This is a genomic window from Kitasatospora sp. NPDC001664, from assembly GCF_053596675.1.
Genome location: NZ_JBSFGS010000004.1, coordinates 281913 through 339583 on the forward strand (window position 1 = coordinate 281913; position 57671 = coordinate 339583).

49 protein-coding genes, 3 tRNA genes and 1 pseudogene (2 of these 53 cut by a window edge) are annotated in these 57671 nt (G+C 72.8%); 11 read left to right on the top strand and 42 right to left on the bottom strand.

The window, feature by feature from the left end:
- The 4 genes from ACWCYY_RS08335 to ACWCYY_RS08350 all read right to left on the bottom strand — a co-directional run.
- On the bottom strand, positions 1–551 hold the 5' portion of the coding sequence (locus ACWCYY_RS08335; RefSeq protein WP_345282446.1) for a hypothetical protein. Its footprint begins 55 nt before the window's first position; only the first 551 of its 606 coding nucleotides appear in the window; its start codon is at positions 549–551; its stop codon lies off the left edge, out of view.
- On the bottom strand, positions 548–1099 hold the full coding sequence (locus ACWCYY_RS08340; protein ID WP_345282445.1) for an RNA polymerase sigma factor: 552 nt from the start codon (positions 1097–1099) through the stop codon (positions 548–550). The genes ACWCYY_RS08335 and ACWCYY_RS08340 overlap by 4 nt, the downstream gene beginning before the upstream one ends.
- Positions 1100–1257: 158 nt before the next feature.
- Positions 1258–2487, bottom strand: coding sequence for a radical SAM family heme chaperone HemW (hemW, locus tag ACWCYY_RS08345; protein WP_449795504.1), 1230 nt, complete (start codon positions 2485–2487; stop codon positions 1258–1260).
- Between the two features lie 58 nt (positions 2488–2545).
- On the bottom strand, positions 2546–4441 hold the full coding sequence (locus tag ACWCYY_RS08350; protein WP_449795505.1) for an AMP-dependent synthetase/ligase: 1896 nt from the start codon (positions 4439–4441) through the stop codon (positions 2546–2548).
- Between the two features lie 281 nt (positions 4442–4722).
- Between ACWCYY_RS08350 and ACWCYY_RS08355 the strand changes: the two genes are divergently transcribed.
- Together ACWCYY_RS08355 and ACWCYY_RS08360 are read left to right on the top strand one after the other, a co-directional pair.
- Entirely contained in the window at positions 4723–6456 is a 1734-nt protein-coding gene (locus ACWCYY_RS08355) for an ABC transporter ATP-binding protein (RefSeq protein WP_345282439.1), read from the top strand.
- A gap of 128 nt (positions 6457–6584) precedes the next feature.
- Positions 6585–8483 (top strand): ABC transporter ATP-binding protein, encoded by a 1899-nt coding sequence (locus tag ACWCYY_RS08360; protein ID WP_449795547.1) that lies wholly within the window; start codon positions 6585–6587, stop codon positions 8481–8483.
- A gap of 39 nt (positions 8484–8522) precedes the next feature.
- Here the strand turns inward: ACWCYY_RS08360 and ACWCYY_RS08365 are convergent, their stop codons facing one another.
- Positions 8523–9458 carry an EamA family transporter gene (locus ACWCYY_RS08365; RefSeq protein WP_345282438.1) on the bottom strand — a complete coding sequence of 312 codons (936 nt, stop codon included), beginning with the start codon at positions 9456–9458 and terminating at the stop codon, positions 8523–8525.
- Positions 9459–9519: 61 nt separating this feature from the next.
- Here ACWCYY_RS08365 and ACWCYY_RS08370 point away from each other — a divergent pair, with 61 nt between their 5' ends.
- The 3 genes from ACWCYY_RS08370 to ACWCYY_RS08380 are packed head-to-tail and all read left to right on the top strand — an operon-like array spanning position 9520 to position 12079.
- Positions 9520–10032 carry a MarR family winged helix-turn-helix transcriptional regulator gene (locus tag ACWCYY_RS08370; protein WP_449795506.1) on the top strand — a complete coding sequence of 171 codons (513 nt, stop codon included), beginning with the start codon at positions 9520–9522 and terminating at the stop codon, positions 10030–10032.
- A 17-nt stretch (positions 10033–10049) separates the two neighbouring features.
- Positions 10050–10949, top strand: coding sequence for a sigma-70 family RNA polymerase sigma factor (locus tag ACWCYY_RS08375; RefSeq protein ID WP_449795507.1), 900 nt, complete (start codon positions 10050–10052; stop codon positions 10947–10949).
- 56 nt (positions 10950–11005) lie between these two features.
- Positions 11006–12079 (top strand): NAD(P)/FAD-dependent oxidoreductase, encoded by a 1074-nt coding sequence (locus ACWCYY_RS08380; protein WP_449795508.1) that lies wholly within the window; start codon positions 11006–11008, stop codon positions 12077–12079.
- A gap of 54 nt (positions 12080–12133) precedes the next feature.
- Here the strand turns inward: ACWCYY_RS08380 and lepA are convergent, their stop codons facing one another.
- The gene (gene lepA, locus ACWCYY_RS08385) at positions 12134–14005 is read right to left on the bottom strand and encodes a translation elongation factor 4 (RefSeq protein WP_345282496.1); all 1872 of its coding nucleotides are present in this window, start codon (positions 14003–14005) and stop codon (positions 12134–12136) included.
- 109 nt (positions 14006–14114) lie between these two features.
- Between lepA and ACWCYY_RS08390 the strand changes: the two genes are divergently transcribed.
- The 3 genes from ACWCYY_RS08390 to ACWCYY_RS08400 all read left to right on the top strand — a co-directional run bounded on the left by ACWCYY_RS08390 (position 14115) and on the right by ACWCYY_RS08400 (position 15857).
- The gene (locus ACWCYY_RS08390; RefSeq protein WP_449795509.1) at positions 14115–14420 is read left to right on the top strand and encodes an antibiotic biosynthesis monooxygenase family protein; all 306 of its coding nucleotides are present in this window, start codon (positions 14115–14117) and stop codon (positions 14418–14420) included.
- A 146-nt stretch (positions 14421–14566) separates the two neighbouring features.
- Complete coding sequence (gene rpsT / locus ACWCYY_RS08395) at positions 14567–14824, top strand: 30S ribosomal protein S20 (protein ID WP_345282430.1); 258 nt, start codon at positions 14567–14569, stop codon at positions 14822–14824.
- Positions 14825–15137: 313 nt separating this feature from the next.
- Positions 15138–15857, top strand: coding sequence for a hypothetical protein (locus tag ACWCYY_RS08400; RefSeq protein ID WP_449795510.1), 720 nt, complete (start codon positions 15138–15140; stop codon positions 15855–15857).
- Positions 15858–15946: 89 nt separating this feature from the next.
- Here the strand turns inward: ACWCYY_RS08400 and holA are convergent, their stop codons facing one another.
- On the bottom strand, positions 15947–16942 hold the full coding sequence (gene holA / locus ACWCYY_RS08405; protein WP_345282422.1) for a DNA polymerase III subunit delta: 996 nt from the start codon (positions 16940–16942) through the stop codon (positions 15947–15949).
- A 66-nt stretch (positions 16943–17008) separates the two neighbouring features.
- On the opposite strand from holA, the gene ACWCYY_RS08410 reads away from it, so the two are divergent.
- Positions 17009–17263 carry a hypothetical protein gene (locus tag ACWCYY_RS08410; protein WP_345282420.1) on the top strand — a complete coding sequence of 85 codons (255 nt, stop codon included), beginning with the start codon at positions 17009–17011 and terminating at the stop codon, positions 17261–17263.
- 223 nt (positions 17264–17486) lie between these two features.
- Complete coding sequence (locus ACWCYY_RS08415) at positions 17487–18338, top strand: helix-turn-helix transcriptional regulator (protein WP_345282418.1); 852 nt, start codon at positions 17487–17489, stop codon at positions 18336–18338.
- Positions 18339–19025: 687 nt separating this feature from the next.
- Here ACWCYY_RS08415 and ACWCYY_RS08420 read toward each other — a convergent pair.
- The 15 genes and pseudogenes from ACWCYY_RS08420 to ACWCYY_RS08490 all read right to left on the bottom strand — a co-directional run.
- Positions 19026–21002 (bottom strand): annotated as a pseudogene (locus ACWCYY_RS08420) (ComEC/Rec2 family competence protein); the annotation flags it as partial.
- Between the two features lie 84 nt (positions 21003–21086).
- Positions 21087–22073 (bottom strand): helix-hairpin-helix domain-containing protein, encoded by a 987-nt coding sequence (locus tag ACWCYY_RS08425; RefSeq protein ID WP_449795511.1) that lies wholly within the window; start codon positions 22071–22073, stop codon positions 21087–21089.
- Positions 22074–22176: 103 nt separating this feature from the next.
- Positions 22177–23085 carry a DegV family protein gene (locus ACWCYY_RS08430; RefSeq protein ID WP_449795512.1) on the bottom strand — a complete coding sequence of 303 codons (909 nt, stop codon included), beginning with the start codon at positions 23083–23085 and terminating at the stop codon, positions 22177–22179.
- Between the two features lie 78 nt (positions 23086–23163).
- Positions 23164–23895 carry a hypothetical protein gene (locus tag ACWCYY_RS08435; RefSeq protein WP_345282411.1) on the bottom strand — a complete coding sequence of 244 codons (732 nt, stop codon included), beginning with the start codon at positions 23893–23895 and terminating at the stop codon, positions 23164–23166.
- 144 nt (positions 23896–24039) lie between these two features.
- Complete coding sequence (leuS, locus tag ACWCYY_RS08440) at positions 24040–26916, bottom strand: leucine--tRNA ligase (RefSeq protein WP_345282409.1); 2877 nt, start codon at positions 26914–26916, stop codon at positions 24040–24042.
- 323 nt (positions 26917–27239) lie between these two features.
- The gene (locus tag ACWCYY_RS08445) at positions 27240–28520 is read right to left on the bottom strand and encodes a hypothetical protein (protein ID WP_345282407.1); all 1281 of its coding nucleotides are present in this window, start codon (positions 28518–28520) and stop codon (positions 27240–27242) included.
- Between the two features lie 96 nt (positions 28521–28616).
- A tRNA-Ala gene (locus ACWCYY_RS08450) sits at positions 28617–28689 on the bottom strand.
- 135 nt (positions 28690–28824) lie between these two features.
- Positions 28825–28897, bottom strand: a tRNA-Ala gene (locus tag ACWCYY_RS08455).
- A 38-nt stretch (positions 28898–28935) separates the two neighbouring features.
- Positions 28936–29008, bottom strand: a tRNA-Ala gene (locus ACWCYY_RS08460).
- 115 nt (positions 29009–29123) lie between these two features.
- Positions 29124–29771: a histidine phosphatase family protein gene (locus tag ACWCYY_RS08465; protein WP_345282494.1), complete on the bottom strand. Its 648-nt coding sequence runs from the start codon at positions 29769–29771 to the stop codon at positions 29124–29126.
- On the bottom strand, positions 29768–30229 hold the full coding sequence (gene rsfS / locus ACWCYY_RS08470) for a ribosome silencing factor (RefSeq protein ID WP_345282405.1): 462 nt from the start codon (positions 30227–30229) through the stop codon (positions 29768–29770). The genes ACWCYY_RS08465 and rsfS overlap by 4 nt, the downstream gene beginning before the upstream one ends.
- 93 nt (positions 30230–30322) lie before the next feature.
- Positions 30323–32008 (bottom strand): LytR C-terminal domain-containing protein, encoded by a 1686-nt coding sequence (locus ACWCYY_RS08475; RefSeq protein WP_449795513.1) that lies wholly within the window; start codon positions 32006–32008, stop codon positions 30323–30325.
- Positions 32005–32634: a nicotinate-nucleotide adenylyltransferase gene (gene nadD / locus ACWCYY_RS08480; protein ID WP_345282401.1), complete on the bottom strand. Its 630-nt coding sequence runs from the start codon at positions 32632–32634 to the stop codon at positions 32005–32007. Before nadD ends, ACWCYY_RS08475 begins: the two co-directional genes overlap by 4 nt.
- Positions 32635–32707: 73 nt before the next feature.
- Positions 32708–32866, bottom strand: a complete 159-nt coding sequence (locus ACWCYY_RS08485; RefSeq protein ID WP_345282399.1) for a hypothetical protein — start codon at positions 32864–32866, stop codon at positions 32708–32710.
- A gap of 153 nt (positions 32867–33019) precedes the next feature.
- A complete protein-coding gene (locus tag ACWCYY_RS08490; protein ID WP_345282397.1) occupies positions 33020–33166 on the bottom strand; it encodes a hypothetical protein in 147 nt (48 codons plus the stop codon).
- 187 nt (positions 33167–33353) lie between these two features.
- On the opposite strand from ACWCYY_RS08490, the gene ACWCYY_RS08495 reads away from it, so the two are divergent.
- Positions 33354–34415 carry a M48 family metallopeptidase gene (locus tag ACWCYY_RS08495; RefSeq protein ID WP_345282395.1) on the top strand — a complete coding sequence of 354 codons (1062 nt, stop codon included), beginning with the start codon at positions 33354–33356 and terminating at the stop codon, positions 34413–34415.
- A 36-nt stretch (positions 34416–34451) separates the two neighbouring features.
- Here ACWCYY_RS08495 and ACWCYY_RS08500 read toward each other — a convergent pair whose 3' ends face one another.
- The 20 genes from ACWCYY_RS08500 to folC form a co-directional block, all read right to left on the bottom strand.
- Positions 34452–35489 carry an SCO2583 family membrane protein gene (locus ACWCYY_RS08500; RefSeq protein ID WP_345282394.1) on the bottom strand — a complete coding sequence of 346 codons (1038 nt, stop codon included), beginning with the start codon at positions 35487–35489 and terminating at the stop codon, positions 34452–34454.
- A gap of 88 nt (positions 35490–35577) precedes the next feature.
- Positions 35578–36147, bottom strand: coding sequence for an SCO2584 family spore wall biosynthesis protein (locus tag ACWCYY_RS08505; RefSeq protein WP_345282392.1), 570 nt, complete (start codon positions 36145–36147; stop codon positions 35578–35580).
- A 95-nt stretch (positions 36148–36242) separates the two neighbouring features.
- Complete coding sequence (locus ACWCYY_RS08510; protein WP_345282390.1) at positions 36243–37553, bottom strand: glutamate-5-semialdehyde dehydrogenase; 1311 nt, start codon at positions 37551–37553, stop codon at positions 36243–36245.
- 207 nt (positions 37554–37760) lie between these two features.
- Positions 37761–38246 carry a hypothetical protein gene (locus ACWCYY_RS08515; RefSeq protein WP_345282388.1) on the bottom strand — a complete coding sequence of 162 codons (486 nt, stop codon included), beginning with the start codon at positions 38244–38246 and terminating at the stop codon, positions 37761–37763.
- A 63-nt stretch (positions 38247–38309) separates the two neighbouring features.
- The gene (gene proB, locus ACWCYY_RS08520) at positions 38310–39446 is read right to left on the bottom strand and encodes a glutamate 5-kinase (protein WP_345282386.1); all 1137 of its coding nucleotides are present in this window, start codon (positions 39444–39446) and stop codon (positions 38310–38312) included.
- Between the two features lie 111 nt (positions 39447–39557).
- Positions 39558–41027, bottom strand: a complete 1470-nt coding sequence (obgE, locus tag ACWCYY_RS08525) for a GTPase ObgE (RefSeq protein WP_345282384.1) — start codon at positions 41025–41027, stop codon at positions 39558–39560.
- Positions 41028–41134: 107 nt separating this feature from the next.
- On the bottom strand, positions 41135–41392 hold the full coding sequence (gene rpmA / locus ACWCYY_RS08530) for a 50S ribosomal protein L27 (protein WP_030058248.1): 258 nt from the start codon (positions 41390–41392) through the stop codon (positions 41135–41137).
- Positions 41393–41404: 12 nt separating this feature from the next.
- Positions 41405–41722 carry a 50S ribosomal protein L21 gene (gene rplU / locus ACWCYY_RS08535; protein ID WP_345282382.1) on the bottom strand — a complete coding sequence of 106 codons (318 nt, stop codon included), beginning with the start codon at positions 41720–41722 and terminating at the stop codon, positions 41405–41407.
- 213 nt (positions 41723–41935) lie between these two features.
- Positions 41936–45478: an Rne/Rng family ribonuclease gene (locus ACWCYY_RS08540; RefSeq protein ID WP_449795514.1), complete on the bottom strand. Its 3543-nt coding sequence runs from the start codon at positions 45476–45478 to the stop codon at positions 41936–41938.
- 415 nt (positions 45479–45893) lie between these two features.
- Entirely contained in the window at positions 45894–46655 is a 762-nt protein-coding gene (locus tag ACWCYY_RS08545) for a TIGR03936 family radical SAM-associated protein (protein ID WP_449795515.1), read from the bottom strand.
- Between the two features lie 47 nt (positions 46656–46702).
- Positions 46703–48082, bottom strand: coding sequence for a hypothetical protein (locus tag ACWCYY_RS08550; protein WP_449795516.1), 1380 nt, complete (start codon positions 48080–48082; stop codon positions 46703–46705).
- 82 nt (positions 48083–48164) lie between these two features.
- Entirely contained in the window at positions 48165–50093 is a 1929-nt protein-coding gene (locus ACWCYY_RS08555; RefSeq protein WP_345282374.1) for a TIGR03960 family B12-binding radical SAM protein, read from the bottom strand.
- A gap of 84 nt (positions 50094–50177) precedes the next feature.
- The gene (gene rodA, locus ACWCYY_RS08560) at positions 50178–51368 is read right to left on the bottom strand and encodes a rod shape-determining protein RodA (protein ID WP_345282372.1); all 1191 of its coding nucleotides are present in this window, start codon (positions 51366–51368) and stop codon (positions 50178–50180) included.
- On the bottom strand, positions 51368–53581 hold the full coding sequence (mrdA, locus tag ACWCYY_RS08565; protein WP_449795517.1) for a penicillin-binding protein 2: 2214 nt from the start codon (positions 53579–53581) through the stop codon (positions 51368–51370). Before mrdA ends, rodA begins: the two co-directional genes overlap by 1 nt.
- A 13-nt stretch (positions 53582–53594) precedes the next feature.
- Positions 53595–54236 (bottom strand): rod shape-determining protein MreD, encoded by a 642-nt coding sequence (gene mreD, locus ACWCYY_RS08570; RefSeq protein WP_345282368.1) that lies wholly within the window; start codon positions 54234–54236, stop codon positions 53595–53597.
- Between the two features lie 2 nt (positions 54237–54238).
- Positions 54239–55129, bottom strand: a complete 891-nt coding sequence (gene mreC, locus ACWCYY_RS08575; RefSeq protein ID WP_345282366.1) for a rod shape-determining protein MreC — start codon at positions 55127–55129, stop codon at positions 54239–54241.
- Positions 55130–55213: 84 nt separating this feature from the next.
- On the bottom strand, positions 55214–56239 hold the full coding sequence (locus tag ACWCYY_RS08580; RefSeq protein ID WP_345282492.1) for a rod shape-determining protein: 1026 nt from the start codon (positions 56237–56239) through the stop codon (positions 55214–55216).
- Between the two features lie 304 nt (positions 56240–56543).
- Complete coding sequence (gene ndk / locus ACWCYY_RS08585) at positions 56544–56957, bottom strand: nucleoside-diphosphate kinase (protein WP_345282364.1); 414 nt, start codon at positions 56955–56957, stop codon at positions 56544–56546.
- A gap of 206 nt (positions 56958–57163) precedes the next feature.
- Entirely contained in the window at positions 57164–57496 is a 333-nt protein-coding gene (locus ACWCYY_RS08590) for a DUF4233 domain-containing protein (protein WP_345282363.1), read from the bottom strand.
- 1 nt (position 57497) lies between these two features.
- Positions 57498–57671 carry the 3' portion of a bifunctional tetrahydrofolate synthase/dihydrofolate synthase gene (gene folC / locus ACWCYY_RS08595; RefSeq protein ID WP_380149973.1) on the bottom strand. The gene runs 1227 nt beyond the window's last position, so the window shows 174 of its 1401 coding nt (coding positions 1228–1401); its start codon lies beyond the right edge, outside the window; its stop codon occupies positions 57498–57500.

Here is a 57671-nt window from a genome sequence, read left to right on the forward strand (position 1 = left end):
ACCGAACCCGTCACCCGGGTCGTGACCGAGACCACCTCTGCTCCGGCCCCGGGCTCCTCCCGCTGACCGATCACCAGCAGGGTGCTGCCGGACGGGACCTGACTCGGGTCGATCCGCACCGTGGCCGAGGTGTCCTGAGGGAACGCCCGGACCGACCGTGCGGCCGGCCCCTCGGGGAACGGCAGGGGGCAGTCGGCCGAGGCCCGCACCGCGGCTGCGGGCACGCCCAGGCGGCGGAGCTCCGCAGCGACGGCGTCGATCGCGGAGAGGTCGTGGACCTCCACGGCGATGGAGCCGTCGTCCCCCCGGCTCACGGCGTAGGCCGCTCCGGCCCCGCCGGACTCCCCGGCCAGGACGGCGGGCAGCGCGACGGCCGCGACCGTGGCGGCCAGCCCCACCGCGATGGCGGGCACCGGGCGGACCCGGGGCAGCACCCGGCGCGGGGCGGGGCTGGCTGGTCGGGGCTCGGACGCGAGGGCGGTCAACTCCTCGAAGAGGCGCTGTTCGAAGTGGTCGGTGTGGTGGCCGGTGCCGGCCCCGGTGCTGTTCACAGGGCTACCTCGATCAGTTGGGCGGCGGGGGTGGCCCGCAGGATGCGGCGGGCTCGGTGCAGGCGGACCCGGACGGTGGCCTGGCTCAAGCCGAGGACCTGGGCCGTCTCAGCCGGGGTGAGGCCGTCCAGGACCATCAGGTCGAGGACGGCGCGGAGCGGCTCGGAGAGGCCGGCATGACGGTCCGCCAGCGCGCGGACGGCCCGCTGGGCGTCGATCCGCTCCTCCAGGGCCGCCACGTCCTGGTCGTCGAGCAGGCGGCGGCCCTGGAGTCTGGCCAGGGCGCCGCGCTCGCGGCCACTGCCGCGGGCGTGGGACGCGACCACGTTCCGCGCGATGCCGTAGAGCCAGGCGACGGGAGTGCCCCGGTCCGCGCGGTAGCCGGAGGCGGCCTCCAGGGCGGCCACGAAGATGTCGGCCGTCAGGTCCGCCGCCAGGTGCGGATCCGTCACGCGGCGGGTGACGAATCCCAGGACGGTATGAACGTGCTCCCGGTAGAAGGCACCGAAGCCCTCCGGGGTCGTGAGATCGGGCGGAGCGTCGACCACGCCGTCCTCCCCTCGTGGAGGCCCCGACGGCCTCCTCACCCCGTACTTGGCTCCGGCCCCTGAAAGCGTTTCACCCGTGGCGGCGGGGACCGCTGGGCAGGGGGCGGGAAGGGGGCCGGAAGGGGAGGACCGGCAGGCGGAGGTCGACGGTCGGAGGCTCAGTCCACCAGGTCCCGGACCACCCCGTCCGCCAGCAGCCGCCCGCGCAGCGTCAGGGCGGCCCGGCCGTCGGCGTACGCGGCCGCGTCCAGCAGTCCTTCGGCGAGTGCCCGGGCGGCGGCGGCCAGCCCGTCGGCCGTCAGCAGCGCGAGCGGGCAGCCGTCCCGGAGCCGGAGCTCCAGCAGGATGCGCTCGACCCGGCGGTCCTCGGCGGCGAGCAGTTCGCGCCCCTGCCCGGGGGTGCGGCCCTCCGCGAGTGCCTGCGCGTACGCGGCCGGGTGCTTGACGTTCCACCAGCGGACCCCGCCGACGTGGCTGTGGGCGCCGGGGCCCGCCCCCCACCAGTCGGCGCCGGTCCAGTAGAGCTCGTTGTGGCGGCAGCGTCCGGCCTCGGTGGTGGCCCAGTTGGAGACCTCGTACCAGGAGTACCCGGCGGCGGAGAGCGCCTCCTCGGCGATCAGGTAGCGGTCGGCGTGCACGTCGTCGTCGATCATCGGCAGCTCGCCGCGCTTGACCCGGGCGGCCAGCTTGGTGCCGTCCTCGACGATCAGCGAGTAGGCGGAGACGTGGTCGGGACCGGCGCCGACGGCGGCGTCCAGCGAGGCCCGCCAGTCGTCGTCGGACTCGCCGGGGGTGCCGTAGATCAGGTCCAGGTTGACGTGCTCGAACCCCGCCGCCCGGGCCTCGGCCACGCAGGCCTCGGGACGCCCCGGCGTGTGGTGACGGTCCAGCAGCTGGAGCACGTGCGGCCGGGCGCTCTGCATGCCGAAGGAGATCCGGTTGTAGCCGCCCTCGCGGAGCTCGGCCAGGTAGGCCGGGTCGACCGACTCGGGGTTGGCCTCGGTGGTGACCTCGGCGCCGGGGGCCAGGCCGAACTCCTCGCGGATCGCGGCCAGCGCCTTCACCAGGTCGGCGGCGGGCAGCAGGGTCGGCGTGCCGCCGCCCACGAAGACCGTCTCGACCGGGAGCTCGGCCGCGCCGAGCACCTTGCGGGCCAGCCGGATCTCGCTCACCAGGTTGTCCGCGTAGGTGTCCTGGGAGGCCACGGCGCCGGAGGAGCGCAGCTCGGTGGCGGTGTAGGTGTTGAAGTCGCAGTAGCCGCAGCGGCTGGCGCAGTACGGCACGTGCAGGTAGAAGCCGAACGGCCGCCGCCCGAGCTCCGCGAGCGCGGAGTCGGGCAGCGAGCCGTCGGACGGCAGCGGTTCGCCGTCGGGAAGTGCGGAGGGCATGACCCCATTGTCCGGTACGGCGGACGAACGCCGGACCGCCGGGACCGGACCGGGGGGATCAGGCCTCGTTGGCCCCCGCGTACATCGCGGTGACCGCGTCGGCGTAGGTCTTCTCGACCACCGGGCGCTTGATCTTGAGGCTGGGGGTCAGCTCGCCGTGCTCGATGTCCAGGTCACGCGGGAGCAGGGTGAACTTCTTGACGGTCTGCCAGCGCTGGAGCTCGCCGTTGAGCCGCTGCACGAAGCCGTCGATCAGCGCGTGCACCTCGGGGCTGGCCACCACCTCGGCGTAGGACTTGCCGGCCAGGCCGTGCTCGGCCGCCCACGGCATGATCACCGTCTCGTCCAGGCCGATCAGCGCGGTGCAGAAGTTGCGGCCGTTGCCGATCACCAGGATGTTGCTGACGAACGGGCAGACCGCCTTGAACTTGCCCTCCACCTCGCTGGGCGCGACGTACTTGCCGCCCGAGGTCTTGAACATGTCCTTCTTGCGGTCGGTGATCCGCAGGTAGCCGTTCTCGATCTCGCCGATGTCGCCGGTGTGGAACCAGCCGTCGGCCTCCAGCACCTCGGCGGTCTGCTCCGGGAGGTCGTGGTAGCCGCGCATGATGCCCGGGCCCTTGAGCAGGATCTCGCCGTCCTCGGCGATCCGGACCTCGGTGCCCGGCAGCGGGACGCCGACGGTGCCGACCCGGAAGTCCTCGGCCCGGTTGACCGTGGAGCCCGCGCTGGTCTCGGTGAGGCCGTAGCCCTCCAGGACCGGGACGCCGGCGCCCTTGAAGAAGTAGCCGATCTCGGGGGCCAGCGCCGCGCTGCCGGAGACCGCGCCGCGCAGCCGGCCGCCGAAGGCCGCCCGGATCTTGGCGTAGACCAGCTTGTCGGCGATCGTGTGCTGCAGGCCCAGCGCGAACGGCACGCTGTCGCGGCCGGTGGCGATCCGGTTGGCCTGGCTGGTCCGGGCGTGGTCGCGGGCGACCTTGGCGGCCCACAGGAAGATCTTGTACTTGGCGCCGCCCTCGGCCCGGGCCTTGCCGGCGATGCCGTTGTAGACCTTCTCGAAGATCCGCGGCGCGCTGGCCATCAGGGTCGGCCGGATCGCCGGGAGGTTGTGGATGATCCGGTCCACCCGGCCGTCCACCGCCATCACGTGGCCGGTGCGGATCTGACCCGAGATCAGGGTCTTGCCGAAGACGTGCGACAACGGCAGCCACATGAACTGCACGTCGTCGGAGCGGAGCAGGCCGCTCTCCTCCTGGGCCACGCCCTCGTAGGCCCAGCAGTCGTGCACCAGGCGGACGCCCTTGGGGCGCCCGGTGGTGCCCGAGGTGTATATCAAGGTGGCCAGCTGCTCGCGGTCCAACCCGTCGACGGCCTTGGTCACCGCGTCCGGGTGCTCGGCCAGGTGGGCCTTGCCGCGCTGCTCCAGCTCGTCGAGGGTGAGCACCTCCAGGCCGCCGGTCTCCAGCTCGCCGCCGGGGGCGTCGAAGAGGATCACGGTGCGCAGCTCGGGCAGCTCGGCCTTGCGCTCGACCGCCTTGGCCAGCTGGGCGGCGTTCTCGGCGAACATCGCCTTGCTGCCGGAGTTGGCCAGGATGAAGGCCGTCTCCTCCGCGTTGGTGCTCGGGTAGACGGTGGTGGTCGCGGCACCCGCGCACATGTTGCCGAGGTCCGCGACGATCCACTCGATCCGGGTGGAGGAGGAGAGCGCGACCCGGTCCTCCGGGCCGATGCCCAGGGTCATCAGGCCGGCCGCCACCGCGTACACCCGCTCGGCGGTCTGCTTCCAGGTCAGCGAGCGCCACTGCTCGGCACCGGGGGCACCGTCCGCCGCGTGCTCGTCCACCGGGACGGGGAAGCGGTACGCCTCACCGTTCGGAGTGGCCTCGACGCGGTTCAGGAAGATGTGGGCCACCGACGGCGGCCGCCGGTCGATCGTGGACTGCGCGGAACTCAACGAGGACCTCCGGGGTGGCGGGTGGCCGAGGGTGGGGCTCGGTGGCGTGGGGGCCTGCCGACCGGGCCGACTGGTTAACCAGCGAGTAACAAGCTGGGTTCCAGCAGCCTAGGGGCTCGGACGCCGATCCGTAAGGGGGTACACGGACCTGGCACCCGGCTCTCCGCACCGTGCAAAGACAGTACAAAACCCCTTGGTCGGCACACGGTAAACCCCCCGACGCCCCGCCGGAAGGCCGAAAATGGGCTGCGACTCCCTCGGCCGACAACGAAAGTGTCACAGTGCTGATCAAACTCCTACGGACCCGGTTGGGCACCTACCGCCGACCGATCGGCTGGCTGGTGCTGCTCCAGCTGGTCGCCACCCTGGCCGCCCTCTACCTACCCACCCTGAACGCCGACATCATCGACTCCGGGGTGGTGAAGGGGGACACCGGACGGATCCTCTCGCTCGGCGGCGTGATGATCGCCGTCACGCTCGTCCAGGCGCTCTGCTCCGTCGGCGGCGTCTACTACGGCGCCCGCACCGCGATGGCGGTCGGGCGGGACCTCCGGGCCGAGGTCTTCGACCGGGTGCAGAGCTTCTCCGCCCGGGAGCTGAACTCCTTCGGCGCCCCCTCGCTGATCACCCGGACCACCAACGACGTGCAGCAGGTCCAGATGGTGGTGCTGCTGGGCTTCACCCTGATGGTGGCCGCACCCATCATGTGCTTCGGCGGCATCCTGATGGCGCTCAACCAGGACGTGCCGCTCTCCGCGCTGCTGCTGGTCGTGGTGCCGGTGCTGGGTGCCGTGGTGCTGCTGCTGATCAGGCGGGTCCGGCCGCTGTTCCGCTCGATGCAGACCCGGATCGACTCGGTCAACCGCATCCTGCGCGAGCAGATCACCGGCATCCGGGTCATCCGGGCCTTCGTGAAGGACCGTCACGAACAGGATCGTTTCGGCGGTGCCAACGCCGACCTGACGGACGTCTCGGTCCGGGTCGGCCGGCTGATGGCCTTCATGTTCCCCAGCGTGATGCTGGTGGTGAACGTCTCCAGCGTCGCGGTGATCTGGTTCGGTGCCCACCGGATCGACTCCGGCGGCATGGAGATCGGCGCGCTGACCGCCTTCATCTCCTACCTGATGCAGATCCTGATGAGCGTCATGATGGCCACCTTCATGTTCATGATGGTGCCGCGCGCCGAGGTCTGCGCCGAGCGCATCGAGGAGGTCCTCGGCACCGAGAGCAGCGTGGCCCCGCCCGCCGCCCCGGTCACCGAACTGCCGACCAGCGGTCAGCTGGAGCTGCGCGACGTGGAGTTCCGCTACCCGGGCGCCGAGGCCCCGGTGCTGCGCGGCGTCGACCTGGTGGCCCGTCCCGGGCAGACCACCGCGGTGATCGGCTCCACCGGCAGCGGCAAGTCCACCCTGCTCGGCCTGGTGCCGCGGCTGTTCGACGCCACCGGCGGCCAGGTGCTGCTCGGCGGCGTGGACGTCCGCGAGCTCGACCCGGCGGTGATCGCCGGGACGGTCGGCCTGGTGCCGCAGAAGCCGTACCTGTTCTCCGGCACGGTGGCCTCCAACCTCCGCTACGGCAAGCCCGACGCCACCGACGAGGAGCTCTGGCGGGCGCTGGAGACGGCCCAGGCCAAGGACTTCGTCGAGCGCCTCCCCGAGGGGCTGGACGCCCCGATCGCCCAGGGCGGCTCGAACGTCTCCGGCGGTCAGCGCCAGCGCCTGGCCATCGCCCGCGCGCTGGTCAGCCGTCCGAAGGTGTACCTCTTCGACGACTCCTTCTCCGCCCTCGACTACACCACCGACGCCCGGCTGCGGGCCGCGCTGGCCCGGGAGACCGCCGAGGCGGCGGTGCTGATCGTGGCGCAGCGGGTCTCCACCATCCGCGACGCCGACCGGATCGTGGTGCTGGACGAAGGTGCCGTGGTCGGCACCGGCACCCACCACGAGCTGATGGCCGACAACCCGACGTACCGGGAGATCGTGCTCTCCCAGCTCACCGAGCAGGAGGCGGCGTGACTACCGGGAAGGGGCCGACGGGTCCTCAGAAGCCGGGCGGGAAGCCGGACCTGAGCAAGGACGGGGCGGGCGGCTCAGACTCGCAGACCGCCGCCGCCCGCCGCGGGCCGGCCGGGCCGGGCCGCTTCATGGGCGGCCAGGGCACCGAGAAGTCGATGGACTTCAAGGGCTCCTCCAAGCGCCTGTTGGGCATGCTCCGGCCCGAACGGGCCCTGCTGACCGGGGTGCTGACGCTCGGTGTGCTGAGCATCGGGCTGGCCGTGACCGGCCCCAAGGTGCTCGGCCACGCCACCGACCTGATCTTCGCCGGGGTGGTCGGCCGGCAGACCCCGCCCGGGGTGGACAAGGCCCAGGTGCTGGACGGCCTGCGGGCGAGCGGCCAGGGCGGGGTGGCCGACCTGCTCGGCGCGGTGGACTTCGTCCCCGGCCAGGGCATGGACTTCGGCGCGATCGGCACCGTGCTCGGCTGGACGCTGCTGATCTACCTGCTGTCGGCGGTGTTCGGCATCGTGCAGGGCCGGCTGGCCGCCACCGCCATCAACCGGGCGGTGTACCGGCTGCGCGAGGAGGTCGAGGGCAAGCTCGCCCGGCTGCCGCTCAGCTACTTCGACAAGCAGCCGCGCGGCGAGGTGCTCAGCCGGGCCACCAACGACATCGACAACATCGGCCAGTCCATGCAGCAGACCATGGGCCAGGTGGTGAACTCGCTGCTCACCATCGTCGGCGTGCTGGCGATGATGTTCTGGATCTCTCCGCTGCTGGCGCTGATCGCGCTGATCTCGGTCCCGGTCTCGGTGGTGGTCGCCACCAAGGTCGGCAAGCGCGCGCAGCCGCAGTTCATCGCCCAGTGGAAGAGCACCGGCACGCTCAACGCCCACATCGAGGAGATGTACACCGGGCACGCCCTGGTCAAGGTCTTCGGGCGGCAGAAGGAGGCGGCCGAGACCTTCCGCCAGGAGAACGAGGCGCTCTACCAGGCCAGCTTCAAGGCCCAGTTCATCTCCGGGATCATCCAGCCCGCGATGATGCTGATCGGCAACCTCAACTACGTGCTCGTCGCCGTGGTCGGCGGTCTGCGAGTGGCCTCCGGCGCGCTCTCCATCGGTGACGTGCAGGCCTTCATCCAGTACTCCCGGCAGTTCAGCCAGCCGCTCACCCAGGTGGCCTCGATGGCCAACCTGGTGCAGTCCGGCGTGGCCTCGGCCGAGCGGGTCTTCGAACTCCTCGACGCCCCCGAGCAGTCCGCCGAGCCGGTCCGCCCCGAGCGCCCCGAGGAGCTGCGCGGGCTGGTCGCCTTCGAGGACGTCTCGTTCCGCTACGACCCGGCCAAGCCGCTGATCGACGGGCTCTCGCTCAAGGTGGAGCCCGGCCACACGGTGGCCATCGTCGGCCCGACCGGGGCGGGCAAGACCACCCTGGTCAACCTGCTGATGCGGTTCTACGACCCGACCTCCGGCCGGATCACCCTGGACGGCGTGGACATCACCGCGATGTCCCGGGAGGAGCTCCGGTCCGGGATCGGCATGGTGCTCCAGGACACCTGGCTGTTCGGCGGCACCATCGCGGAGAACATCGCGTACGGGGCTGACGGAGCATCACGGGAGGCCGTGGTGGAGGCCGCGAAGGCGGCCCACGTGGACCGCTTCGTCCGGACGCTCCCGGACGGCTACGACACCGTCATCGACGACGAGGGCACCGGCGTCAGCGCGGGCGAGAAGCAGCTGATCACCATCGCCCGGGCCTTCCTGGCCCAGCCGTCCATCCTGGTGCTCGACGAGGCCACCTCCTCCGTCGACACCCGCACCGAGGTGCTCATCCAGCGCGCGATGGCCCGGCTGCGCAGCGGCCGGACCAGCTTCGTGATCGCGCACCGGCTCTCCACCATCCGGGACGCCGACGTGATCCTGGTGATGGAGGACGGCTCGATCGTGGAGCAGGGCACCCACGACGGACTGATCGCGGCCGACGGGGCCTACGCCCGCCTCTACCAGGCCCAGTTCAGCCAGGCGGTGGCCGAGGTCGACTGACCCCGGCCTCCTCACCGCCCCCTGCGTACCGGGCCCGTCTCAGCTTCCGAGGCGGGCCCGGACCTTTGCGGCCACCGGAGCGGGCTTCGCCTGCGCCACCACCCGGCCGGCCGCGCCGCGCTTGGCGGCGAACAGCGCGCCCGCCACGGTGCTGCCCAGCGCCAGCGCCATGCCCAGCATCTGAACGGTGGTCAGCGACTGGTGCAGGAAGACCCAGCCGAGCACGGTGGCCGAGACCGGGCTGAGCAGGCCGAGGAAGGCCACCGAGGAGGCGGGCAGCTTGCCGACGCCGCGGAAGAACACCCAGTAGGCGACCGCGGTGTTGGGCACCGCGAGGTAGAGGTAGCCGAGCAGGTTGGTGCCGGTCAGCGCGGGCGGAGCGCCCTCCGCCAGCAGCGCGATCGGCACCAGCAGCAGGCCGCCGGCGGTGAGCTGCCAGCCGGTCACGGCCAGCGGTCCGACGCCCTCGGGACGGCCCCAACGCTTGGTCAGCACGGTGCCCAGCGCCATCACCCCGGCTCCCGCGAGCCCGGCCAGCACCCCGACGGTGTCCAGCTGTGCGGTGGCCCGGAGCACCACCAGCGCCACCCCGAAGACCCCGGCCACCCCGGCCAGCACGGCCCGGCCGCCGGGACGCTCGCCGAGCAGCGGAACGGCCAGCCCGGCCGCCACCAGCGGCTGGATCGCGCCCAGGACGCCGGCCACTCCCCCGGGCAGGCGGTAGGCGGCGACGAACAGCAGGGCCATGAAGACGGTGATGTTCAGCGCGCCCAGCAGGGCCGCCTTCCACCACCAGGCGCCCTTGGGCAGCCGCCGGGCGAAGGCAAGCAGCAGCAGTCCGGCGGGCAGGGCGCGCAGGGTGGCGGTGAGCAGCGGACGGTCCGGCGGCAGGTACTCGGTGGTGACCAGGTAGGTGGAGCCCCAGGCGAGCGGGGCCAGTGCGGTGAGGGCCAGGGTGCGCGAGTTCGGAAGCATGAAAGTAACTTACCATCAAGCTACTTGTCGTCAAGTCACTTTCCTGTGGCAGAATTTCCGCATGAACGAGCAGCCCCCTCCCCCCGCGCCCGACGCCGTGGACGCCATCGCCGCCCAGTGGAACGCGGTCCGCCCCGACCTCTCCACCGAGGGCATGGAGGTCTTCGGCCGGATGGGCCGGATCTCCCGCGCCGTCACCGACTCGGTCACCCAGGTGCACGCCAACCACGGCATCGGGCGCGGGGAGTTCGACGTGCTCGCCACCCTGCGCCGCTCCGGCGAGCCGTACACCCTCTCGCCCCGCGAGCTGACCGCCACCCTGATGGTCACCACCGGCGGCATGACGGGTCGTCTGGACAAGCTGGAGCGGGCCGCCCTGATCACCCGCTCCCCCGACCCGAACGACCGGCGCGGCCTGCGGATCACCCTCACCGAGGAGGGCCTGGGCATGGTCGAGCGCGCCGTCGGCCCCGGCGTCGAGGTCTACCAGCGCACCATCGCGGTGCTCACCCCCGAGGAGACCGCCACCCTCAACGACCTGCTGCGCCGCCTGCTGGTCTCGGCCGGCGGCTGATTGGGTACGGTGGCCGGGTGATTGATGACACGTCAGGGGTGGACGAGTTCGAGGCGCTGCGGCGCTACCTGGGCTCGGTGGCGTACCGGCTGCTGGGATCGGTGAGCGACGCCGAGGACATCCTCCAGGAGGCCTGGCTGCGGTGGCGGGCCACCGACCGGAGCAAGGTGCAGGAGCCGCGCGCCTTCCTGACCACGGTGGTCACCCGGCTCTGCTACGACCAGCTGGGCTCGGCCCGGTCCCGCCGCGAGTCGTACTACGGCGAGTGGCTGCCCGAGCCGGTGGTCTCCGAGGACGCCTCCCCCGCGCACCTGGCCGAGCTGGGCGAGGAGGTCTCGCTGGCCCTGCTCACCGTGCTGGAGCAGCTCACCCCCGCCGAGCGCACCGCCTTCGTGCTGCACGACGTGTTCTCGATCGGCTTCGAGGAGATCGCCGGCTCGCTGGACCGCACCCCCGACGCCACCCGCCAGCTCGCCTCCCGGGCCCGGCGCCGGATGAAGAACGGCGGCCGGCGCGGCACGGTGGACCGCGCCGCGCACCGCGAGGTGGTCTCCGCCTTCGCCTCGGCGGCCACCCAGGGCGACATCCAGGGGTTGGTCGCGCTGCTCGACCCGGACGTGGTCTGGCACTCCGACGGCGGCGGCATCGTCTCGGCGGGCGTGCGCCCGATCACCGGCGCGGACAAGGTCTCCCGGCTGGTCACGGGCCTGTTCGCCAAGTACGTGGTCCCGGAGCCCGGGGTCGGCTGGACCACCGTCCTGGTCAACGGGGTCCCCGGCATGGCCTGGCACGACGCGGCGGGCACCGTCTTCGGCGTGGTCGTCTTCGAGCTGGCCGACGGCCGGATCACCGAGGCCCACGTCGTGGTCAACCCGGAGAAGCTCACCCATGTGACCCGGATCACCGTCACACCTTGAGCGGCTGTCCCGTCCTCCTGCCGTACGCAACCAGAAGCGCTCCGCAGGAGGACGGGATGACCACCCAGCAGCAGCACATCGTCGTGATCGGCGCCGGCTACGCGGGCCTGTCGGCGGCGACCCGGGCCGGCAAGAAGCACCGGGTCACCCTGGTCGCCCCCGAGGCCCGCTTCCTCAACCGGGTCCGGCAGCACGAGACCTTCGCCGGCCACCCGGAGCACCGCCCCGCGCTGGCCGAGGTGCTGGCGGACCGTCAGGTGACCCACAAGCAGGCCCTCGCCACCGAGCTGGACCTGAACGGCCGCAAGGTCTTCCTGGACTCGGGCGAGGTGCTCTCGTACGACACCCTGGTGTACGCGCTCGGCAGCCGCACCGCCTGGCACGGCGTCCCCGGCGCCGCCGAGCACGCCTACCCGGCCGAGCGGGCCGCCGAGCTGGCCGCCCGGATGAGGGCGGCCGCGAAGCCCGGCACCGTCGCGGTGGTCGGCGGCGGCCTCACCGGCATCGAGCTGGCCACCGAGCTGGCCGAGGCCCACCCCGCCTGGAAGGTCCGCGTCGTCTCGGCCACCCCGGTCGGCCACCACCTCTCGGCCAAGGGCCGGGCCCACGTGCGGCGGGTCTTCGAGCGGCTCGGCGTCGAGGCGCACGAGGGCCGCGCGGTGACCGCCGTGACCGCCGCCGGGGTGCGCACCGACGAGGGCGCGATCGACGCCGACCTGGTCGCCTGGGCCGCCGCCTTCGAGCCCCGCGAGCTGGCCGCCGAGGCCGGGCTGGCGGTCACCCCCGACGGCCGGGCGGTGGTGGACGAGTACCTGCGCTCGGTCTCGCACCCGGACGTGCACGTGGTCGGCGACGCCGCCCAGGTCAGGGTGGAGGGCGTCGGCGAACTGCGGATGGGCTGCGTCTCGGCCCTGCCGCAGGGCGGCTACCTGGGTGACCTGCTGGCCGGGCGGACCGCCAAGCCCTTCGCCTTCAAGTACCAGCTCCAGTGCATCAGCCTGGGCCGCCGGGACGGGCTGGTGCAGCTGGTCCACCCGGACGACTCGATGCGCGACACCGTGCTGACCGGCGCGCTCGGCCGCTGGACCAAGAGCCTGATCCTCAAGGTGATCATCAAGGGCCTGCGCTGAGACGCCGAAGGGCCCCCTCCCGCCGGGAGGGGGCCCTTCGCGCTGACCGCGGGACTACTTCTTCTCGCCCTTGGGGGCGTCCGCGTCGGTGGAGAGCGCGGCGATGAAGGCTTCCTGCGGGACCTCCACCCGGCCGACCATCTTCATGCGCTTCTTGCCCTCCTTCTGCTTCTCGAGCAGCTTGCGCTTGCGGGAGATGTCACCGCCGTAGCACTTGGCGAGGACGTCCTTGCGGATGGCGCGGACCGTCTCGCGGGCGATCACCCGGGAGCCGATGGCGGCCTGGATCGGCACCTCGAACTGCTGACGCGGGATCAGCTTCTGGAGCTTGCCGGCCATCATGACGCCGTAGTTGTAGGCCTTGTCCTTGTGCACGATGGCGGAGAACGCGTCCACCGCGTCGCCGTGCAGCAGGATGTCGACCTTCACCAGGTTGGCGCTCTGCTCGCCGATCGGCTCGTAGTCGAAGGAGCCGTAGCCGCGGGTCTTGGACTTCAGCTGGTCGAAGAAGTCGAAGACGATCTCGGCCAGCGGCAGGGTGTAGCGCAGCTCGACCCGGTCCTCGGAGAGGTAGTCCATGCCCTGGAGGTTGCCGCGGCGGGCCTGGCAGAGCTCCATGATCGCGCCGACGAAGTCGTTCGGCGCCAGGATGGTGCCGCGCACCACCGGCTCGTACACCTCGGCCAGCTTGCCGGTGGGGAACTCGCTCGGGTTGGTGACGGTGTGCTCGGTGCCGTCCTCCATCACCACGCGGTAGATCACGTTCGGCGCGGTGGAGATCAGGTCGAGGTTGAACTCGCGCTCCAGGCGCTCCCGGATGATCTCCAGGTGGAGCAGGCCGAGGAAGCCGCAGCGGTAGCCGAAGCCGAGCGCGACCGAGGTCTCCGGCTCGTAGACCAGGGCGGCGTCGTTGAGGCGCAGCTTGTCCAGCGCGTCGCGCAGCAGCGGATAGTCCGAGCCGTCCAGCGGGTAGAGGCCGGAGAACACCATCGGACGCGGGTCCTTGTAGCCGCCCAGCGGCTCGGTGGCGCCCTTGTGCATCGAGGTGATCGTGTCACCGACCTTGGACTGCCGGACGTCCTTCACACCGGTGATGATGTAGCCCACCTCACCGACGCCGAGGCCGTCGGCGACCTTCGGCTCGGGCGAGATGACACCGATCTCCAGCAGCTCGTGGGTGGCACCGGTCGACATCATGGCGATCCGCTCGCGCTTGGTGAGCTGACCGTCGACCACTCGGACGTAGGTGACCACGCCGCGGTAGGAGTCGTAGACCGAGTCGAAGATCATCGCGCGGGCCGGGGCGTCCTTGACGCCGACCGGGGCCGGGATCTTCTCGACGATGTGGTCGAGCAGCTCCTCGACGCCGAGGCCGGTCTTGGCCGAGACCTTGAGCACGTCCTCCGGCTCGCAGCCGATGATGTGCGCGATCTCGGCGGCGTACTTCTCCGGCTGGGCGGCCGGAAGGTCGATCTTGTTCAGCACCGGGATGATCGTGAGGTCGTTCTCCAGCGCCAGGTACAGGTTGGCGAGGGTCTGCGCCTCGATGCCCTGGGCGGCGTCCACCACGAGGATGGTGCCCTCGCACGCGGCGAGCGAGCGGGACACCTCGTAGGTGAAGTCCACGTGGCCCGGGGTGTCGATCATGTTCAGGATGTGCGTCTGACCGGTCTGGTCACCGGTCTTCGGCGCCCACGGCAGACGGACCGCCTGGGACTTGATGGTGATGCCGCGCTCGCGCTCGATGTCCATCCGGTCGAGGTACTGGGCGCGCATCTGCCGGGGGTCGACCACGCCGGTGATCTGCAGCATCCGGTCGGCGAGCGTCGACTTGCCGTGGTCGATGTGGGCGATGATGCAGAAGTTGCGGATCAGCGCCGGGTCGGTACGGCTGGGCTCTGGCACGTTGCTCGGGATCGCGGGCACCTTGGTCCTCGGGGCGGTCGATGTGATTCCGTCCATCCTCCCACGGCCGCGGTGCGGCCCGCCGTTCAGCTCTTCCGCAACTCCTCCCGCTGGGGCAGGATCAGGGGCCATGATCTTGGAGAGTGCCCTGCTCGACGTCCGCCCCGGCCAGGAGGAGGCCTTCCTGGCCGCCTTCGCCGAGGCCCGCCCGCTGATCGCCGTGCAGCGCGGCTTCCGCTCGCTGGAGCTGCGGCGTTGCCTGGACCAGGGGCGCGGCTCCCGCTTCCTGCTCCAGGTGGAGTGGGAGACCCTGGAGGACCACACCGAGGGCTTCCGCGGCTCGGCCGAGTACCAGGAGTGGCGCCGGCTGCTGCACCACTTCTACGAGCCGTTCCCCGAGGTCGAGCACTACGGCGAGGCGCTGCTCACGGCGTAGCCGCGGACGCGGTCACGGCCCGGCCGGTTTGGGGGGCGCGCGGGGGCTTTGGTAGCGTTGGCCGCTGCACTCGGCACAGGTATGCCCTCTCAGCTGCCCGCCGGGTGCGACCCGTTCAACTTCCAGACAAAAGCTGAGGCACTTTCGTGGCGAACATCAAGTCCCAGATCAAGCGCAACAAGACCAACGAGAAGGCGCGCCTGCGCAACAAGGCCGTCAAGTCCTCCCTCAAGACCGCCCTGCGCAAGGCCCGTGAGGCCGCTGTCGCCGGCGAGACCGAGAAGGCCGCCGAGCTGGCCAAGGTCGCCTCCAAGGCGCTCGACAAGGCCGCCAGCAAGGGCATCATCCACAAGAACCAGGCCGCCAACAAGAAGTCCGCGATCACCAAGCTCGTCGCGGCCTGATCTGACGGCACCCCCCGGGTGGCGTGACCGGCGGCCCTCTACCCGCCTCCGCCGCCCAACTCCCCTCGCGTCAACTTCCGGCCCTCTACCCGGAACACGTGAGGCGTAGTGACTCCGTACCGCACGCGGCCTGCGTTCGCCACGCGGGTGCGGTACAGCGACAGGCGTCGCGGCTCCGGCCGCGGCGCCTGTCGGCGTTCCCGGGGCCCTTCCGGGGGCGGACCTGATGCTCCCTCACGTTCTGCCATGCCCTGGTCACCGATATGGTTCGTGCGACGCGCTCCGTGCGGATCCCGGTTTGGGGGCTCATCAGATGACGCATCAGGTACCGACCCGGACGGACGGCGACCGGTCGTACGGACCACCGCCGCCCTACCGGCGCCCGCCGCGCCGCAGTCGCCGGCACCTGGTCTGGGGCGCCGCCGGCGCCGCACTGGCCTCGGCGATCTGGGCCGCCGCCGTGCTCACCGTGCCGGGCCTGGTCGCCCTGCCGGACGGGCTCGCGCCGGACCTCAAGGCCTACCGGGTGGTCGACGACCTGTGCACCACCGCGAAGCTCAACCGCTTCTCCCAGCTGTACCCCGCGCAGTCCGGCACGCCGTACCACTACTCGACCCGGCACGCGGCGCTGGACGACATGTACTGCAGCAAGTACCTGAAGAAGAGCGCCGGCGAGACGGAGTACTCCTCCCTCTACATGCAGGCCCAGCTGCACCGGCGGGTCGACCCGCGGGCCGAGTTCGAGGCCCAGCAGTCCGGGCTGCGGCAGCGCCACTACCAGATCACCGAGGTGCCGGAGCTGGGCGAGCAGGCCTACGTCGGCTTCCTGGACGACCGCAGCAGCTCGGACCGGAGCTGGCACTACCTCACCCAGGTGCTCTACGTCCGCGACGGGGCGCTGACCTACTACCTCAGCTGGTCCGGCTCCTACCAGGAGGGCAAGGGCGTCGAACCGGACCGGGAGACCATCCGGCAGGCGCTGCTGATGGACAGCCGGGACCTGCTGCGCGCCCTGGGGCAGAGCAGCGTCTGATCCGGTGGCGCCTCAGCGGAGGCGGAGGACCGGGCCGCGCGGTGAAGGGCGGGCCGAACGACCGTCAGCGGCGGTCGGTGGTGGGCCCGTCAGTACGGGCGGGCGCCCGCGCGGGCGGCGCGGGCCACGGCGACCACGGCGCGCTCCAGGGCGTAGGCCGGGTCGTCGGAGCCGCCCTTGACGGCCGCGTCCGCCTGGGCGACGGCGGTCAGGGCGGCGGCCACGCCGTCGCCCGTCCAGCCGCGCATCTGCTGGCGGACCCGGTCCACCTTCCAGGGCGGCATGCCGAGCTCGCGGGCCAGGTCGGCCGGGCGCATGTTCCGCCCGGCGGTGGCGAGGCGGCCGATGGAGCGGACGCCGGAGGCCAGTGCGTAGGTGATGCCGGTGGGCGGCTGGCCTACCGCCAGGGCCCAGCGCAGCCGCTCCAGGGCCTCGGCGGCCCGGCCGGTGACGGCCAGGTCGGCCACCTCGAAGCCGGTGGCCTCGGCCCGGCCGCTGTAGTACTTGGCGACCACCGTCTCGTCGATCGCCCCCTCGACGTCGGAGGTCAACTGGCTGCAGGCGGCGGCCAGTTCACGCAGGTCGCTGCCGAGTGAGTCGAGCAGCGCCTGGCAGGCCTCCGGGGTGGCCGACCGGCCCAGGGTGCGGAACTCGTTCTTGACGAAGGCCAGCTTCTCGCCCGCCTTGGTGAGCTTGGCGCAGGCCACCTCGCGGCCGCCGGCCTTCCGCCCCGCGTCCAGCAGACCCTTGCCCTTGGCCCCGCCGGCGTGCACCAGCACCATGATGACCTCCTCGGCGGGGGCCTCCAGGTACGCCTTGACCTCCTTGACCGAGTCGGCGGAGAGGTCCTGGGCGGCGCGGACCACGATCACCTTCCGCTCCGCGAAGAGCGAGGGGGTGGTCAACTCGGCCAGGCCACCGGGCTGGAGACCACCCGGAGGGAGGTCCCGCACGTCCGTGTCCGGATCGGCCTCCTTGGCCGCGGCCACCACCGCCGCGACCGCGCGGTCGAGCAGCAGCTCCTCCTGGCCGACCGCGAGGGTCAGCGGGGCGAGCAGGTCATCGGGTGCACTCTTCCTGGCCATCGCCTACCAGGATCGCATGCGCTGCCGACAGCATCCCGACGGCTGTGCACAATGGTCCCCGTGACCATGAACGACACCCGACAGTTGCTTGTGTTCCCCGACCGCGACGCCGCCGACGAGGTCGCCGAGGAACTCTCCGCCCGCTGGCCCGACCTGGGCGAGATCGAGGTGGCCCGGGACGCCCTGGCCGGCGAGGACGACGCCGAGGACGCCCAGTGGGTCGTGGCCGTGGAGGCCCCCGAGGACGGCTGGACCCCGGCTCAGCTGCGCGCCCTGGACGAGCTGGCCACCGACCAGGAGGGTTGGCGGGAGGAGGCCTGAGCCTCGGCACTCCCCACCGCACCGGCCCCCACCGCACCGGCACCCGTCGCTCCGGCCCCACCCGGTCGGGCCCCCGCCCCTCGGCGGGGGCCGCCGGGGAGGCCACGCGCCGAAGCGCCCGCCGGAGCGCCGACCAGGGCTCCGACCCGGCCGTCGCCGGCCCAACCAGGGTGGGACCGGGAATCCCTGGCACCCCGTCAGCCGAGCCGCGATCATGGACCGCATGGACATGGACCGCCGCGAACTCGCCGACTTCCTCCGCCGCTGCCGTGAGCGGATCAACCCGCAGGACGTCGGCCTGCCGGCCGGCTCCCGGCGCCGCACCCCCGGGCTGCGGCGCGAGGAGGTCGTCCAGCTCGCCGGGATGTCCGCCGACTACTACATCCGGCTGGAACAGGCCCGCAGCCCGCAGCCCTCGCCGCAGATCCTCGCCTCGCTGGCCCGGGCGCTGCGGCTGAGCGAGGACGAGCGCGACCACCTCTACCTGCTGGCCGGCCAGCGGCCGCCGGCCGGGCGCCAGTACGGCACCTTCATCCAGCCCGGGCTGCTCTACCTGCTCGACCAGCTCAAGGAGACCCCGGCCCAACTGCTCAGCGACCTGGGTGACGTGCTGGCCCAGAACGACATGGCCAGCGCCCTCTTCGGCACCGTCTGCTCGATCCGGGAGGACCAGCGGAACGTGGTCTGGCGCTGGTTCACCGACCCCACCGTCCGGGCCGCCTACCCGGCCGACGAGCACGACCGGCTCGGCCGGGTGCACGTCGCCGACCTGCGGGCGGCGGTGGCCCGCCGGGCCGGGGACGCGGCCTCGACCGCGCTGGTGCAGCGGCTCTCCGAGGCCAGCGAGGAGTTCCGCGAGCTCTGGGAGCTGCACGAGGTGGCCGTCCGGCGCACCAGCCGGATGCGGGTCGACCACCCGGCCATCGGGCCGATCAACCTCGACTGCCAGACACTGCTCACACCCGGCGAGGACCAGCGACTGCTGATCTTCACGCCGCCGCCCGGAACCGCGGACATCAACCACCTGGAGCTGCTGCGGGTGGTGGGGACGGAGCGGTTCAGCCCCGCCGGGTGACCCTGCGGCACCCTGCACGCCGCTACCGTCACCGTCGGCCCCGTGAGCGGGGGCGGGGGTGCCGTCAGCACGGGCACCGTGAGCGGGGGTGCCACTGTCGGGAGTGCCGTGCACAGGGGCACCACGGGCGGGGGCGCCGGATCCCCGGGTGACGGCGTGCAGGGTGTCGCGGGTGCCGAGGACCGCGACGGCTCCGGCCCGGTCGGTGCGCAGGACGGTGGCCCCCAGCGCGGCGAGCTGGGCCACGGTCCGGGCCGACGGATGGCCGTACGGGTTGCCCTCGCCGCAGGAGATCAGGGCCAGGCGGGGGTGCAGGGCGGCGGCCAACTCCCAGTCCTGATGGGCCGATCCGTGGTGCGCCACCTTGAGGACGTCCACCCGGGGCAGCTCGGCCCGGGCTCGCAGGGCGGCCTGGGCGGGCGGTTCGAGATCGCCGAGCAGGGCGATCCGCAGGGCGTCGGGCGGTTCGCCGACGGTGGCGAGCAGGGCGATGCTGGCGTTGTTCGCCCCCGGCGTGGCCGGGGTCAACGGCTCGACGGGCCAGAGCAGCTGCCAGGAGAGGCCGGGAGCGGCGGTGCGCCGCTCGTCCTGCCGTGCGGTCAGCACGGGCACCTGCGCGGCGGCGGCCCAGGCCAGCACCCGGGCCCGCTCGCCCGGCGGCGAGTCCAGGGTGGTGACCTGGAGGGCACCGACCGAGCGACCGCGCAGCACGCCCGGGAGCCCCTCGGCGTGATCCGCGTGGTAGTGACTGAGGATCAGCAACGGGACGGCCGTGACGCCGAGTTGGCGGAGGCACCGGTCGGCGGCCGTGGGATCGGGCCCGGCGTCCACCACCACCGCGCTGCCGGGCTGTCCCGGCACCGGCAAGACGGTCATGTCGCCTTGTCCCACGTCGCACATGACGAAGCGCCAGCCCTCCGGGGGCCAGCCGGTGGCCATCCGCACGAGGGACGGCGGCCGGAGCAGGGCGAGCAGCAGAGCGGGCAGGAGCACCGCCGCGAGCAGGGTGCGGGGGCGGCTGCGGTGGCCGAACGGGCGGGCCGCCCAGACCAGGGCCAGTGTCGCCACCGCCAGCAACAGGGACCCGAACAGGCCACCGGGCCAGTCGAGTTGGGCTCCCGGGAGGGCGGCGCCCCGCCGGGCCACGGCGGCCAGCCAGCCGGTCGGCACCGCGGCGAGGTCGGCCAGGAACCGGGCCGGCGCCGGGGCCAGCGGTGCGAGGACGAGGGTCGCGAAGCCGAGCAGGGTGGCCGGGGCCACCGCCGCCTCGGCCAGCAGGTTGCACGGGATCGCGACCAGGCTGATCCGGGGCGCCAGCAGGATGGTGGCGGGGGCGCAGAGCGCCTGCGCCGCGGCGGTGGCGCCGACGGCCCCGGCCAGCCGCTCGGGCCAGCCCCGGGCCCGGAGCGCGGCCGTCCAGCGCGGGCCGAGGGTGAGCAGGCCGAGGGTGGCGAGCACGGAGAACAGGAAGCCGAAGGAGCGCGCCAGGTACGGGTCGACCAGCAGCAGGACCAGAACGGCGGAGGCGAGCGCGGGCAGCGCCTGCCGGGGGCGGCCGGTGGCCAGGGCGAGCAGGCCGACCAGACCGGTGGCGGCGGCCCGCAGGACGCTCGGCTCGGGTCGGCAGACCGTCACGAAGGCCAGCGTCAGGACGGCTCCGAGCAGGGCGGTGGTGCGCAGCGGGAGGCCGACGAGCCCGGCCAGCCCGCCCCGGCCGGAGGTGCTCGCGGCGGCCGAGGCCCCGGTCAGGACGGCCAGCACGATGGCCAGGTTCGCTCCCGAAACGGCGGTCAGATGGCCGAGGTCGGTGGCCCGGAACGCCTCCGCTAGCTCCGGCGGCAGCCGGGTGGTGTCGCCGACCACCAGGCCCGGGAGCAGTCCCCGGGCGTCGGTGGGCAGATGGTCGCTGGCGTCCCGGAGTCCGGCCCGCAACCGGGCCGCCACCCGCTGGGCGGTGCCGGGCCCCTCCAGCAGCTGCGGCCGGCCCTGCACCACCAGGGCGGCCGCCGTGCTGCGGTACCCCTCGGCGGCGGGCAGCACCCTGGCCTGGGTGCGCAGCCGGGTGGACGGGACCACCTTCTGCCAGGCCCCGGCGTCCTGGGCGCGGACGATCAGGGTGACGGGGGTTCGGGTGCGGGTGCCGTCGGCCCGGTCGACGGTGGCCTCGACGACCAACAGGGCCTGGCCGGGCGTGGTGCCCCGGGCGTGTGAGGAGCGGGGCTCGGGGTCGCCCGTCACCGTGAGCTCGACCGCGGTCAGGACGGGCGGGACGGCTGCGGAAGGGACGTGGCCCGGGTCGGCGGGAGCTGACGGGGCGTCCGTCGCGGCGGGCCCGGCCGCCCTGGCGGCCAGGGCGGGGATCGGGCCGCGCTGGAGGTCGGCCGTGTGCAGGGTGGTGACGGCGGCCGCGGCCCCGGCGGCCAGCAGGACGGCGGCGAGCAGGGCACCGGCCCGGCGCGGGCTGCGCAGCGCGAGGACTGCGGCTCCGGCCAGGAGGAGTGCTCCCCCGAGCAGGTACGGCCGGTGGTCCGGACCGAGGCCCAGCACGGTGGCGGTGACCGCCCAGACCACTGCGGTGGGGAGCAGCAGGCGCAGATCGGGCGGCGGTGCGGCGGACTCCGTGGCGGTGCTGCGGGTGAGGGCGGCGGTTGTGGTGGTGGGCATCGGTTCACCTCCTCGGCCGGTGACGGTCGGTCAGCTGGGCTCGGCTGGTTGTGGGGGTGGCCGGCCGCACGCGGGCGGGCGGGCTCAGAGCGTGAGCAGGGCGCGGAGGTCGGCGAACTTCCGCTCGCCGATCCCGCTGACCTCGCGCAGCTGGTCGAGGGAGCGGAACGGGCCGTGCTCCTGACGGTGCTGCAGGATCCGCTGGGCCAGGGTCGGGCCGACCCCGGGCAGGGCGTCCAGCTGCTCACGGGTGGCCTGGTTGATGCTGAGCGGGCCGACGGCGGGGGTGGCTCCCCCGGCCGGAAGACCGGCGCCGGCCGGGGCGCCGCCGACCAGGATCTGCTCGCCGTCGGTGAGCACCCGTGCCAGGTTGAGCCCGTCGGTCACGGTGTCCGGCAGCGGGCCGCCGGCCGAGGTGAGGGCGTCCGCCACCCGGGCCCCGCTGGGCAGCGTACGGAGGCCGGGCTGGCGGACCTTGCCGGCGACGTCGACCACGACGGTCGGGCCCGTCGGCGGAGTAGGCGCCCCCGCACCCGACCCCGCACCCGACCCCACGCCCGGCCGGACCGAGGACGGTGCGGAGGCGGCGACGACCGCTGCCACCGCAGGGACGGCGACCCGGCCGGGACGGCCGAGCCAGAAGTGCTGCACGGCGTAGCCGACGGCCAGCAGGAGCAGCACGGTCAGCCCGGCCACCGCCCGCCGGTCGAACAGCAGGACCCCCGGGAGCCGACGCCCGACCACACCGGCGGCCCCGGGCGCGGCACCCTCCGGCCCGGCACGCGGCCGCCCCTGACGCCCCGTCGCCCCGCCTTCCCCGACGAGACCGCCCTCCCCCACCACCCTGCCGCCCCCGGCTGCCTCGCCCTCCCCTGGCGGCCCACCGCGCACGGACGCCGCCGGCCTGGACGGCAGGGGCGTGTCCCAGGCTTCGGACCACACCGCCGTCGGAGAGTCCGCCCGCTCCCCCTCGGGATGCGGCCCCGGGGGCAGGAAGAGGTGGGCCACCCGGCCACGGACGGTCTCGGTGGTCTCGCGTCGGCGGGCCGCGCCCGGCGTCATCGTTCTCATGGCCAGGACCGTAGGCGCGGCCGCCGCCCCCGTTGAGAGAGCGTCACCAGCCTGTGGAAAACCCGGGGTTGTGGACAGCCGAGTTCCCTCGATCGAGGGAGTTTCAGCGCGGCGCGACCACCACTGCGAGCAGCCCGGGCCCGACGTGGGCACCGATCACCGCCCCCACCTCCAGCACCGTCAGCTCGCGCAGCCCGGGCACCCGGGCCCGGAGCCGCTCCGCCAGGGGCTCGGCCCGGTCGGCTGCGGCGAGGTGGTGCACGGTGATGTCCACCTCGTCCGCACCCGCGCGCTCCACAGCGATCTCCTCCAGCCGCGCGATCGCCCGCGAGGCCGTGCGGACCTTCTCCAAGGGCTCGATCCGGCCGCCCGACAGGTGCAGCAGCGGCTTGACGGAGAGCGCGGAGCCGAGCAGGGCCTGCGCCGCACCGATCCGGCCGCCCCGACGCAGGTACTCCAGGGTGTCCACGTAGAAGAAGCCGCTGGTCCGCGCGGCCCGCCCGGATGCCGCCGCGACCACCGCCGCGAGGTCGGCGGCCACATTCCCGGACGCCCCGGCCACGCCGGCCACCCCGGCCTCGCCCGCCGCCCCGGCCTGCAGCGCCGCGATCGCCTCCGCCGCCGCCAGCACCACGTGCCCGAGTGCCATCCCGACCAGTCGGCTGTCCACCACCTCCACCGGTAGCGGAGCCTCGGCGGCCGCCAGCCGGGCCGCCTCGACGGTGCCGGAGAGCTCGGCGGAGATGTGCACGGAGACGACGGCCTCGAAGCCCGCCTCGGCCGCCGCCCGGTAGGCCTCGGCGAAGGTCTCGGGGCTGGGCCGGGAGGTGGTGACGCGCTGCTTGGCCCGCAGGGCCTCGGCGACGTCCTTCGGGGAGATCTCCACGCCGTCCGCGAGCACCTCGCCCCCGACCACCACGCTCAGCGGGACCACCGCGATCCGGTGCCGGTCGACCGCCTCCTCGGGGAGGTAGGCCGTGGAGTCGGTCAGGAGGGCGATGCGGCGGGACATGAGGCGGAGGTTACTCCCCCCTCCCCGCCACGGACACCCGGGGGACGTCCGAACCCCTGGAGAGGGCCGCCGCGGAGGTCAGGACTTCCGCAGACGCTGTGTCAGGTCGACCGCCAGCCCGAGCAACTGCTCGGCGGTGGCCGGCCGGTCGTTGCTGATCGCCTTCCGCTCCGTCCCGGCCGCCTTGGCCGCCTTGGCCGAAGAAGCCGACGAGGTGGAGGATCCCGAGGCCCCCGAGGCACCCGAGGACGGCCCGGCCGCGTCCCAGTGCCGCAGCGCACCCGCCTCGGTCTCGCACTCGTCCGCGAGCCGCGCCAGCTCGTCGTCGGCGAAGCGCTGCATCCGGTCCTGGGCCGCCCACCGCATCGACTCGGCGGCGTGCGTGATCCGCTCGGCCCGCTCCCGCAGCGCGGGCAGCTTGTCGGCCACCCGCCCGGCGTCGGGCTCCAGCTCCAGCGCCTTCAACTCGCCGTCGAGCTCGGCCGCGTGGGCGTCCAACCTGGTCAACAGCTGCAGGGAATCGGCGAGTTGGGAGTCCTCGGCGAGGCCGGCCGCGAGCACCTTGCGGGTGGAGTCGAGGGCGGTGCGCAGCGCGAGCCGGACGGCCGAGATCTGGCCAGGCGCCCCGGGCTTGGCGAAGGTCTTGGCCTTCAAGGTCGCGTTCTCGATGGCCCGCCGGGCGTTGGCCTCCTGCTGGGAGAGCTTCCGGGCGGCGGCCTTGCCGGCCTTCACCGCACCGACCGTGATCATGATCAGCAGCGCGACCACGAAGAGCACACCGAGGCCGACCACCACGCCGAGCGCGTCCATCACGAGCCACCTTCCGGGAGACCGACCGAGGGCTCCACAGTAACCGCACGGGTTGCCGTGGAGCCCTCGTCGTAGGGGTCCGTGAGGAGAGATCAGGGACAGCTCAGGGAAACCCCGAGGACCGGCCCCGACGGATCGTCAGCGTCAGCCGGTGACGATGTTGACCAGCTTCGGCGCCCGCGCGATCACCTTGCGCACCGGGGCGTCCCCGATCGCCGCGACCACGGCCGGGTCGGCCAGCGCCAGCGCCTCCAGCTCGGCGTCGGTGATGGCCGGGGCCACCTCCAGCCGGGCCCGGACCTTGCCCTTGATCTGGACCACGCAGGTGACGGTCTCGTCCACCACGTAGGCCGGGTCGGCCACCGGGTAGTCGACGTACGCCAGCGAGCCCTCGTGGCCCAGGCGGCGCCACAGCTCCTCGGCGATGTGCGGGGCCAGCGGGGCGATCATCAGCACCTGCTGCTCGGCCACCTGACGCGGCGTCGAGCCGCGCTTGACCAGGTGGTTGTTCAGCTCGATGGCCTTGGCCACCGCGGTGTTGAACCGCAGGCCCGCCATGTCGCCGCGGATGCCGTCGATGGTCTTGTGCAGCACCCGCAGGGTGGCCTCGTCGGCCTCCTCCTCGGTGACCACCAGCTCGCCGGTGGTCTCCGAGACGATGTTGCGCCACAGGCGCTGCAGGAAGCGGTACGAGCCGATCACCGCGCGGGTGTCCCACGGGCGGGAGACGTCCAGCGGGCCCATCGACATCTCGTACAGGCGCAGGGTGTCCGCGCCGTACTCGTCGGCGAAGTCGTCCGGCGCGATGGCGTTCTTCAGGGACTTGCCCATCTTGCCCGCCTCGCGGCGGACCTTCTCGCCCTCCCAGAAGAACTCGCCGTCGATCTCCTCGACCTCGGCCGCCGGCACCGGGAAGTCCCGGGCGTCGCGGTAGACGTCGGCGGTGATCATGCCCTGGTTGAACAGCTTGTGGAACGGCTCGACCGAGGAGACGTGGCCCAGGTCGTGCAGCACCTTGTGCCAGAAGCGCGCGTACAGCAGGTGCAGCACCGCGTGCTCGGCACCGCCGACGTACAGGTCGGCGCCGCCGCCCGGCTTCTGCTCGGTCGGGCCCAGCCAGTACTGCTCGTTGGCCGGGTCGACGACCTTCTCGCCGTTGGACGGGTCGATGTAGCGCAGCTCGTACCAGCAGGAACCGGCCCAGTTGGGCATGGTGTTGGTCTCGCGGCGGTACTTCTTCGGGCCGTCGCCCAGGTCCAGCTCGACGTTGACCCACTCCTCGTTCCGCGACAGCGGGGTCTTCGGCGAGGAGGTCGAGTCGTACGGGTCGTAGGTGTGCGGCGAGTAGTCCTCCACCTCGGGGACCTCGACCGGCAGCATCGACTCGGGCAGCGCGTGCATCACGCCGTCCTCGTCGTAGACGATCGGGAAGGGCTCGCCCCAGTACCGCTGGCGGCTGAACAGCCAGTCGCGCAGGCGGTAGTTGACGGTGCCCTCGCCGATGCCGCGCTCGGTCAGCCAGGCTGTGACGGCGGCCTTGGCCTCGACCACCGACAGGCCGTCCAGCGACAGGTCGCCGTGGGCGGAGTTGACGATCACCGAGTCGTAGCTGTCGAAGGACTCGTCCCACTCGGCCGGGTCCTCGGAACGGCCGTCGGTGGGGCGCACCACGCAGCGCATCGGCAGGTCGAAGGCGCGGGCGAAGGCGAAGTCGCGGGAGTCGTGCGCCGGGACGGCCATGATCGCGCCGGTGCCGTAGCCCATCAGCACGTAGTCGGCGATGAACACCGGGACCAGCGCGCCGCTGACCGGGTTGGTCGCGTAGGCACCGGTGAAGACGCCGGTCTTCACCTTGGCGTCGACCTGGCGCTCGACGTCGGACTTGGCGGCGGCCTCGGCCCGGTACTTGGCGACGGCCTCGGCGGGGGTGGCAGCGCCGCCCTTCCAGTCCTCGTGGGTGCCGGCCGGCCAGGCGTCCGGGACGATGCCGTCGACCAGCTCGTGCTCGGGCGCCAGCACCATGTAGGTGGCGCCGAACAGCGTGTCGGGGCGGGTGGTGAAGACGGTGATCTTGTCGCCGTCGATGCCGAACTCGACCCGGGCGCCCTCCGAGCGGCCGATCCAGTTGCGCTGCTGCAGCTTGATCGCCTCGGGCCAGTCCAGCAGGTCCAGGTCGGCGATCAGGCGGTCGGAGTACGCGGTGATCCGCATCATCCACTGGCGCAGGTTGGACTTGAAGACCGGGAAGTTGCCGCGCTCGGACTTGCCGTCGGCGGTGACCTCCTCGTTGGCCAGCACGGTGCCCAGGCCGGGGCACCAGTTGACCGGCACCTCCTTGGAGTACGCCAGCCGGTACTCGCCCAGCAGCTCGTCCCGCTCCGTGCCGGACAGCGACGCCCAGGCACGGCCACCCGGGACCTCGCGCTCGCCGGACTCGAACTGCGCGACCAGCTCGGCGATCGGACGGGCCTTCGCGGCCGCCTCGTCGTACCACGAGTCGAAGATCTGCAGGAAGATCCACTGGGTCCAGCGGTAGTACTCCGGGTCGATCGTCGCGATCGAGCGGCGGGAGTCGTGGCCCAGACCCAGGCGGCGCAGCTGGCGGCGCATGTTGTCCATGGCAGCCTCGGTGGTGATCCGGGGGTGCTGGCCGGTGGCGACGGCGTGCTGCTCGGCGGGCAGGCCGAAGGCGTCGTAGCCCAGGGTGTGCAGCACGTTGTGGCCGGTCATCCGCTGGTAGCGGGCGAACACGTCGGTGGCGATGTAGCCCAGCGGGTGGCCCACGTGCAGGCCCGCGCCCGAGGGGTACGGGAACATGTCCATGATGAAGCTGTGCGGCTTGGCGACCACGTCACCGGCCGACGGGTCGGCCAGGGTGCCGGCCGGGTTGGGGGCGTCGAACGTCCCCTCCTTCTCCCAGACGTCCTGCCAGCGGGACTCGATCTCGGCGGCCAGCGCGGCGCCGTAGCGGTAAGGCTCGGTGGCGGCGGCCTCGGCCGCGGCGGGGGTCGTCTCGCTCATGGTCCTTCAGGCTCCATCTGGGTCTCAGTGCGCGAACAGCGGCTTCGGAAAACAAAAAAGCCCCTCGCAGGAGGGGACGCCACGCCGACTCCGGCCCTCGGGCCGGCTCTGGTCAGCGCGGCCGGCTAAGAAGCAGGCGCACGGTTCGCATGGCCAACAGGGTACCGCACCGCCCAAGGACGGCTGTCAAGGTATTCGGGGGCGCTCCTGAGAACCCCCGGCCCCGCGGTGAGAACCTCCCGGACCCACGGCCGGAACCCTCAGGCCCGCCGGGAGACCCCTCAGGCCCACCAGGAGACCCCTCAGGATCGCCGGGAGACGCCTCAGGACCGCTGGTCGAACTCCCGCAGCGCCCGCGCCACCCGGTCCGACTGCATGCCGGCCGCCAGCCGCCGGGCACCGTCGGCGGTGCGGGCCGCCTCCTCGTGGTCCCCGGTCCGGCGGTAGGACCCGGCCAGACGGACCATCAGCAGCGCCTTCGCCCGGGCCCGTTCGGGCGCCAGCACCGCCACCGCCCCGGCCAGCAGCCGCTGCGCCTGCTCGTGGTCGCCGAGGAAGAGGTGCGCCTCGCCGACCATCCCCTCCAGGTCGGCCCGCTCCTGGACCTGCCCCGGCTCCTCCTCCAGCGCCCGGAAGGCCCGTTCGGCCACCGCCTCGGCGCTGATCTGCTCGCCCTTGCGGCCGTGCGCGCGGGCGATCCGGCCGAGCTGGAGCGCCCGCTCACGGGGCGTCAGCACCTCGTCGGCGGCGCGCAGCGCGGTGGAGAGCATGGCGACCGGGTCCAGGCCCCGCCCGCCGGACGCGTAGGTGGCCTGCACCGCCAGGCAGCCGACCACGCTGACCCCGAGCCGCGGGTCCCCGCTGACGTGCGCGGCGCGCAGCGCGGCGACGAAGGCCCGCTGGGCGGCCGCGTCGTTGCCCAGGTCGTAGCTGGCCCAGCCGACCAGCCGGGCGGTGCGGCTGGCCGCCCCGTACAGCTCCCGGCCGAGCGCCTCGTCGTACGCGCCCAGCTCCAGCAGCTTGCCGATCACGTCCAGCTCGGCCCTGGCCAGGGTGAGGATCAGGCCGCCGCCGTACGCCCGCTCCAGGCGCTGCTGGCTCTCGTAGCCCAGCCGCAGGTCGGCCAGCTGCTCGGCGGCTATCCTCAGCGCGCCCTCCCCGCCGGTCAGTTCGGGCGGCGGCGAGGCCCAGTCCTTGGCGGCCTGGAGGAGCTCGTCGCCGCGGAACAGGTCGGTCAGCCGGACCGGGCCGGATTCGGCCCCGGCCTCGCGGAGCGCGGTCTGCGCGGTGTCGGCCGTCCACGGGTCGGTGAGCAGGCGGGGCGAGAGCGTCTTGGCTCCCCGGCCGCTGCCCATCCGGCCCCAGAGCTGTTCGTAGGTGACCGCGATGCCGAGCGCCCCGCCGAGCACCTCGCAGACCGTCTGGTCGTGCGGGCTGCGCGGCACCATGCCGCGGTCCCGCCACTTGTAGGGCGCGGTGGAGCTGATCGCCAGGCCGGCCGGGAGCACCGCGCTGACCTCGCGGGCCAGCCGCTCCGGGTTCCAGCCGAGCTGGTGCAGGATGCGCGCCAGCTCCTCGTTGCGTCTGCGCTCCAGGTCGGCCATGGCCCAGACGGTACCGGGCCGGTGTGGAGGTCGCGCCGCGATCGGGTAAACGGAAGAGGGCCCCTCCCGATCCCGGGAGGGGCCCTCTTCCTTCTGTGGAGCTACGGAGAATTGAACTCCGGACCTCTTGCATGCCATGCAAGCGCTCTACCAACTGAGCTACAGCCCCGCGTCTTTCCGGCGTTTCCCCCGGCGACACCCGTAACTTTACACGCTCTTCGGCCCAGCCCCAAAACGCTTTGCCGGGGGCCACCGGAGCACGCAGAAGGCCGCCTCCCGGAGGGAGACGGCCTTCGTGTCGTTGTGGAGCTACGGAGAATTGAACTCCGGACCTCTTGCATGCCATGCAAGCGCTCTACCAACTGAGCTACAGCCCCGCGTGCCGCACGGACCTGACGGCCCGTTCGATGCGGAGTGGAGCTACGGGGAATTGAACCCCGGACCTCTTGCATGCCATGCAAGCGCTCTACCAACTGAGCTACAGCCCCGCACCCGGAGGACTTCCCGCCTTCCTTCCGGTCGGCGTTCTTTCCTGCGAACGAGGAAGACTCTAGCTGGTCAGGGCCGGAACTGCGAAATCCGGCCCGGTCCGGGGCCCCTGCCTCAGGTCTCGTCGCCGATGACCGGCTGCGGCAGCGTGCCCGCGTTGTGCTCCAGCAGGCGCCAACCGCGCACGCCCGGGCCGAGCACCGACCAACAGCAGTTGGAGAGCCCGCCGAACCGCTCCCACTGGGCCGGCTCCAGCTCGAGCAGCCGCCCGAGCATGGTGCGGATGGTGCCGCCGTGGCTGACCACCACCAGGGTGCCGTCCTCGGGAAGCTTCTCCACCGCCGCCAGCACCACCGGGACGGACCGGTCGGCCACCTCGGTGCTCAGCTCGCCGCCGCCGCGGCGGACCGGCTCGCCCATCGCCCAGGCCTGGTACTCCTCGGGGAAGCGCGCCTGGATCTCACTGTTCGTCAGGCCCTGCCACTGGCCCGCGTAGGTCTCCCGCAGGCCCTCGTGGTGGTCCACCGTCAGGCCTGTGACCTTGGAGAGCTCGGCGGCGGTGCGCCGGGCCCGCTTCAGGTCGGAGGAGATCAGCAGGTCGGGCTTGAGCCCGGCCAGCAGCTTGGCCGCCCGCTGCGCCTGGAAGACGCCCTGGTCGGTCAGCTCGATGTCGGTGCTGCCCTGGAAGCGGTTCTCGAGGTTCCAGGAGGTCTGGCCGTGCCGCCAGAAGACGATGCGCGGGCCCCGCGCCTTGCCGCTCAGCTCTGGTCCTCGGTGACCTCGGCGGCCTCGGCGTCACCGGTGGCGTTGCCGGCCAGGTCGGTCAGCACGCTCTCGGGCCGGTTGCGGGTGGCCAGCGCGTCCTCCGGGATGGGCAGCTCGGGGCAGTCCTTCCAGAGGCGGTCCAGCGAGTAGAAGGAGCGCTCCTCGGAGTGCTGGACGTGCACCACGATGTCCAGGTAGTCCAGCAGGATCCAGCGGCCCTCGCGCTCGCCCTCGCGGCGGACCGGCTTGATGTCCAGCTGCTCGCGCAGCTGGTCCTCGATCTCCTCGGCGATGGACTTCACCTGGCGGTCGTTGGCGGCCGAGGCGATCAGGAAGGCGTCGGTGATCGACAGCACCTCGCTGACGTCGAAGGCGATGATGTCGTGGGCCAGCTTGTCGGCGGCCGCCTGGGCGGCGACGTTGATCAGGTTCTGGCTGTGCTCGGTGGCAGTCACGTTGTACTTCCGGTCGGCTGTCTGGGATTCGCCTTCCAGGATCTCACGAACCGCCGCCGCCCCCGTGGGATAACCGGGGGCGGCGGCGGACCGCTACTGCTTGGGGGCCGTGAAGTCCTTGCCCAGCACGACCACCACGTCGGCGTTCTGGGTGCCGGTGACCTTCTTCACCGCGTCCTCCTTGAAGCCCAGCGCGGTGGCGAGCGACTTGGCGGCGGCCTGCTTGGCGTCGTCGGTGTAGCGGACCTCACTGGCCGGCTGGACCGGCGCCTTGGCCCCGGTCGGCAGCACCTCCAGGCCGCCGTTGGTGACCTGGATCGCGGCGGTGGCGGCGGCGTCGTCGCTGCCGCTGGCGTTGAGGATGCTGACCCGGGTGGTGGCGTCGGCCGCCTTGGCCTTGCTCACCGTGCCGCCCAGCACCTCCTTCACCTGGGCGCCGGCGGTGGCCTCGTCCAGGGTGCCGTCGGGCTGCACCTTGAGGGTGGAGACGGTCAGCTTGCCGCTCTGGTCGAGCTTGGCCAGCTGGGCCAGCACCCCGCCCAGGGCGGCCTCGGGCAGCGAGGGATCGAGCACCGAACCGACCCGGCGGACGGTGTCCTGAGCGTCCTTCAGCTCGGTCGGCATCACCTTCAGCACCGCGTCCATGACCTGGCCGAAGCGGGCCAGCTGGGCCTCGGTGGCCTCGCCGGGCGCCTGGTAGGTGGCGTACGCGACGGCGGCCGGGCCGCTCAGCGTGACGTTCTTCCCGGCCGGGGCCAGCTCCTTGCCGTTGGCGTCCTTCACCACGGCGTTGGTGTCCACCTTGATGGAGCCGAGCTGGGCCACCATCCGGTCCAGGTACGGGGTGTCGAGGCGCCACGTCCCGGCGACCGGGGCGCCGAGCACGGTGGCCAGACCCTCCCGGGTGGCGGCCGCGCCGAGCACGTCCATCGACTTGCCGAGCGGCTCGGTGGCGGAGTCACCGGTGCTGGGCAGCTTGAGGACGTCCGGCAGCAGCAGCACGCTGGCCTTCTGGCCGGACTGGTCGTTGACCAGCAGCGCGGTGGAGACCTTGCCCTGACGGTCCTTCAGGTGGAGCACGTTGACGGTCCGGCCGCCGGCCGCCTTGGCCGCGGCGCTGGAGCCGCCCAGGTCGCCCTTCCACCACAGGTAGCCCGCCGTGCCGCCGCCGGCCAGGGCCAGCACCAGCAGGGCGCCGATCGCCCGGGTGCGCAGCTTGCGGCGGCGCTCGTCCCGGCGCTCGGTGCGGGACTCGGCGAACTTCAGCCAGTCGATGACGTCCTCGGCCTGGTCCACCTCCTCGTCCACGAAGGTGAACTCACCCGTCGGGTAGTCCCGGTCGGCCTTGGGCGCGCCGGGCTTGGACGTCGCGGGCTGCGGCGCGGCGGGGCGGGCGGCGGCGGGCCGGGGCGCGACGGGCTGCGGCGCGGGCACGGGCTCGGGCTGCTGCGGCACCACGGGCGGCGGCGGGGCCACCGGCTGGACGGGGGCCGGCGGCTGCTGCGGCTGCTGGTAGTACTGCTGCTGCTGGTACGGGTCCTGGACGTACGCCTGCTGCTGCCCGTACCCGTCGTAGTACTGGGGCTGCTGCGGCTGCTGGGGCTGCTGGTAGTACTGCTGCTGCTGGTACGGGTCCTGGACGTACGCCTGCTGCTGCTCCGGCTGGACGTACTGCGGCTGGCCGTAGGCGTCGTAGTAGACCTGCGGCTGCGGCTGCTGCTGGTACGGGTCCTGCGGGTACCACTCCTGCTGCCCGCCGCCCTGCTGCTCACCCGTCACGCCGTACCCCCTCGCGCGTACAGCTCCCGCTTGTGGATGTACCGGACGACACCGTCCGGGACGAGGTACCAGACCGGTGCGCCCTTGGCGACCCGGACCCGGCAGTCGGTGGAGGAGATGGCCAGTGCGGGCACCTCGACCAGGGAGACGCCGCCGGCCGGCAGGCCGGCGTCGGAGAGTATGTGGCCGGGCCGGGTGCAGCCGATGAAGTGGGCGAGCTCGAACAGCTCGTCGGAGGAGCGCCAGGAGATGATCTGGGCCAGCGCGTCGGCTCCGGTGATGAAGAACAGGTCCGCGTCGGGGTGCTGGGCCCGCAGGTCGCGCAGGGTGTCCACGGTGTAGGTGGGGCCCTCGCGGTCGATGTCGATCCGGCTGACCGAGAACTGCGGGTTCTCGGCGGTGGCGATGACCGTCATCAGGTAGCGGTCCTCGGCCGGGGTGACGTGCCGGTCGCTCTTCTGCCACGGCTGCCCGGTCGGCACGAAGACCACCTCGTCCAGGTGGAACGCGCTCGCCACCTCGCTCGCGGCGACCAGGTGCCCGTGGTGGATCGGGTCGAAGGTGCCGCCCATCACGCCGAGGCGCTTGCGTGCCCGCTCACCGGCGGCCTTGGCCTGCTGTCCCATGCCGCCACACCTTACGCGAAGCCCGTCGCGGCCGGGCAAGCCCGCCCGGCCGCGCGGAGCGCGCTGCCGCAGCTCAGCGGTCGCGGTTGAAGCGGGTGGTGATGTAGAGGAGGAGGAGCAGGATGAACAGGCCCGCGCCGCCGGTCAGGTACGGGCTCAGGCTCTCGTGGTTGCCGCCCTCGCTGCCGCCTTCGGCCAGCTGGGTCAGGAGGGGCAGTGCGATGTGGCTCATGGTCGGCAGGACCTTCTCGAGTCGGTGAGGGGGCCAGTGCGCGGGCCGGGGGCGGCCCACCGGCTCATCGTACGGGGCCCCTACGCGCAACCGCGCGCCGCCCCACCGCGTCTGACGCCTCGGCAGGAGGTCTCCGGCCGGGCGGACGGGAGGTCAGTTGTTCCGGTTGGCCCGGGCGATCGCCCAGCCGATCAGGCCGACGCCGACCACGCTGACCACCAGGATGATGCGCAGGAACAGGCCCGGGCCCGACTCGTTGGAGATCGGCGCGGCCAGCTGGGCAAGGGTGGCGGGGTTCATCGGGGGGTCTCTCCTCGGTCCGGGCGGCTCGACCCTCAGGGTAGACCCGCTTACGGCGCGGGACGGACGGCGGCCCCGGCGTAGGGTGGCCGACGGGGACGAGTACACGCAGACGGACGTTGGACCGACAGCAAGCGGGGGCCGGGCGAGAGCCGGTGCCGGCGACGACCCAGGAGGTACTCAGCAGATGACCGACATGACCAAGGACAGCACGCCGGACCGCCGCCGCCAGCGCTTCCCCGGGATCTCCACCCGGGCCTGGGAGCACCCGGCCGACCGGTCCGCCCTGGTCGCGCTCCGCAAGCTCACCGGCTTCGACGACGTGCTGAAGAAGCTGGCCGGACTGGTCTCCGAGCGCAGCGTCCGGCTGATGTTCCTGGCCACCGCGGTGAAGACCTCGGAGCGCCAGTTCCCCGAGCTGCACGCGATGGTGCGGGACGCGGCCTACGTGCTGGACCTGGACAAGGTGCCGGACCTGTACGTCACCCAGGACCCGACCGTGAACGCGATGTGCATCGGGATGGACACCCCGATCATCGTGCTCACCACCGGGCTGGTCGAGCTGCTGGACGCCGAGGAGCTGCGGGCCGTGATCGGCCACGAGGTCGGGCACGCGATGTCCGGCCACGCGGTCTACCGGACCATGCTGCTGATCCTCACCAACGTGGCCACCCGGATCGCCTGGATCCCGCTCGGGAACCTGGCCATCACCGCCGTGATCACCGCGCTCAAGGAGTGGTTCCGCAAGGCCGAACTCTCCTGCGACCGGGCCGGTCTGCTGGCCGGTCAGGACCTGCAGGCCTCGATGCGCGGGCTGATGAAGCTGGCCGGCGGCCACCACCTGGCCGAGATGAACGTGGACGCCTTCCTGGAGCAGGCCGAGGAGTACGAGAAGGCGGGCGACCTGCGGGACGGCGTCATCAAGCTGCTCCAGGTGCTGCCGCAGACCCACCCCTTCGCGGTGGTGCGGGCCGCTCAGCTGAAGAAGTGGTCGGAGAGCGAGGAGTACCGCTCGATCCTGGCCGGGGCCTACCCGCGCCGGGCCGACGACCCGGACACCTCGGTCGGTGAGCAGTGGAAGGCGGCCGCCGAGTCGTACTCCAAGTCGGTCAAGGAGAGCAAGGACCCGCTGATGGGCCTGCTGCGGGACGTGGCCGGCGGGGTCGGCACGGTGGGCGGCAAGCTCCGGGACACCTTCACCGGCAAGCCCACCGCCGCCAGCGGCGCGGAGCGCTCCGACGGCGAGTGAACGCCCGGGCCCGGGGGCCGTCCGCCCCCGGGCCCGTCACCGCTTGAGCGGGGCGCAGAGCGTCCAGGCCGGCTGGGCGTGGTCGCCCGGATCGGTCGCCGGGGGCGGGGCGGAGCCGCCGAGCAGCGGCTGGAGGTGGGCCGCCAGCCGGGTGCCGCAGGCGGTCGGCCCGGCCTGGAGCACCGAGTCCACCACCCGGACCCGGGAAGCGGCCAGGTCCGCCCGGTCCAGCTCGAAGCGGAGCGCCCGGCGGACGGTGTGCAGGGTGACCGGGCCGGAGGGCTCGTCCGCCGCGCGCAGCGCGTAGACGAAGGTGTGGTCGGTGCCGATCTCCAGCGTCCCGGCGTCCGCCTCGTCCACCCGCATCGCGCCGACGGCCTTGACCGTCTCGGTGGCCAGCGCCACCTCGGCCGGGTCGAAGCGGACCAGCCAGCCGGTCGCGGCGTGGTGCTGGTCGTCGCTGGGGGTGGCCAGGCTCTGGTCGAACTGGTCCTGCTCCCCCGCGGTGAGCAGCCGGCGGACCGCCTCGGTGCCGCCCCGGCCCGTCAGCACCGCCGGGTCGAGGGCCGAGACGGTCAGGTACTTCTCGACCACGGCCAGCGCCCGGGATACCTCGGCCTTGGTGAAGTGGGCGGTGGCCGAACCCCCGGGCGCGGCCAGCCCGGCCGCGCCGTCCCGGTAGTCGGCGGACAGCCCGGCGAACGGGGCCTGCCGGTCCGCCACCGGGGTGACGGCCGAACTCGGCACCAGGGCCACCAGGCTGACGGTCAGTTGGTTCCCGGTCGGCTGGGTCGCCCGGGGCTGCGGAGTGGAGAGCCCGAAGTACACCGCGGCCGCGAAGGCCACCACGATCACCAGCATCAGGGCAAGCGCCTGGCGGGGCAGGCTCCCCACCAGCCCGCGCCGGCGGACCGCCGACCGCCCGTACCCGCCGCCCATCCGCTCCCGGGCCGAGAGCTCCTGGATCCGGGCAGCCCGGACGAACGATTCGTCGAAGACGACGGACCGGTACTCGTCCTCGTTACCTGAACCACCGTCGGGCACACCCTCCGGAGGTTCGAGCGGGTCACCCATGATTCAAGGGTAGAGCGGGCGTTCGCGCGCCACGAGGGTCCGTGCGCAACTTCTTCGCGCCGGACGGCGAGGACGGGGCCGGACGGGATCAGCCGGTCAGCGAGACCGCCCTCGGCGGAGCCGGTACGGGGATGTCCGAGGGGCTGCTGGTGCCCGTCTCCGGGCGCCCCGCCGGGGCCTCCACGCCACCGGTGCCCCGGTAGATCGCGGCCACCGCGACGGCCACCACGCTGACGCCCATCACCACCGCGAGCACCCAGGCGATCGGCCGGTGCCAGCGCTGCTGGGCCACCGAACGGGCGGCCCCGGCCCGGCCCGGGTCGAAGCCGTCGGACCGCCAGCGGGAACGGCGGGCGGGGCGCGCGGGGGGAGCCCACGGGTCCCAGTAGCGCCGGTCGTCGTCCAGGCCGGCCGGATGCGGACGGAGCTCCAGCGGGAGCCCGCCGGCCTCCGGCAGCTCAGGGCCGCGCCCCAGGGTCAGCGTCTCGGGCTCGAACCTGGCCTCGGCGGCGGCCAGTCGCCGCTCCTCGGCACTCGGCTCGTGCACGGCGGCGGACCGGATGAATGCCTCGTCAAGGACCACGGTGGCGAACTCCTCGTCCGCTCCGCCGTGGTCGGCGCCGTCCGGGAACGGCGAGCCCCCCTGGTTCTCGGCCATGGCTTCAATGTATTACCGGCCGGGGGATTTGTCTGTGGCTATTCGCAGTTCGGGCGTCACGGACGGCCACGGCTGCGGCCGTCCGTGACGAGACGTCAGCCGTTGGCACCGCCCACGGTCGGAGTAGCCTCGCCCCGCACGTGCCCGTCACCGGTGACGACGTACTTGGTCGAGGTCAGCTCCGGCAGCCCCATCGGGCCGCGCGCGTGCAGCTTCTGGGTCGAGATGCCGATCTCGGCGCCGAAACCGAACTCACCCCCGTCGGTGAACCGCGTCGACGCGTTGACCGCCACCGTGGTGGAGTCCACCAGCTGGGTGAACCGGCGCGCCGCCGCCTGCGAGGTGGTCACGATCGCCTCGGTGTGGCCGGAGGACCAGCGCCGGATGTGCGCCACCGCCGCGTCCAGCGAGTCCACCACGGCGGCCGCGATGTCGTAGGAGAGGTACTCCGCCTCCCAGTCCTCCTCGGTGGCCGGCACCGCCGTCACCGCGGTGCCCTCGGCCGCCTTCAGCACCGCGTCGTCGCCGTGCACGGTGACGCCCGCCTCGGCCAGGGCGGCGAGGGCGAGCGGGAGGAAGGCGTCCGCCACGTCGCGGTGGACCAGCAGGGTCTCGGCGGAGTTGCAGACGCTGACGCGCTGGGCCTTGGAGTTGAGCAGGATGCCGACCGCCATCGCCAGGTCGGTCTCGGCGTCCACGTACACGTGGCAGTTGCCGGTGCCGGTCTCGATCACCGGGACGGTGGATCCCTCCACCACGGTGCGGATCAGCGAGGCGCCGCCGCGCGGGATCAGCACGTCCACCAGACCGCGGGCCCGCATCAGCTCCTGGACGGAGTCGCGGCTCTCGCCCGGGACGAGCTGGATCACGTCGGCGGGCAGGCCGGTGCTCTCGACCGCGTCGCGCAGGACCTCGGTGAGGGCGGTGTTGGAACGGTACGCGGAGGCCGAGCCGCGGAGCAGGACGGCGTTGCCGGACTTCAGGCAGAGGGCGGCGGCGTCCACCGTGACGTTCGGGCGGGCCTCGTAGATGATGCCCACCACGCCGAGCGGGACGCGGACCTGACGGACGTCCAGACCGTTCGGGAGCGTGTACCCGCGGACCACCTCGCCGACCGGGTCGGGCAGGCCCACCACGCTGCGCACGTCGGCGGCGATGGCGGCGATCCGCTCGTCGGTGAGGGTCAGGCGGTCGATCACCGACTCGGCGGTGCCGGCCTCACGGGCGCGGGCGACGTCCTCGGCGTTGGCCGCGGTGATCTCCGCGCTGCGCGCGGTCAGGGCGTCGGCGATCGCCAGCAGCGCGGCGTCCTTCGCACGGCGCGGCAGTGGGGCGAGGACGGCGGCCGCCTCGCGTGCACGGCGCGCGACGGCGAGGACGGGGCTGGTGGTCTGGTCGCTGGTCATGGCGCAAGGGTAGCGACTGCCGTCACCGGGCCCGCCCGCCTTTCGAGCGGTGAGACGGACGCGACCGGGCGCGCGGGTTGCGCCCCGCAGGGGCGCGAGGAACTGCGCGCGGGGGAACGGCAGCACGTGCAACTGGCTGACGTGCCCCGATCTAGCGGTGGTCCGCCTTCCGTACTCGCGCAGTTCCCCGCGCCCCCGGGGTAGCCACTACCAAGGGTGTACTCCGCCCAAATTCGGCGGGGGTCCGCCGAAGCCCTCGGCGATGCGTTTGTGGTAGGTGGGGCGGTCGATGACCTCGAGGCCGACGATCTCCCAGGGCGGGAGGTTGGCGGTGCTCTTGTGCTCGCCCCACAGGCGCAGGGCGATGGCCGCCGCGTCGTGCAGGTCGCGGGCCTGCTCCCAGTAGCGGATCTCCGCGTGGTCCGCCGCGTAACGGGCCGTCAGGAAGAAGGAGTGGTCGTGCGCCAGCTTCTCCAGCCCGGCGCGGAGCTCGGCGAGCGGGGTGACCCGCCCGGCGACGCTGAGCACGATGTGCCAGAGGCGGGCCTCGGGCGGCTCCGGCTCCTCGGTGCGCTCGGCCGCACCGGGCCGCAGGCGTCGTACGGGCGAACGCTGCTCGGCCACCCGTGCGGCGGCCTCGTCGCTGCCGCTCTCCCCTGCCCCGCCGTCGATGCTGGTCAGTCTCCGTCCCACCGGCGGCCTCCTGTTCGGCGACGTCGTGTCACGGCCGCCGCTGCGGCCCCCGGGCCCGGCCCGTCAGCCACGCAGGATGACCAGGTCGTCCCGGTGGACGACCTCGCGTTCGTACGCGGCACCGAGCTCCTGGGCCAGCTCCTTGGTGGACCGGCCGAGCAGACGGGGCAACTCCCTCGCATCAAAGTTGACCAGTCCACGGGCGACGATGTGGCCGTTTTCGCCAAGAAGGTCCACCGGATCACCCGCGGAGAACTCCCCGTCCACCCGGGTGACCCCGGCGGGCAACAGGGACTTGCCGCCCGAGACCACGGCCTCGACGGCACCGGGGTCGAGCTGGAGGGCGCCGCGCGGGGTGGAGGCGTGCTCCAGCCAGAGCAGGCGGTCGGCGGAGCGGCTGCCGGTGCGCAGGAAGAGGGTGCCGGTCTGACGGCCCGCCAGGGCGTCGGCGGCGTGCCGGGCGGCGGTGAGGACGACCGGGATCCCGGCGCCGGTGGCGATCCGGGCGGCCTCGACCTTGGTGACCATGCCGCCGGTGCCGACGCCGGCCTTGCCGGCGCTGCCGATCTCGATGCCGGCCAGGTCCCCGGGGCCGGCCACCTGCTCGATCCGGCTGGTGCCGGGCTTGCTGGGGTCGCCGTCGTAGAGGCCGTCCACGTCGGAGAGCAGGACCAGCAGGTCGGCCCGGACCAGGTGGGCGACCAGGGCGGCGAGGCGGTCGTTGTCGCCGAACTTGATCTCGGCGGTGGCGACGGTGTCGTTCTCGTTGACGATCGGCATCGCGCCCATCGCCAGCAGCTGGTCGAGGGTGCGGTAGGCGTTGCGGTAGTGGGCCCGGCGGCTGGCGTCCTCGGCGGTCAGCAGCACCTGGCCGACCCGCAGGCCGTAGCGGGCGAAGGAGGCGGTGTAGCGGGCCACCAGGAGGCCCTGGCCGACGCTGGCGGCGGCCTGCTGGCGGGCCAGGTCCTTGGGGCGCTTCTCCAGGCCGAGCGGGGCCAGGCCGGCCGCGATGGCACCGGAGGAGACCAGCACGATCTCGGGGGCGTCGGGGCGGGTGCGGACCTTGGCGAGGGCGTCCACCAGGGCGTCCACCCGGTCGGCGTCCAGGCCGCCGGCCGCCGTGGTGAGCGAGGAGGAGCCGACCTTGACGACGATCCTGCGTGCGGTGAGCACTTCCTGACGCAGTGTCCGGTCCGTCATCTGGCTGCCCTCCGCACGTGGTTCGACGGAGCGTAATCTACGCGATCACGACGGGGCCCCCGCACGCGATGTCACCCTGTGGGACGCGCGTGCGGGGGCCCTGACGGGACGTCAGTCCTCGTCGGAGTCCAGCTCCGGGCGCTTGCTGGAGAGCGCCTCGAAGGCGAGGTACTCCTCCTCCGCCGCGTCCCGGCCCTTCAGCTTGGCCCGGCGGCGGTCCACGGCCGGACGCTGGGTCTCCATCCGGTGGTCCTCGCCGCGGCGGCCGAGCATCTCGGCGCCGGCGGCCATGGTGGGCTCCCAGTCGAAGACCACGGCGTTCTCGTCGGGCCCGATGATGACGGTGTCGCCCTCCTGGGCGCCGACCTTCCAGAGCCGGTCCTCGACGCCGAGGCGGGCCAGGCGGTCGGCCAGGTAGCCGACGGCCTCGTCGTTGGTGAAGTCGGTCTGGCGGACCCAGCGCTCGGGCTTGGAGCCGCGCACGCGGTAGGCGCCGTCCTCCTCCTCGACGGTGAAGCCGGCGTCGTCCACCGCGGTCGGGCGGATGACGATCCGGGTGGGCTCCTCGACCGGCTTGGCCGCGCGGGCCTCGGCGACGATCTGGGCCATCGCGAAGCTCAGCTCGCGCAGGCCCTTGCGGGAGGCCGCGGAGACCTCGAAGACGCGGTAGCCGCGCTCCTCCAGGGAGGCCCGGGTGAGGTCGGCGATGTCCTGGCCGTCCGGCACGTCGGTCTTGTTGAGGGCGACCAGCCGCGGCCGGTCCTCCAGGCCGCCGTACTGGGCCAGCTCCTCCTCGATGGTCTCCAGGTCGGTGAGCGGGTCCCGGCCGGGCTCCAGGGTGGCGCAGTCCAGCACGTGCACCAGGACCGAGCAGCGCTCCACGTGGCGGAGGAACTCCAGGCCCAGGCCGCGGCCCTGGCTGGCGCCGGGGATCAGGCCGGGGACGTCGGCGACGGTGTAGACCGTCTCGCCGGCGGTGACCACGCCGAGGTTGGGGACCAGGGTGGTGAAGGGGTAGTCCGCGATCTTCGGGCGGGCCGCCGAGAGCACCGCGATCAGCGAGGACTTGCCGGCGCTCGGGTAGCCGACCAGGGCGACGTCGGCGACGGACTTGAGCTCCATCACGATGTCGCGGGCGTCACCGGGCTCGCCGAGCAGCGCGAAGCCGGGCGCCTTGCGGCGGGACGAGGCGAGCGCCGCGTTCCCCAGGCCGCCGCGGCCGCCGGCCGCGGCGACGAAGCTGGTGCCGTGGCCGACCAGGTCGGCGAGCACGTTGCCCTTCTTGTCCATCACCACGGTGCCGTCCGGCACCAGCAGCTCGAGGTCGCCGCCGGTGGCGCCGCTGCGGTGGCCGCCCGCGCCGGGCTTGCCGTTGGCGGCCTTGCGCTTGGGCGAGTGGTGGTACTCGAGCAGGGTGGTGACCTGGGCGTCGACGGTCAGGATGACGCTGCCGCCCTCACCGCCGTTCCCGCCGTCGGGTCCGCCGAGGGGCTTGAACTTCTCCCGGTGCACGGAGGCGCAGCCGTGGCCTCCGTTACCCGCGGCGACGTGCAGTTCGACGCGGTCCACGAAGGTGGTCATGAGGTGTGCCTCCAGCTATGGGGAAAAACAGTTGTCTGCTTCAAAGCATGGAGGGTGGACCGGATAATTCCGGTCCACCCTCCACGGAATCCGACGAGATGTCAGATTCAGGCCTCGACGGCCACGATGTTGACGACCTTGCGGCCGCGACGGTTGCCGAACTGGACCGCACCGGCGGTCAGCGCGAACAGGGTGTCGTCGCCACCGCGACCGACGCCCGCACCCGGGTGGAAGTGGGTGCCGCGCTGGCGGACGAGGATCTCGCCGGCGCTGACGACCTGGCCGCCGAAGCGCTTGACGCCGAGGCGCTGGGCGTTCGAGTCACGGCCGTTGCGGGTAGAGCTTGCGCCCTTCTTGTGTGCCATCTCGCTATCCCCTTACTTGCTGACGGAGTCGATGCTGGTGATCCGCACAGCGGTGTGCTGCTGGCGGTGGCCCTGGCGGCGACGGTAACCGGTCTTGTTCTTGTAGCGCAGGATGACGATCTTCTCGCCCTTGGTCTGGTCGACCACCTCGGCGTGAGCCTTCACGCCGGCGAGCACCCACGGGTCGGAGGTGACGGCGTCACCGTCGACGACCAGGATGGTCGAGAGCTCCACCGAGTCACCCGGCTTGGCGTCAACACGGTCAATCTCCAGCACGTCGCCGACGGCGACCTTGTGCTGGCGGCCGCCTGCGCGAACGATCGCGTACATGCGGTACCCCATTTCTAACTCGGTCGGAAACTCTCGATGCCAGCGCCTGGGTACGGACACAGGCGCCTCCCCCGGACCGGAGCCCGGGAGGTGATGTGCTCGGGAGCGTGGCGTAGACACGCCGAGGGTCAAGAATACGGACGGTCCACCACTTGGGCAAACCGGCCCCTACCGGGCCGGGGCGGTCGCGAACGACCGCCCCGGCACCAGGGCTTACTCGGCCGCCGAATCACCCTCGGCGGCCGCGGCCTTCTTGGCCGCCGCGCTGGTCCGCTTGGTGGCGGTCTTGCGGGCGGTGGTCTTCTTGGCCGCGGCGGCGGTGGTCTTCTTCGCTGCCGTGGTCTTCTTCGCGGCGGTCTTGCGGGCCGCGCGCTTCTTGGGCGCCGGCGCCTCCTCCTCGGCCGGGGCCTCGGGCTCGGCGGCCTCCGCGACGGGGGCCTCCTCGACCGGCGCCTCGGCGACCGGCTCGGTGGCGACCGGCTCGGCGACGACCTCGACGGACTCGGCGACCGGCTCGGCCACCTCGACTGCCGGGGCCTCGGCAGCGGGCGCCCCGGCGGCCGACAGCGCGGCCTCCATGGCGGCCTCGGCGCGGGCCTGCAGCACCACGATCTCCGCACCGCCGGGGGTGCCCGCCGGAGCGGTCGCCTTCCGGACGGCCCGGCGGCGGGTGCGCCCGGCCGGAGCGGCCGGAGCGGCCGGGATCTCCACCAGGTCGACCGCCGGAGCGGCCACGGCCACCGGCTCCTCCTCGCGGAGGGTCACCAGGGGCTCCTCGCGGAGGGTGACCAGCGGCTCCTCGCGGAGCGTCACGATCACCGGCTCCTCCTCGACCGCGATCTCCAACTGCTCGCCGCCGGAGACGATTTCGAGGTCGTCGTGCTCGTGCTCGTGGGTCTCGACCGCCTGCGGCTCCTCGGCCGCGGCGCCGCCCTTGCCCCGGCGACGGCGCTTGGAGCCGCCCGCGGCGGCCTCACCGGCCGTGCCGACCGGGCCACCGCCGCCGCCCTGGGAGGTGGGCTGCTCCATGTGCACGATGACGCCGCGCCCGTTGCAGTGCACGCAGGGCTCGGAGAAGGACTCCAGCAGGCCCTGGCCGACCCGCTTGCGGGTCATCTGCACCAGGCCCAGCGAGGTGACCTCGGCCACCTGGTGCTTGGTCCGGTCCCGGCCGAGGCACTCCAGCAGGCGGCGCAGCACCAGGTCGCGGTTGGACTCCAGCACCATGTCGATGAAGTCGATCACGATGATGCCGCCGAGGTCGCGCAGCCGGAGCTGACGGACGATCTCCTCGGCCGCCTCGATGTTGTTCCGGGTGACGGTCTCCTCGAGGTTGCCGCCCTGGCCGACGAACTTGCCGGTGTTGACGTCGACCACGACCATCGCCTCGGTCCGGTCGATCACCAGCGAACCGCCGCTGGGCAGCCAGACCTTGCGGTCCAGCGCCTTCATCAGCTGCTCGTCGATCCGGTAGGTGGCGAACACGTCCACGTCGGAGGTCCACCGCTGCAGACGCTCCGTCAGGTCGGGCGCCACGTTGGAGACGTACTCGTGGATGGTGCTCCAGGCCTCGGCGCCGGAGACGATGACCTTGGAGAAGTCCTCGTTGAAGATGTCGCGGACGACCCGGACGGTCATGTCCGGCTCGCCGTAGAGCAGCGCCGGGGCGTTGCCGGAGGCGGCCTTCTTCTGGATCTCCTCCCACTGCGCCTGCAGGCGCTGCACGTCACGGGTCAGCTCGTCCTCGCTGGCGCCCTCGGCGGCGGTGCGCACGATCACGCCCGCGTCGTCCGGGACGATCTTCTTGAGGATCTGCTTGAGACGGGCCCGCTCGTTCTCCGGCAGCTTGCGGGAGATGCCGGTCATCGAGCCCTCGGGCACGTAGACCAGGTAGCGGCCGGGCAGCGAGATCTGGCTGGTCAGGCGGGCGCCCTTGTGGCCGATCGGGTCCTTGGAGACCTGCACCAGGACGGACTGGCCGGACTTGAGCACCGACTCGATCCGGCGCGGGCCGCCGTGGCCCATGGCGCCGAAGTTGACCTCACCGGCGTAGAGCACCGCGTTGCGGCCCTTGCCGATGTCGACGAAGGCGGCCTCCATCGACGGCAGCACGTTCTGGACCTTGCCCAGGTAGACGTTGCCGACGTACGAGGTGGCCTGCTCCTTGTTGACGTAGTGCTCGACCAGCACGTTGTCCTCGAGCACGCCGATCTGGGTGCGCTGGCCGTTCTGACGGACCACCATGACCCGCTCGACCGACTCGCGGCGGGCCAGGAACTCGGCCTCGGTGATGATCGGCACCCGGCGGCGGCCCAGCTCGCGGCCCTCGCGGCGGCGCTGCTTCTTGGCCTCCAGGCGCGTGGAGCCCTTGATGGACTGCACCTCGTCCGGGTCGAACGACGGCTCGGCGGAGCGGCGGCGCGGCTCGCGCACCTTGACCACGGTGCGGACGCCGTCCTCGGTGGTCTCGGCGGCCGGCTCGGCGCCCGCCTCACCGCTGCGGCGGCGACGGCGGCGACGGCGGCGCGAGGAGGCCAGGCCACCGGCCAGGTCGTCGTCCTCGTCGCCCTCGGCGTCGGCGTCGGCCTCCTCCTCGGCGGCCGGCTCCTCGGCGGTCAGCTCGGTGGCCTCCGGCTCCTCGGCCTCACCGCGGCGGCGGCGACGGCCACCGCGACGGCGACGGCGGGACGGACGGTCGTCCTCCCACTCGTCCTGCTGCTCCTGGGGCGCCGTCAGCTCGGCGGGCTCCTCCTCGGCCGGGGCCTCGGCCCGGACCGGCTCCTGACGGGCCGTCTCCTGCCGCACCGGCTCCTGACGGACCGGCTCGGGGCGGGCCTGCTCGCGGCGCGGCTGGGTCTGCACCCGGACCGCGCGCCGGTCGCGACGGCGGCGGCCGACGCCGCTGTACTCGTACTCGTCCTCCTCGGACGCGGGGGCGGCGACCGGCTCGGCCTGCGCAGCCTGCGCGGCCGGGGCCACCACGGCGGCGGCCGCGGGCTTCTCCGGGGCGACGTAGGGAGCGGGCTCCTGGAAGACCGGGGCCTGGAAGATCGCGGTGGACGGGCGGACCGCACGGCGGCGGGCGCGCGGCGGGGCGGCGTCCTCGACCACCGGCTGCGGCTCGGGCTCGACGACCGGGGCCTCGGCGACGGTCTCCTCGACCGCCTCCGGCTCCTCCTCCGGGGCCACCTCGGCGGCCGGCTCCACGACGGTCTCCTCGACCACCGGGGCGGCCTCGACCACGCGGCGGCGGCGGGTGCGGCGGGCCGGGGCGGCGGGCTCCTCGGCCACCGCCTCGGCGGCGGCCTCGGCCGGAGCCTCGACGGCGGCGGGCACGGCGGCCACGACGGCCTCGGCGGTCAGCGGCTCGGCGGCCGGCTTGGCCTCGGCGCGCTTGCGGGTGCGGCGGGCCTTGGGCTTCTCCTCGGCCACCGGCTCGGCGGCGGGGGCCTCGGCCGGGGCCTCGACCGCGGCGGGCTCGGTGGTGACCACCGGGGTGGCCTCCGGCGCACCGGCCGGGGACTCGGCGCGCTTGCGGGTGCGGCGGGCCCGGACCGGCTTCGCCTCGGCGACCGGCTCGGCCTGCTCGACCGCGGGGGCCTCGTGCGTCTCGGCCGGCAGCACCGTCTCGGCGGCCTCGGCGGCGGCGCCCTGCGGGGTGCCCGCCGGGCGGGACACGGCACGGCGGCGACGACGCGGCGGGGCGGCGTCGGCCTCGGGCGCGTTCTGCTGTTCGCTGTTCTCGTTATCGAGCATGCGGGTGGATCTCCCGTCAGGCCCCCGGGCTCCGCATCCGGGCACGTCGCGACGCCGCCGGGCCGGCCGGGCCGCGGGTTCGCGGGCCCGACCGCCTGGGCGTCGCCGTGCGGACGCGAGGCCGCACAGGGGCTCGTAGTCTCGCTCGGCGCCCCGCACGGTGCGGGGTGTCGAAAGTCTTCTGGTACCGACCAGTCTTCTGTGGTTGTCCGGCCTGCGCCGTTGCCCCGTCCCGGATGGCTGCCGGAGGGGTCCTCGGGCCCACCACCCATCCGGGGTGGCGGGCCACAAGGGGCTGGCCTGCGTCGACGCCCGCTCCCCTGGGGAGCCGTGGCGGCCCGGAGCGGCAAGGCCCGGAAGCCGGGCCTGCCCTCCTCCCGCCAGGCGGACGCAGGTGCGCGCGGCCCGGCGGCCTCTAGCCGGCCGGGGCCGCGGCGCGGTCGAGCGCCAGCGGGTCGGTCACCGTGCCGGTCTCTGCGTCGAGCGGCCCCTGCGCCAGCCTGGTCACCTCAGCGGGGACCGGCGGCGCCAGGTCGGCCGTCGCACGGAGACCGGACAGAACGTCGTCGGGTCGTACGGCGGGTGTGGCGTGTCGTACTACCAGCCGCAGTATCGCACAGGGTCCGGCGCTACGAACATCGCGCGTACCGTCCGTACCGGTGTTGTTACCGTCGCCCACCTGCGGCGCAAGGAGCTCCAGCGCGGCCACCGCGCCGCGCGCGTCGAAGACCCGGATGCCGTTCTTCGTCTGGCGTTCGACCTCGACCCGCTCCTCGGCCAGGAACAGGGCGATCGCGCGGGCCGCCTCCTCGTCGGTGACCCGGTCCAGCCGGACCTTCCACTCGGAGGCCTCCAGGCGCTCCACGAAGTGCGGCGTGCGCACCTCGACGGCGTCGATCACGTCCAGGCCGGGCGGCAGCGACTCGTCGAGCTGCGCGCGCAGCGCCTCCGGGTCGCGGGCCTCGGCGAGGCCGATCTCCAGGTACTCCGCCTCGCTGGCCACCCCGGTCGGGGCGGCGTTGGCGTACGAGACCTTGGGGTGCGGGGTGAAACCCGCCGAATAGGCCATCGGGACCGCCGAACGGCGGAGCGCGCGCTCGAACGCCCGCTGGAAGTCACGGTGGCTGGTGAAGCGCAGACGGCCGCGCTTGGTGTAGCGGAGACGGATGCGCTGCACCGTCGGCGCGGGCGGCGGACCGTCGGGCGTGCGGCGTGCCAGGGCGCTCAGTCCTTAGTCAGTGGGTCGGGCCGGCCGCTCGCGTGATGGGCTCCGGCCGGACTTCTGTCAGCGTCAAGGGTACGGCCTGTGCCGCCCACCAGCGCCCGCCTGGCCTCCCGGGCCGCCTCCCGGACGGAGGACCAGGCCCGGCGCAGCTCGTCCTTGACGGGCCACCAGACCTCCTGGCGCACCCAGCGGCAGGGCCGCAGCACCGCGAACCGCCACAGCCGCCCCGCCAACCTCCAGGCCTGGCCCAGCAGTTGACCGACCGTCCGGAGCACCGGGGACAGCAGCACCCGCCAGAGCCGGCCCAGCGGAATCACCAGCAGGTACCGCAGCAGCACGCCGAGGGCCCGGGCGAGGACGTTCAGGACCGTGAGCAGACCGCGCAGCAGCCGGACCAGTCCGCGCAGGCAGGCGGCCAGCACCTCCACCAGCCCGTGCCAGATCGGGGTGAGCACCGAGCGCAGGAGCCAGCGGAGCGGGGCCGCCACCAAGGTCCGCCCGGTCCAGGCCAACGCGCGGCCGAGCAGGACCAACCCGGCCCGGATGCCCCGGGCGGACAGCACCAGCCCGGCCCACAGGGCCCGGCCGAGCGGGGCCAGCACCGACTTCCCGAACCACTCCAGCGGGACCAGGAGCCCCCAGTACAGCAGCCAGGCCAGCGGCAGCAGCACACCGTTCCGGCCGAGCCAGAGCAGCCCCCGGCCACCGGCGACCAGCGCCGCTCCGAGCGCGAACAGCGCGACCACCAGGCCGCGCCCGGACGGACGGAGCACCCGGCGGCCGACCCAGCCGCCCGGCCGGACCAGCAGGGTCGCCCCGAGCCACCGCGCCGCGGCCGCCAGGGCCCGCCCACCCCGGACCAGCCCGTGGCCGGTCGCCACCAGAGCGGCCAGCAGCGCCCGCCCGACCGGGGCCAGCACCCGGGTGCCGAACCACAGCAGCGGGCGCAGTAGCAGCGTCCCGACCAGCCAGCCGATCGCCCGGCCCGCCGCCGTCAGGCACCACGCCACGCCCCGCGCGAACGGGCGCAGCACGTACGCGTCCAGCTGCCGGACGGTCCACGCCACGGCGCGTCCCACGGCCACCAGCCCGCGCCACAGCACCCGCAGCACGGCCATCACGGCACGCCCGACCGGTGTCAGCAGGTACGCGTACAGCGCCTTGCCGGTCCAGCCGAGGGCGCGCCCGACCGGAGCGATCAGGTAGGTGTGGGCCGCCCGGCCGGCCAGGGCCAGCGCTCGCGAGGCGGCGCGCCAGGCCAGCACCAGCAGCTCCCAGACGAAGCGGACCGGCACCACCACCGCGAACGCGAGGATCCTGGCGGGTATCCGCACCGCCGCGACCAGGCAGCCCCCGGCCGGTCTGTCGTGCTCGTCCATGAACGGGCTCCCCCCGTGAAACGACCTGACGGTCCCTCCCGTGCAGCACGCACGGGAGGGACCGCCGGGTTCCGTACCTGTGTTACGAGTTGACGACCGTGAGCGGCAGCAGCTTCTTGCCGGTGGGGCCGATCTGGATGTGGGTGTCCATCTGGGGGCAGACGCCGCAGTCGAAGCACGGGGTCCAGCGGCAGTCGTCGACCTCGACCTCCTCCAGCGCGTCCTGCCAGTCCTCCCAGAGCCAGTCCTTGTCGAGGCCGCTGTCCAGGTGGTCCCAGGGCAGCACCTCCTCGTAGGTGCGCTCGCGGGTGGTGTACCAGTCGACGTCGACGCCGGTGCCGGCCAGGCCCTTCTCGGCGGCCGCCATCCAGCGGTCGAAGGAGAAGTGCTCGCGCCAGCCGTCGAAGCGGCCGCCGTCCTCGTAGACGGCGCGGATCACGGCGCCGATGCGGCGGTCGCCGCGGGAGAGCAGGCCCTCGATGATGCCGGGCTTGCCGTCGTGGTAGCGGAAGCCGATGTTCTTGCCGTACTTGCGGTCGCCGCGGATCGAGTCGCGCAGCTTGGCCAGGCGGGCGTCGGTGGCCTCGGCGGAGAGCTGCGGGGCCCACTGGAACGGGGTGTGCGGCTTGGGCACGAAGCCGCCGATGGAGACGGTGCAGCGGATGTCGTTCTGGCCGGTGACCTCGCGGCCCTTCTGGATCACGTTCTTGGCCATCACGCCGATCTGGAGGACGTCCTCGTCGGTCTCGGTGGGCAGGCCGCACATGAAGTACAGCTTCACCTGGCGCCAGCCGTTGCCGTACGCGGTGGAGACCGTACGGATCAGGTCCTCCTCCGAGACCATCTTGTTGATGACCTTGCGGATGCGCTCGGAGCCGCCCTCGGGGGCGAAGGTGAGGCCGGAGCGGCGGCCGTTGCGGGTCAGCTCGTTGGCCAGGTCGATGTTGAAGGCGTCGACCCGGGTGGAGGGCAGCGAGAGGCCGATCTTGTCCTCGGTGTAGCGGTCGGCCAGGCCCTTGGCGATCTCGCCGATCTCGGTGTGGTCGGCGGAGGAGAGCGACAGCAGGCCGACCTCCTCGAAGCCGGTGGCCTTGAGGCCGCGCTCCACCATCTCGCCGATGCCGGTGATGCTTCGCTCCCGCACGGGGCGCGTGATCATGCCGGCCTGGCAGAAGCGGCAGCCGCGGGTGCAGCCGCGGAAGATCTCGACGGACATCCGCTCGTGCACCGTCTCGGCGAGCGGGACCAGCGGCTGCTTCGGGTACGGCCACTCGTCCAGGTCCATGACGGTGTGCTTGGAGACGCGCCACGGCACGCCCTCGCGGTTGGCCACCACGCGGGCGATCCGGCCGTCCTCCAGGTACTCCACGTCGTAGAACCGCGGCACGTAGAAGGCGCCGGTGCGGGCCAGCCGGAGCAGCACCTCGTCGCGGCCGCCGGGGCGGCCCTCGGCCTTCCAGGCCCGGATGATCTCGTTCATGTCGAGCACGGCCTGCTCGCCGTCGCCGACCACCGCGACGTCGATGAAGTCCGCGATCGGCTCCGGGTTGAACGCCGCGTGGCCGCCGGCCAGGACGATCGGGTCGTCCAGGCCGCGGTCGGCCGCGAGCATCGGGATCCCGGCCAGGTCGAGCGCGGTCAGCATGTTGGTGTAGCCGAGCTCGGTGGAGAACGACAGGCCGAACACGTCGAAGGCGCGCACCGGGCGGTGGGCGTCGACCGTGAACTGCGGGACGCCGTGCTCGCGCATCAGCTTCTCGAGGTCCGGCCAGACGCTGTAGGTGCGCTCGGCGAGCACGCCCTCGCGCTCGTTGAGCACCTCGTACAGGATCATGACGCCCTGGTTGGGCAGGCCGACCTCGTAGGCGTCCGGGTACATCAGGGCCCAGCGGACGTCCGCCGAATCCCAGTCCTTGACGGTCGAGTTGAGCTCGCCGCCGACGTACTGGATCGGCTTCTGGACGTGCGGGAGGAGGGCCTCCAGGCGTGGGAAGACCGATTCGACTGACATGCGGTGAGCCCTTTGCGACGCGGAACGGGGTGACCCTTCAGGGTAGCCGAACCCGGATGCGTCAAGTTCCGCGCACGGAGTCGGTCAGATCCCTATCGGCCGCTGGGTGCGGACGCACTGGAGCAGGCCGACGCCGATCCAGACCGCGAACATCGAGGAGCCGCCGTAGGAGACGAACGGCAGCGGGATGCCCGCCACCGGCATGATGCCGAGGTTCATCCCGATGTTCTCGAAGGCCTGGAAGGCCAGCCAGGTGATCACGCCGGCCGACACGATCGTGCCGAACAGGTCGGTGGCCTGCCGGGCGATCTTGCAGGCCCGCCAGAGCACCACGCCGAGCAGCAGGATCAGCCCGAGCGCGCCGACGAAGCCGAGCTCCTCGCCGGCCACCGTGAAGACGAAGTCGGTCTGCTGCTCGGGGACGAACTGGCCGGTGGTCTGGGTGCCCTTGAACAGGCCCATCCCGGTCAGACCGCCGGAGCCGATCGCGATCCGGGCCTGGGCGGTGTTGTAGCCCACACCGGCCGGGTCGAGCGCGGGGTTGGCGAAGGCGGCGAAGCGGTCGATCTGGTACTTGCTCAGCACGCCGAGCTGCCAGATCGCCACCGCCCCGCCGACGCCGGCGGTGATCAGTCCGAAGACCCACTTGTTGGCGGCGCCGGAGGCCAGCAGGATGCCCATGATCGCGACGCCCATCACCATCACCGAGCCGAGGTCCGGCATCAGCATGACGACCGCCATCGGGACGGCCGCCAGGCCGAGCGCCATCAGCACCGAGCGGTCCGAGGGGAAGGCCCGCTCCCCCGCGTCGACCTGGGCGGACAGCACCAGGGCCATCACCAGCACGATCGCCAGCTTGGCGAACTCGGCGGGCTGGATGGAGAAGCCGCCGCCGAACTGGATCCAGGCCTTGGCGCCGTTGATGGTGGAGCCGAGCGGGGTGAGCACGGCCATCAGCATCAGCAGGGTGATCACGTAGACGAAGGGCACGGCGGTGCGCAGGCGCCGACTCCCTATCAACACCACCACCACGAACAGGCCGAGACCGATCGCCAGGTTGGTGAGGTGGCGGTAGAGGAAGTACTGCGGGTCCCCGTGGGTCAGCGAGTCGCGGCCCCGGGTCGCCGACCAGATCAGCAGCGAGGAGCCCAGCGAGAGCACCAGCGCGGCCAGGATCATCAGCCAGTCCAGCCGCCGCAGCGGGGAGTCCTTGGCCAGCGCCTTGCCGACCGCGCCGCGCCGCGGCGGGAACCCGTAGGAGCTGTAGGAGGTCATCAGCGGGTCCTCCGGACGGTCGGCTCCAGTGCGGGGAGGGCGAGCATCAGGGGCACCGTCGGCGGGGTCTTCGGCGCCGGGTCGAGGAAGGTCGCACCGGGCTCGAAGGAGACCGGCTTCACGGCGGTGCCGTCCGGGTTGAACTTGGGCAGCTCGCCCTGCGGCTTGGTGAGCAGGGCCTTGCCGGTGTCGATGTTGCCCTTGTCGTCCACGCCGTAGATGGCCTGGTAGATGCGGCGGACGGCGTCACCGGAGGCGCCGGAGCCGGTACCGGCCTGACTCATCGTCATGACCACCGCGTAGTCGCGGCTGTAGGTGGTCAGGTAGGAGGTGGTCTGCTTGCCGAAGACCTCGGCGGTGCCGGTCTTGGCGTGCAGCTCGATCTTGCCCTGCGGCCAGCCCGCGCCGGTGAACTTCCAGGCGGCGGAGCCCTGCTCGACGACGCCCTTGGTGGCCTCGTCGATGTACTGCAGGGTGCGGGCGTCGGTGGGGATCTTCCCGTCCTCGTGCGGGGCGATCTCCCGGACCAGGGTGCCGTCCGGGGCGACCACGGCCTTGGCCACGGTCGGCCGGTAGAGCGTGCCGCCGTTGGACAGCGCGGCGTAGATCCGGGCCATCTGGAGCGGCGTCACCAGGGTGTCGCCCTGGCCGATGGAGTAGTTGACCGCGTCACCGGCGCGCATCTGGTAGCCGTCGGCGCAGTTCTCCTTGGCCACCAGGGTGCCGTAGTCGTTGCCGCCGGACTGCGCCTGCTTGCACCAGGCGTCCTTGTTGGCGTCGTAGTACTCCTGCTTCCACTGGCGGTCCGGGATCCGGCCGGCCGCCTCGCTGGGCAGGTCGATGCCGGTCTTGGCGCCGAGGCCGAACTGCTTGGCGGTCTTGTAGAACCAGTCCTTGGCGTCCTTCTTCGGCTTGATCCCGCCGTCGGCCATCCACTGGTCGTAGGCCAGGCCGTAGAAGACCGTGTCGCAGGAGACCTCCAGGGCGCGGGCCAGGCTGATCGAGCCGTAGCCCTTGCTCTCGAAGTTCTTGAACTCGCGGCCGCCGAAGGTCAGCGAGCTGGGGCAGGCGTAGTTGCCGCTGAGCGAGTAGCCGGCCTGGGCGGCTGCCGCGGTGGAGACCACCTTGAAGGTGGAGCCGGGGGCGGACTGACCCTGTATGGCCCGGTTCAGCAGCGGGTAGTTGGACTCCTTGCTGGTGAGGGCCTGGTAGTCCTTGCCGGCGATGCCGCCGACCCAGAGGTTGGGGTCGTAGGTCGGGGCACTGGCCATGGCGACGATCCGGCCCGTGTGCACGTCCATCACCACGGCCGCGCCCGAGTCGGCCTCGTAGTTGCGGTGGGTGTCCTTGTCGACCACCTTGCGGGCGTCGACCATGGCCTGGGCGAGGTTGTCCTCGACGGCCTTCTGCACCCGGGCGTCGATCGAGGTCACCAGGTTGTTGCCGGGCTGGGCCGGGGTCTTGCCGGCGCTGCCGATCACCCGGCCGAGGTTGTCCACCTCCAGCCGGTCGATGCCGGTGGTGCCGCGCAGGTCGTTGTCGTAGACGGACTCCAGGCCGGCCCGGCCGATCTGGTCGACGGGCAGGCGGCGCTCCCGGCCGGGCTTGTCCTTGGTCTTCTGCACCTCGTCGTCGGTGACGGGCGAGAGGTAGCCGAGCACCTGGGCCAGGTTGGCGCCCTCGGCGCCGGTGTAGCGGCGCAGCGAGGTGGGCTGGGCGGTGACGCCGGGGAAGTCCTCGCGGCGTTCCATTATCTGCATCGCCTGCTGGGTGGTGGCCGCCTTGGTGACCGGGATCGGCTGGTACGGCGAGCCGTTCCAGCACGGCTGCGGCGTCTTGGCGTCGCAGAGCCGGACCTTGTCCTGGACGTCCTTGGCGGGCATGCCGAGCACGTCCGCGAGCCGGGCCAGCACGGCCTTGCCGCGGTCCTTCTGCTGGAGCAGCTCGGTACGGCTGACCGAGACCACCAGCTTGGCCTCGTTGCCGGCCAGGATGCGGCCGGAGGCGTCCAGGATCTCGCCGCGGACGGTCGGCTCGACCACCTCGCGGATGTGGTTGCCGGCCGCCTTCTCGGTGTACTCCTTGCCGGTGCGGATCTGGAGGTACCAGAGCCGCCCGCCGAGGGTGGCGAGCAGGGACAGCACCAGGACCTGGAGCACGATCAGACGGATCGTCACCCGCGGGGTGCGGCCGGTCTCCGGGATGTTGGTCACGGGTGGTCGCTCCTCACGGGCGCTTGGCGAGGCCGGGGATCCGCCGCTTCTTGCCGTAGCCCGGCAGTGCGGAGACCTCCCGGGTGGTCTTGTAGCGGGAGAGGGTGCCCAGGCCCGAGCTGTTGCCGTCCTCGGACTCGGTGATCACCGGGGCGCCGTCGAAGCGGCGGGCCAAGGCCATCACGGCGGGCACCACGAAGGGGGCCAGCAGCACGTCGTAGAGCAGCGCGCTGAACACCAGGCCGGTGAGGCCGACGTGCCGGGCGGCGGTGTCGCCGACCAGGGCGCCGACCATCGCGTACAGCAGGGTGGAGGCGACCGCGGCGACCGCGACCACCAGCAGCGCGCTGAGCGCCGAGCGCTGGCGGCTGCCCTCGGGGCGGAGCAGGCCGGCCGCGTAGCCGAGCAGGCAGAGCACCAGGGCGTAGCGGCCGACGGCGTGGTCGGACGGCGGGGCCAGGTCGGCCAGCAGACCGGCCGCGAAGCCGATCACGCTGCCGCTGGTCGGGCCGTAGACCAGGGCGAGGCCGACCACCACCAGGAGCATCAGGTCCGGTGTGGCACCGGGCAGTTGGAGCCGTCCGAGCACGCTGACCTGGACCACCAGGGCCAGCATCAGCAGGACGGCGGGAAGCACGATCCGGTTGATCCGCATGGTCAGTTCCCCCCTGCGGTCGGGTTGGCGGGCTGGGCCGGCGGCAGGACGGCGTCGCGCGGGTCGGTGCGCGGCGGGACGACCACCACGCCGACCAGGTCGAGGCGGGTGAACTGCACGTACGGCTCGACCAGCACGGTCTTGGTGAGCTGGCCGGGGGTGGCCTCGACCTCGACCACCTTGCCGACCGGGACGCCGGGCACGAACGGGCGGCCGCTCTGCGAGCCGAAGGTGACCAGCCGGTCCCCCGGCTTGACCTGGGCCTTGCCGTTGAGCAGCGAGACCTTCATCGGGCCGGTGCCCTGGCCGTTGGCGAAGCCGATCTCGCCGCTGCCCTCCAGCCGGGTGCCGGCGCTGAAGCCGGGGTCCGAGGCGAGCAGCACGGTGGCGGTGGTCGGCGCGATGGTGGTGATCCGGCCGACCAGGCCCTGGCCGTTGATCACGGTCATGTCCCGGGTGAGGCCGTCGTCGCTGCCGGCGTCGATGGTGATGGTCCAGGAGAAGGCCTGGGCCGCGCCGATCGCGATCACCTGGGCGGCCTTGACGGTGTATCCGCCGTTGCCCGCGGTGCGCAGCAGCTCGTCCAGCTGCTTGGTGCGGCCCGAGGCGGTGTCCGAGGAGGCGACCCGCTGGCGCAGCTCGGTGTTCTCCCGGGTGATCTGGTCCAGCCGGGCCTGGTGGGTGCCGGCGTCCCGGACGGCGCGGACGGTGCCCGCGACCGGGTCGACGGCACCGGCGGCCGCCCGCTCGACCGGGCCGAGCGCGCTCGCCGCGAACCGCCGGGCACCGCTGAGCGGAGAGCCCTCGCCGCCCTTGATGTCCACGGTGATCAGCGCGAACGCGACCGCCACCAGCAGGACGAGCAGTAGTCGGCTCTCTCGTGTGTCCCTCACGGTGCGGGAGCTGCCCTTCGGTGCCGGGCCCCCGGCCGCTGTGGACGGCTGAGGGCCCCTCAGTTGACTTGTCTGTTCGGATGCTTAACGACGGGGCTGGGCGTCGAGTACCTGCTGGAGCGCCTCGAACTCCTCGACGCACTTGCCGGAGCCGAGCGCGACCGAGTCCAGCGGGTTCTCGGCGATGTGGATCGGCATGCCGGTCTCCCGGCGCAGCCGCTCGTCCATGCCGCGCAGCAGGGCACCGCCGCCGGTGAGCACGATGCCGCGGTCCATCACGTCGCCCGCCAGCTCCGGCGGGCACTGGTCCAGGGTGGTCTTCACCGCGTCGATGATGGAGTTGACCGGCTCGTCGATCGCCTCGCGCACCTCGGCCGCGGAGATCACCACGGTCTTCGGCAGCCCGCTGACCAGGTCGCGGCCGCGGATCTCGGCGTGCTCGTCCTTCTCCCCTTCGAGGGCGAAGGCGGAGCCGATGCTCATCTTGATCTGCTCGGCGGAGCGCTCGCCCAGCAGGAGGCTGTACTCCTTCTTGATGTGCTGGACGATCGCGTTGTCCAGCTCGTCCCCGGCCACCCGGATGGACTGCGCGGTGACGATCCCGCCGAGCGAGATCACCGCGACCTCGGTGGTGCCGCCGCCGATGTCCACCACCATGTTGCCGGTGGCCTCGTGCACCGGGAGCCCGGCGCCGATCGCGGCCGCCATCGGCTCCTCGATGATGTGCACCTGGCGCGCGCCGGCCTGGGCGCTGGCCTCGATCACGGCGCGGCGCTCCACTCCGGTGATGCCGGAGGGCACGCAGACCACGACGCGCGGGCGGGCCAGGTAGCGGCGGCGGTGGATCTTCAGGATGAAGTACCGCAGCATCCGCTCGGTGATCTCGAAGTCGGCGATCACGCCGTCCTTCAGCGGGCGGATGGCGACGATGTTGCCCGGCGTGCGGCCGATCATCTTCTTCGCCTCGGAGCCCACCGCGAGGATGCCGCCGGTGTTGGTGTTCACCGCGACCACCGAGGGCTCGTTGAGCACGATTCCCTTGCCCCGGACGTAAACCAGCGTGTTGGCCGTGCCGAGGTCGATCGCCATGTCACGGCCGATGAACGACAGGTTGTTGCCCATGGGGTGTGTGGTGCCTTCCCGAGCTCGGATGCAGATGGCGGGGAGATGGGGGTGGGTGACGGCCGACGGCCGTACCGGGCCCGCGAATTGTGCTCCATCGTAGCCACGCCGGTCGTCACGGACTGCTCGGACTGCGAGGTACGGGATGCCGCCCATTCTCCGGCGGCCCGACGGCATCTCCGAGGATTGGGACGCCGTGTCGGGGCTCCGAGTTCCGTATATGAGGATCAAACGCCGATATTCACCCGACCGGTCCCGAGGGGGCCGGGACCGGTCGGGTGATGACCGTCCGTCAGGCGTGGGACGGGAAGAAGATCTTGATCTCGCGCTCGGCCGAGGCCTCGGAGTCGGAGGCGTGGATCAGGTTCTCGCGGGTGATGGTGGCGAAGTCACCGCGGATGGTGCCGGGGCCGGCCTGCAGCGGGTCGGTCGCGCCGGCGAGGGCCCGGACGCCCGGGATCACGTTCTCGCCCTGGACGATCAGGGCGATGGACGGGCCCGAGGTCATGAACTCCAGCAGCGGCTCGTAGAAGGGGCGGCCGACGTGCTCGGCGTAGTGCTCCTCCAGCGTCGCGCGGTCGAAGGTCCGCAGCTCGACGGCGGCGAGCCGCCAGCCGGCCTTGCGCTCGATCCGGCTGATGATCTCGCCGGCCAGGCCGCGCTTGACGGCGTCGGGCTTGAGCAGGACGAGAGTGCGCTGGGACACGGTACGGCTCCTGGGGACTAGGCGTCGGTCACCGGGAACACTACCTTGCGTGAACGGCGCGCCGGGGGCGCGGGGAACTGCGCGCAGGGGAACAGCAGCACCTGCAACTGGCTGACGGTGAGTCAGTTGCAGGTGTGCCGCCTTCCGACCCGCGCAGTTCCTCGCGCCCCCGGCATCACCACGTGCGTTCCCCGCCCACCGGCAAGCTACGCGGCAGCGGCGCGGGCCGCCTTGATCTCGTCGATCTTGCGGCCGTAGTGGACCGAGCACCACCAGAGGCCGGCGAAGACGACGCCGAGGCCGAACATGGTGGGGAGGATGAAGCCGCTGAGGATCAGTCCGATCTGCAGGGCCCAGCCGACCGCCACCGCGCCGGGGCGGGTGATCGCTCCGCAGAGCAGCACGCAGAGCAGCATCGCGACCCCGCTCACCGCCCAGACGGTGCCCGTCCCGACGTCGGAGAGCTGCATCGCGACCAGCGCCGCGAACATGATCAGCAGTGCCTCGCCGATCAGGGTGGAGGAGCAGAGGGTCCGCACGTCACTTCCTCCCGAGCAGGATGCGGGCCTCGCCGATGGTGATCACCGAGCCGGTGACGATGACGCCGGCGCCGCCGAGGTCCTCCTCCTCGGCCGCCGTGATCGCCGCCTCGATCGCGTCGTCGAGCCGGGGCTCGACCCGGACCCGGTCCTCGCCGAAGATCTCCACCGCGAT

Coding starts and splice junctions, on each gene's coding strand:
- hemW (WP_449795504.1), bottom strand. CDS start 2,487: ATGCCCTCCGCACTTCCCGACGGCGAACCGCTGCCGTCCGACGGCTCG.
- ACWCYY_RS08360 (WP_449795547.1), top strand. CDS start 6,585: ATGGGCGGCCAGGGCACCGAGAAGTCGATGGACTTCAAGGGCTCCTCC.
- ACWCYY_RS08365 (WP_345282438.1), bottom strand. CDS start 9,458: ATGCTTCCGAACTCGCGCACCCTGGCCCTCACCGCACTGGCCCCGCTC.
- ACWCYY_RS08370 (WP_449795506.1), top strand. CDS start 9,520: ATGAACGAGCAGCCCCCTCCCCCCGCGCCCGACGCCGTGGACGCCATC.
- ACWCYY_RS08380 (WP_449795508.1), top strand. CDS start 11,006: ATGACCACCCAGCAGCAGCACATCGTCGTGATCGGCGCCGGCTACGCG.
- ACWCYY_RS08390 (WP_449795509.1), top strand. CDS start 14,115: ATGATCTTGGAGAGTGCCCTGCTCGACGTCCGCCCCGGCCAGGAGGAG.
- ACWCYY_RS08400 (WP_449795510.1), top strand. CDS start 15,138: ATGACGCATCAGGTACCGACCCGGACGGACGGCGACCGGTCGTACGGA.
- holA (WP_345282422.1), bottom strand. CDS start 16,942: ATGGCCAGGAAGAGTGCACCCGATGACCTGCTCGCCCCGCTGACCCTC.
- ACWCYY_RS08410 (WP_345282420.1), top strand. CDS start 17,009: ATGAACGACACCCGACAGTTGCTTGTGTTCCCCGACCGCGACGCCGCC.
- ACWCYY_RS08415 (WP_345282418.1), top strand. CDS start 17,487: ATGGACATGGACCGCCGCGAACTCGCCGACTTCCTCCGCCGCTGCCGT.
- ACWCYY_RS08425 (WP_449795511.1), bottom strand. CDS start 22,073: ATGAGAACGATGACGCCGGGCGCGGCCCGCCGACGCGAGACCACCGAG.
- ACWCYY_RS08430 (WP_449795512.1), bottom strand. CDS start 23,085: ATGTCCCGCCGCATCGCCCTCCTGACCGACTCCACGGCCTACCTCCCC.
- ACWCYY_RS08435 (WP_345282411.1), bottom strand. CDS start 23,895: ATGGACGCGCTCGGCGTGGTGGTCGGCCTCGGTGTGCTCTTCGTGGTC.
- leuS (WP_345282409.1), bottom strand. CDS start 26,916: ATGAGCGAGACGACCCCCGCCGCGGCCGAGGCCGCCGCCACCGAGCCT.
- ACWCYY_RS08445 (WP_345282407.1), bottom strand. CDS start 28,520: ATGGCCGACCTGGAGCGCAGACGCAACGAGGAGCTGGCGCGCATCCTG.
- nadD (WP_345282401.1), bottom strand. CDS start 32,634: ATGGGACAGCAGGCCAAGGCCGCCGGTGAGCGGGCACGCAAGCGCCTC.
- ACWCYY_RS08485 (WP_345282399.1), bottom strand. CDS start 32,866: ATGAGCCACATCGCACTGCCCCTCCTGACCCAGCTGGCCGAAGGCGGC.
- ACWCYY_RS08490 (WP_345282397.1), bottom strand. CDS start 33,166: ATGAACCCCGCCACCCTTGCCCAGCTGGCCGCGCCGATCTCCAACGAG.
- ACWCYY_RS08495 (WP_345282395.1), top strand. CDS start 33,354: ATGACCGACATGACCAAGGACAGCACGCCGGACCGCCGCCGCCAGCGC.
- ACWCYY_RS08500 (WP_345282394.1), bottom strand. CDS start 35,489: ATGGGTGACCCGCTCGAACCTCCGGAGGGTGTGCCCGACGGTGGTTCA.
- ACWCYY_RS08505 (WP_345282392.1), bottom strand. CDS start 36,147: ATGGCCGAGAACCAGGGGGGCTCGCCGTTCCCGGACGGCGCCGACCAC.
- ACWCYY_RS08510 (WP_345282390.1), bottom strand. CDS start 37,553: ATGACCAGCGACCAGACCACCAGCCCCGTCCTCGCCGTCGCGCGCCGT.
- proB (WP_345282386.1), bottom strand. CDS start 39,446: ATGACGGACCGGACACTGCGTCAGGAAGTGCTCACCGCACGCAGGATC.
- obgE (WP_345282384.1), bottom strand. CDS start 41,027: ATGACCACCTTCGTGGACCGCGTCGAACTGCACGTCGCCGCGGGTAAC.
- rpmA (WP_030058248.1), bottom strand. CDS start 41,392: ATGGCACACAAGAAGGGCGCAAGCTCTACCCGCAACGGCCGTGACTCG.
- rplU (WP_345282382.1), bottom strand. CDS start 41,722: ATGTACGCGATCGTTCGCGCAGGCGGCCGCCAGCACAAGGTCGCCGTC.
- ACWCYY_RS08540 (WP_449795514.1), bottom strand. CDS start 45,478: ATGCTCGATAACGAGAACAGCGAACAGCAGAACGCGCCCGAGGCCGAC.
- ACWCYY_RS08550 (WP_449795516.1), bottom strand. CDS start 48,082: ATGGACGAGCACGACAGACCGGCCGGGGGCTGCCTGGTCGCGGCGGTG.
- ACWCYY_RS08555 (WP_345282374.1), bottom strand. CDS start 50,093: ATGTCAGTCGAATCGGTCTTCCCACGCCTGGAGGCCCTCCTCCCGCAC.
- rodA (WP_345282372.1), bottom strand. CDS start 51,368: ATGACCTCCTACAGCTCCTACGGGTTCCCGCCGCGGCGCGGCGCGGTC.
- mreD (WP_345282368.1), bottom strand. CDS start 54,236: ATGCGGATCAACCGGATCGTGCTTCCCGCCGTCCTGCTGATGCTGGCC.